The organism is uncultured Flavobacterium sp., assembly GCF_963975515.1.
Taxonomy (GTDB): domain Bacteria; phylum Bacteroidota; class Bacteroidia; order Flavobacteriales; family Flavobacteriaceae; genus Flavobacterium.
This window is the reverse complement of record NZ_CAXBGY010000004.1, coordinates 57,672-115,342: the sequence shown is the minus strand read 5'-3', so window position 1 is coordinate 115,342 and position 57,671 is coordinate 57,672. Positions and strand designations below refer to the sequence as shown.

Sequence of the window (57,671 nt, the reverse complement as noted above, 5' to 3'; positions counted from 1 at the left end):
GCACCTTGAAAATTTTGTATTAACAAGTTATTAACCATTGTTTCATTTAAAAAAGGATAATCATCTGCATTGAAAGCAATATTTATCTTCTGTATTTTTCGCTCTTGGTTTTTGATTCCAGAGAAAGAATACAAGAAAATCATTAGTGCTACTATGAGAACTAAACGTATATTATTCCAATTAAATTTTTTCACTTAAAGTCTTTTTTATTTCTGAAACCATTTCTCCTAAATCACCTGCACCAATAGTTACAAAAACTGTTGCGTTTGATTTAGTTAATTCGTTATTTATTTCTTCTTTTTGAACTACTTTTTTATTTTTATTCTCTATTTTGTTTAACAACCATGTTGAAGTTATACCTTCTATTGGAAGCTCGCGAGCTGGATAAATTTCCATTAATAGAATTTCATCGAATTTTGATAAACTTTTTGCAAAATCATCTGCAAAATCTTTTGTTCTACTAAACAAATGTGGTTGAAAAATGGCACAAACTTTTTGGTTTGGAAACAATTCACAAACTGCTTGATGCACTGCATTTATTTCTGTTGGATGGTGTGCGTAATCATCTATATAGGCTAATTTTTCTTCTCTAATTTGGAAAGAAAAGCGTCTTCTAATCCCTTTGAAAGATGCTAATGCTTTTTTAATCTTATCGGTTTCGACACCATATCTTTTTGCCATTGACAAAGCCATCAAAGCATTAGATAAATTATGATGTCCAGGTAAACCAAATTGGATGTTTTCGATTAATTCATTTTCTAATTTAGCATCAAACAAATAATAACCCTTTTCGATTTTTATATTTTGAGCCTTTATTTTTGCATCATCATTTATTCCGACAGAAACACCATCAAGAACCAAACCATTTGCATAAAACAAATTGGATTTATCTTCAACTTTAGCGGCAAATTCCCTGAAACTTTCTTCAATAGCAGAAGCATCACCATAAATATCTAAATGATCAGCATCCATTGACGTTATACAAGCAATATTTGGATGAAGGTGCAAAAATGATCTATCAAATTCATCAGCTTCAACAACGGTTATTGTTTTTCCATTTCCGACGAGGTTTGAATTATAATTTTCTACAATTCCACCTAAAAATGAAGTCACGTCTAAACCACTATCAAATAAAATATGTGCTAAAATACTTGAAGTTGTTGTTTTTCCGTGCGTTCCAGCAACAGCGAAACAAAAAGTATCTTTTGTAATTAGCCCTAGAACTTCAGCACGTTTCTTAACTATGTAATTTCTTTCGTTAAAATAATTCCATTCAGAATGCAAAACGGGTACAGCTGGTGTAATTACGACCAATGTGTTTTCTACATAATACTCTTTTGGAATTAAATCTATATTATCTTCAAAATGAACTTCAATACCTTCTTGTTGTAATTCTTTTGTTAATTGCGTTTGAGTTTTATCATAACCGCTTACATTTTTTCCAATATTTTTAAAATAGCGAGCCAAAGCACTCATTCCGATGCCTCCGATTCCTATGAAATAGATGTTATGTATTTGGTTTATATTCATTTTAAGTATAATCGCTTATTTGTTAAATTGTGTAATCGTATATTTTTGAATAGTTAAACGATTTAATAGTTCAATAGTTTAACAATCTCATCAACTATATCTTTTGTAGCATTTGGTTTTGCTAACTTTTTTATATTTTGACTTAATGTTTTCTGTTTTTCTTCGTTTGAAATTAAATCTTTAAAAACTGTCTCAAATTGGTTTTCTAATTCTGACTCTTTGATAAGTATTGCTGCGTTTTTATCACAAATTGCTTTAGCGTTTTTTGTTTGATGATCTTCAGCTACATTTGGAGAAGGAATAAAAATTGTTGGCTTTCCAATAATACACAACTCTGAAACTGACGAAGCACCTGAACGAGAGATTATAAAATCTGATGCTGCATAAACCAAATCCATTCTATCAATAAAAGAAACTACTCGAACATTTGCAGCAGTAAGGTTATTATATTGTTCATGATATAACTTACCCGTTTGCCAAATGATTTGAATATTATTCGCTAAAAGAAAATCTAATTCTTGAGCTATTAATTGATTTATTCTTCTTGCTCCCAAACTTCCTCCTAAAACCAACAAGGTTTTTTTTGCTTTATCTAAATTAAAATAATCTATAGCTTCTTCTCTTTTACTTTCAACTGAAATTAAATCTTGGCGAACTGGATTTCCAGTTAATTTGGTTTTCTCTTTTGGAAAGAAACGTTCTAAATTTTCATAAGCTACACAAATTGAATTTGCTTTTTTAGCCAATAATTTATTCGTAATTCCTGGATAAGAATTCTGCTCTTGAACTAGTGTTGGAATATTTAAAATCGTTGCCATTTTTAGTACAGCTCCAGAAGCAAAACCACCTGTTCCGACAACAACATTTGGTTTAAATTTTTTTAAAATTAAATATGAATTCCATAGACTAGACGTTAATTTAAATGGAAACATTGCATTTTTTAACGTCAATTTTCGTTGCAAACCTGCAATCCAAAGGCCTTTGATTTCATACCCTGCTTGAGGTATTTTTTGCATTTCCATTTTATCTTTTGCTCCTACGAAAAGAAACTCAGCATCTGGAAATTTATTTTTTAATTCATTGGCAATAGCGATTGCAGGATAGATATGTCCACCTGTCCCACCACCACTGATTATGAATTTTTTGATACTCATTATTATTGATTTAATACGGGTTCTAAAGGATTTTTACTTGATTCTTCTTTTGACTCCTTTTGTTCATCTTCTCTTTCTACTTCTAACTGAATTTCTTTATCAATAATTCTTTGTAAGGCATCATTTCTTTTTTCAGATTCTAATAAATCAGCTGCAACTTCTTCATCTTTTTTACTCACGCTCAAGATAACTCCAATTGCAGCACAAGTCATCCAAATAGAAGTTCCTCCACTACTAATTAACGGTAAAGTTTGTCCGGTTACAGGTAAAAGTTCAACCGCAACACCCATATTGATTAATGCTTGAAATATAATTGGAAATCCCAAACCTATAATTAACAATTTACCATAAAACGATGAAGCTTTATGTGCACAAACGATAAATCTAAAGAATAATAACATGTAAACGAACAATATGCCTAGTCCGCCAATAAGTCCATATTCTTCTACAATAATTGCATAAATAAAATCGGAAGAAGATTGAGGTAAAAAGTTTTTCTGCACACTTTTACCTGGACCAAGTCCATAAATTCTTCCTGAAGCAATTGCAATTTTTGCTTTATCAATTTGATAATTATCTTCATCTGTTTTATTAGTTGAAAATCGCTCAATACGGTTTTCCCAAGTTTTAACACGGTTTGGCATTGCATCCGGAAAGGCTTTTGCCATTAGTATAAACAAGGTTAACATCACAATTCCAGCACCAATTATTGCTGCTAAATACTTAATAGGATATTGTCCTACAAAAACTAACATACATACCATTACAAAAATTAATGCAGTGGTTGAAAAGTTAGCTGGCAAAATTAGAATCAGTACTAAAAAAACAGGCATCCACAATTCAATCAATGATGATTTGAAAGTGAATTCTTTCTCTTTTATTTTCGCTAAATACTTTGCTACATATACCATTAACACTATAAAGGCTAATGATGAAGTTTGAAAACTCAGCCCTACAAAAGGAATACTTATCCAACGACTTGCATTTGCTCCACCAATTGTTGTGCCTTGAAACATGGTGTAAATCAACAAAACAATAACTAAAGGCATCAATAACATTGACAAGGCTTTAGTATAATGATAAGGCATTTTATGCACAAAATAAATGATACAAAACCCCAAAAACAAATGACCCAAATGTTTTACTAAATAACCCAAAGTAGAGCCTTTACCTATTACATAGACAAGATTTGTACTTGCACTATATACTGGCATAAACGAAATCAAGGCTAGTAAAAACACTAGTGCCCAAATTCCTTTGTCTCCTTTTAAGTTATTAATAAAATTGTTCATTATAATCCTCTTACTGCACTTTTAAATTTATTTCCTCTGTCTTCATAATTTTCAAATAAATCAAAACTCGCACAAGCAGGTGATAACAAAACTGTATCTCCTCTTTCTGCAATTTTTTGAGCTACTTTTACGGCTTGTTCCATTGAAGAAGTTTCGACCATTATGTCTACAATGTTGTTAAAAGAGTCGATAATTTTTTTGTTATCTACTCCAAGACAAATGATGGCTTTAACTTTTTCGTTTACTAAAGGCATCAACTCTGTGTAGTCGTTTCCTTTATCAACTCCACCGACAATCCATATTGTTGGTGTTTCCATACTTTCTAGGGCAAAAAAGGTGGCATTAACGTTAGTCGCTTTTGAATCGTTTATGTACTGAACATTTTCAATTCTTAGTACTTTTTCTAAACGATGTTCTACTCCTTGGAAATTTGACAAACTCTCTCTGATTGTTTGTTTTCTAATGTTCATTAACTGTGCAATAGTTGTAGCAGCCATTGCGTTCTTCACATTATGCATTCCGTCTAGTGATAAGTTTGTTGTTGGCATATTAATTTGTTTGTTGTTTGTGATATTATAAAGGGTTTTGTTTTCTAAATAGCTTCCTTCTTCGACTTTGTGTTTTAATGAAAAAGGTAATTTTTTGGCTCTTATTTTATTATTATTTAGCCATATTGAAATAGCATCATCATCATCATCATATATTAAAAAATCATTCTCAGTTTGGTTTAAAGTCACTCTGAATTTTGACTCAATGTATAATCCGTAATCATAATTATATCGATCTAAATGATCTGGACTTATGTTTGTTATTACTGCAATATGTGGTTTGTAATTAACAATTCCGTCTAATTGAAAACTGCTTAATTCTAACACATAAACATCTACTTTATCTTCCGCTACTTGCCATGCAAAACTTTTTCCAATATTTCCTGCAATTCCAACATTTAAACCTCCTTGTTTTAACAAATGATAGGTTAACAATGTTGTGGTTGTTTTTCCATTACTTCCTGTGATACCTATTGTAATTGCATCTGTATATTGATAGGCAAATTCAATTTCTGAAATAACTGGAATGCCTTTTTTTACAAGTTTTTTAACTATTGGAACATTCTCAGGAATACCTGGACTTTTCATCACAACATCAGCATTAAGAATTAAATCTTCTGTATGCTTTTCATCTTCCCAGTTAATTTTATTAAGTCCAAGAACTTCTTTATAATTATCTTTAATTTTTCCGAAATCAGACACAAAAACATCGTATCCTTTTTTCTTTCCAAGGATTGCTGTTCCTACTCCACTTTCTCCACCACCAAGAATTACAAGTCTTTTCATACTATCTTAGTTTTAAGGTTACAATTGCTAGAATAGAAAGCATGATGGCAACAATCCAAAAACGTGTTACTATTTTACTTTCGTGATATCCTTTTTTTTGATAATGATGATGTAACGGTGACATGAGAAAAACTCTTCTTCCTTCGCCAAATCGTTTTTTAGTGTATTTGAAATAACTTACTTGAATGATTACTGATAAATTTTCGGCAAAAAAGATGGCACAAAGAATAGGCAGTAATAATTCTTTTCTAACAGAAATTGCTAATACTGCAATGATTCCTCCAATGGTTAAACTTCCTGTATCACCCATAAAAACTGATGCTGGATAAGAGTTATACCATAAAAACCCAATTAATGCTCCTATAAATGAAGCTATGTAAACAGTCATTTCACCCGAATTTGGGATATACATTATATTGAGATAATCAGACAAAATGATATTCCCCGAAACGAATGTAAAAATACCAAGTGCCAAAACTGATATGGCTGATGTACCTGCTGCGAGACCATCGATTCCATCTGTAAGATTTGCCCCGTTTGAAACAGCAGTGATAATAAAAATCACAACTGGAATAAAAATTATCCAAGCCCAATTTTCGTAACCATCACCCATAAAACTTAACACTTCGGCATAATCGAACTCATTGTTTTTGAAAAAAGGAATTGTTGTTGCTGTTGATTTTTCTTCCAACATTGATTTTAAAGCAGTGTTTGAAGCAGTAACTCTAGTTTCTGCAGTATCTTTTCTTACTGTAACCCCATCGTTGAAATACAAAACACTTCCCACAATTAACCCCAAACCAACTTGACCTATTACTTTAAAAATTCCTTTTAAACCTTGTTTATCTTTTTTAAAAATTTTGATATAATCATCTATAAATCCAATAGTTCCCATCCAAAGAGTAGTTACTATCAAAAGAATCACATAAATATTATCTAACTTGGCTAATAATAAAACAGGTACAAGTGTTGCAATAATTATAATGATTCCACCCATTGTTGGTGTACCAGCTTTTTCTTTTTGACCTTCTAAGCCCAATTCTCTAACCGTTTCTCCGACTTGTTGATTGCGTAAAAAGTTGATGATTCTTTTACCAAAAACTGTAGAAATTAGCAATGATAAAATAATAGCTAATGCCGAACGAAAAGTAATATATTGAAATAACCCAGCTCCTGGAACATCAAAATTGCTTTCTAAATATTGGAACAAATAATATAACATCTTCTATTTATTTAGTTGGGTTAATAATTCGGTTACTATTTTTAAGTCATCAAAATCATGTCTAACTCCGTTTATTTCTTGGTAGTTTTCATGACCTTTTCCTGCAATTAGTATTATATCGTTTTCATTTGCCATGATACAAGCCGTTTTTATAGCTTGCTTTCTATCTACAATTGAAACTGTCTTCTTAAAGTTTTGAGGTTCAACTCCTTTTTCCATATCTTCGATAATTGTTTCAGGAACTTCCGTTCTTGGATTATCTGAAGTCAAAATAGCTTTATCACTTAATCGTGAAGCCACGTCTGCCATTATTGGACGTTTAGTTTTGTCTCTATCTCCACCACAGCCAACAACTGTAATTAATTGTTCATTTTTAGTCCTAATTTCTGATATCGTTTGCAAAACATTTTCAAGTGCATCAGGAGTGTGAGCATAATCAACAATTGCTGTAATTTTTGATTTTGAAATGATAAATTGAAATCTTCCTGCTACACTTACTAATTCACTTAATAAGCGTAATGCTTCAATCTTTTCTATTCCTAATTCGATAGCTACTCCATAAATTGCTAACATGTTGTAGGCATTGAAGTTTCCGATAAGTTTTACCCAAACTTCATTGTCATTTATTTTTAATAACAAACCTGTTAATTGACTTTCTAAAATTTGTGCTTTATAATCTGCATACGATTTTAGAGCATAAGACAATTTTCTAGCTTTTGTATTTTGAAGCATTACACTTCCGTTTTTATCATCAACATTTGTCAAGGCAAAAGCACTTTTAGTTAAACCATCAAAAAAGCTTTTTTTAACATCTCTATATTCAGCAAATGAGCTGTGATAATCTAAATGATCGTGAGATAAATTAGTAAAAACGCCACCTTCAAACTGCAAGGCTTCAGTACGCTTTTGGTCTATTCCGTGCGAGCTTACTTCCATAAAACAAAATTCACAACCTTCATTAACCATTTCGTTTAAGTAATGATTGATTGTTAGTGAATCTGGTGTTGTATGCGTTGCTTTGTATTCGTACTCATCGACAAGAATTTTTACTGTTGAAAGTAACCCAACTTTGTATCCAGCTTTTTTGAATAGTTGATATAATAATGAAGCAACAGTTGTTTTTCCGTTTGTTCCTGTAATTCCGACTAATCTTAATTGTGAAGAAGGATTATCGTAAAAATTATTTGCTAAAAAGGCTAAAGCTTCGTTGGTGTTTTTTACTTGAATGTAAGTCACACCATTGATTATTCTTTCAGGAAACTCTTCACACACAACTGCTATTGCTCCTTGATTTACTGCTTTTTCAATAAAATTATGCCCATCAGAAACAGAACCTCTTATAGCTACAAATACATCATTCAATGAAACTTTTCTTGAATCAAAGTCAATTGAATTAATAGCAACATCTGTTGATCCTTTTACGGCTTCAATGGCTACTTTGTATAATATGTCTTTTAAAATTTTCACGATAATTCTAATGTTACAACTTGGTTTTTATTGAATCTTTGTCCTTTATCTACTGATTGTCTTACAACCTTTCCTCTTCCAATTACTTTTACTTTTAACCCAAGATTTTCCAAGAGAACAACAGCATCCATAACAGGCATTCCTTTTACATTTGGCATTATATTCTCACTTGTTTTTATGTCATATAGCTTAGTATATGACTTTTCTTGACTTGGAATTTTATTATCTAATTTCTTTACTTCATTTGTCGAAGGAGCATCTGTATAAATTTTTTGTGCAATACGTTTAAAAACTGGCCCAGCAACATCAGCACCATAATAACCAGCTTCTACATTTGGTTTATGCACCACTACAATGCAAGAATACTTTGGTTCATCCGCAGGGAAATAGCCTACAAAAGATGAAGCATAATAAAGTTTCGATTTATCTCTATAATTCATTTGAACGGTTCCTGTTTTTCCGGCCATCGAAAAATTTGGCGAATATAATTTTGAACCCGTTCCTTTTTTAACCACATTTAACAAAATTGCTCTTACCTTCTTAAGGGCTTCATCAGAACATATTTTTTCATTAATCACTTCTGTTTCAAATTTTTGAATTGACTTATTCCATTCTTTAATTTCCTTTACAAAAAAAGGCTTAATCATCTTTCCATCATTTGCAACAGCATTATAAAGTGCTAAGGTTTGCAATGGAGTTACAGACACACCATAACCATAAGCCATCCACGGCAAGGCAATTCCAGACCAAGCTTTTGTACCAGGTTGTGGTATTTTTGGTATTCCTTCACCAATAAATTGCAATCCCAAAGGTTTATTTAAACCATAAGTATTAATTCTATTTACAAATTCGCTTGGATTATCTTTATAATTCTCATGAACTGCTTGCACCAAAACCGTGTTTGATGAAAGTTCAAATCCTCTAGCTAAAGATATCTTTCCATAACCACCTTTGTGAGAGTCACGAACTGATTTTCCATAATACTTCACAACTCCACCTTGTGTATCGTATACCTTGCTAGTATCTACTTTTTTATCATCCAATAAAGCAATTAAATCTACCAACTTGAATGTAGAGCCAGGTTCTGTTGATTCAGCTACAGCATAATTTTGAGTTTCGTAATAGGTTCCGTCTTCATCTCTTCCTAAATTTGAAATAGCTTTTACTTCACCCGTTTTTGTTTCCATTACTACTACACAACCATGGTCAGCTTGGTAATATTCTAGTTGTTTTAACAAAGCATGATGTGCAATATCTTGGATGTAAACATCTATTGTTGAAATAATATCATAACCATCTTGAGGCTCTAATTCATTAACATCGCTAATTGGTTTCCATTGATTTTTTGCAATTTTCTGCATCATTCTATGCCCATTGCTTCCGTCTAAATATTTTTTAAAGGCATATTCAATTCCTTTTCCATTTGTTGATCCGTCTGCATTTAATCTTTCATACCCGATTGTTCTTTCAGCAATTTTTCCGATTGGATGTTCGCGAACTGTTTTCTGTTCCGTAATGATTCCACCTTTGTAAGTCCCTTTATTGAACAATGGAAATCCTTTAATCTTCATATACTCAGTATAGCTTAATTTTCTAGCTATTAATAAGTATCTATTTTGTGAAGCTCTTGCTCTTCTTAATTCTGTTAAAATTTGACCTGCTGGTTTTTGTAAAAGAATAGATAATGAATCCGCAAGCATACTTACATTTTCTTCAAAATCTTCCTTTTTTGGAGCTATTGCATCAAAACGAACTGTATATTCTGGAATTGATGTAGCTAATAAACTTCCGTCAGAAGAATAAATATTTCCTTTATTCGAAGGAATTTGAAAATTTTTAACCGTTAAATCTTTAGCCAATTGGCGGTAATAGGGTCCGTCAACCCATTGTATATTGGTTAGTTTTATAACAACGAGAACAGCTATCACAAACATGATACCTGCAACCAAATACATTCTTAATGAATTATTTTTTTCCTCTATTGCCATATTTTATCAACTATACTTTTTTCTTCTGTTTTTAAAACTTTTATTTTTTGGGGCGAAACTTCAGAAGGTTTTATGCCTCTAGCTTCCATTTTTGTTGTAATTGTAGATTCCATTTTAAGTTTCATTAAATCAGAACGTGTGTCTACAAATTTTGAACGCAATTCTTTTACTTCATTTGTCAACTCGGTAATTCTATAATTCTTTGCATCATATCTATGATTATTTGCAATCATTATCATGGCTAAAACTATTAGAAACACAATAAACTTCCAGTTCTTTAATGAGTCATCACTCACCAAAAATTTTGCTTTTAACAAACTGTAGATATTTGCTTTCATGTATGTAAAAGTTTATTTTTTTATATATCCTATATGGTATTACTTTTTTAATCTTGAAGTTTTTCTAAAAAAAACTTGCTATTAATTGCGAATACATATTCTTATTTTTTTTCGGCTACTCTTAATTTTGCACTTCTTGCTCTATTATTAATAGCAATCTCTTCTTTAGAAGGAATTATTAACTTTTCGATTGTTTTGAAGGGCACTTCAAAATTTCCAAAGAAATCTTTTTCTGGTTCTCCTTCAAACATTCCATTTTTAACAAATCGCTTCACAAGTCTATCTTCTAAAGAATGATATGAAATCACACTTAATCTTCCTCCTGGTTTAAGAATTTCTAAGGATTGAGTTAAAAATTCTTTTAAAGCTTCCATTTCTTGATTTACTTCAATTCGGATGGCTTGATAAATCTGAGCTAATATTTTATTGCTTTTGTGACCCGGTAAAAAGCGGCTTAATATTTCTTTTAATTGTTCTGAATTTTTAATTGGAGTTTCTCTTCGTGCATTAACAATAACATTTGCCATTGCTCCAGCATTTTTTAATTCTCCGAATTCTAACAAAACACTTTTTAATGCAGCTTCTTCGTATTCGTTAATTACATGATATGCTGAAAGTTCCCCTTTTTGATTCATTCGCATATCTAATTCAGCTTCAAAACGAGTTGAAAAACCTCTTTCTGCTACATCAAATTGATGCGATGAAACTCCTAAGTCAGCTAAAATTCCATCTACTTGTTTTATTCCGTGAAAACGTAAGAACCTTTTTATAAATCTGAAATTTTCATTTATTAATGTGAATCTGTCATCATCAAGCGCATTTTCCAAAGCATCTAAATCTTGATCGAAAGCAAACAATTTTCCATTTACTCCTAGTCTTGAAATCATTTCTCTCGAATGACCACCACCCCCAAAAGTGACATCTACATATACTCCATCTGGATGAATATTTAATCCATCAACCGTCTCCTTCAATAATACTGGATTATGATATTCCATCTTCGATTTCATTTTGGCCACCCATTACTTCTTCTGCTAAATCAGCAAAATCGTCAGTAGCATTTTCAATTGCGTTTTCATATAAAGTTTTATCCCAAATCTCAATAATATTGATAGCTGAAGACAACACTAAGTCTTTCTCAATTTGACCAAAAACGATTAAGTCTTTTGGGATTAACAACCTTCCAGTAGCATCAATTTCAACCACTTTTACTCCTGCAGTGAATCGTCTAATGAAATCATTATTCTTCTTTACAAATCGATTTAACTTGTTGATTTTAGCCATCATTATATTCCACTCACTCATCGGAAATAATTCTAAGCAAGGCTGAAAAACAGAACGCTTCAATACAAAACCATCCTCCAAAGAAGCAAACTGTTTCTTTAGTGGTGCTGGTATCATAAGCCTTCCTTTGGCATCTACCTTACATTCATATGTTCCAATTAGTGTGTTCACAATGGGATTTTGACTTTAATAATGACAAAAATATAAATTTTTTACCACTATTTACCACAATCTACCACTTTGTTGATAAGTTTATACTCGTTTTGACTAAAAAAAGGGATGAATTGAAAATTTGAAAATTTTTAAAAACTTAACAAGTCGAATAAATACTTAGCCTTTGCAATTATTAAATAAAAGTTAAAGCCTAACTTTTAAAGTTATCAACCAAAGCCTCATTTTGTTAATAAGCTAATTATTACCTATTTGGTGTTAAATTTTGTAAGAAAATGACAAATATTTCTAATTATTATTTTTTTGTTTAACTGTTTTTAAAAGTCTTATATTTGCATATATTTCTAATACGAATTTTTTTTATGTTAAAAAAAGAAAAAAAATACACCTACTATGAAGTTGGTGAAGGGACACCGGTAATCATACTTCATGGCTTAATGGGTGGTTTAAGTAACTTTGATGGTGTAACTAATTTTTTACCTTCAAAAGGCTATAAAGTTATTATTCCTTTGTTGCCTATTTACTCACAAAGTATCTTAAAAACCAATGTGAAAGCATTTTCAAAATTTGTTCATGATTTTATTATTCATAAAAAACTAGATAAAGTTATATTATTAGGAAATTCACTTGGTGGCCATATTGCTTTATATCACACAAAAATGTATCCTGAATTAATGAAAGGTTTGGTTATTACAGGAAGTTCTGGACTATATGAAAGTGCCATGGGAGAAAGTTATCCAAAACGTGGAGATTACGAATACATTAAGAAGAAAGCTGAAGATGTTTTTTATGATCCAAAAATTGCCACAAAAGAAATAATTGACGAAGTATTTGCAACTGTTAATGATAGAATTAAATTAATTAAAACACTAACTATTGCCAAAAGTGCTATTCGTCATAATATGGCCGCTGATTTACCTAAAATGACCACACCGACGTGTATTATTTGGGGAAAAAATGACAAAGTAACTCCACCAAATGTAGCTGATGAATTTAATGAATTATTACCAAATTCTGAATTATTTTGGATTGACAAATGCGGTCATGCAGCCATGATGGAAAGACCAGAAGAATTTAATACCATTTTATTAAACTGGTTACAAAAACATAACTTATAACATTATTCCCCTTTAATTGGGGAATTTTATTTTACATACAATGAAAATCAATACAGCCGAATTTATTATTAGTAACTCTGAAGTTAGTAAATGTCCGAATGAACCGTTACCAGAATATGCGTTCATTGGTCGTTCTAATGTTGGAAAGTCATCTTTAATCAACATGTTGACAGAGCGAAAAAAATTAGCAAAAACTTCGGCAAGACCAGGAAAAACACAGCTAATCAATCATTTTAAGATCAATAATAATTGGTATTTAGTTGATTTACCAGGTTATGGTTATGCTAAAGTATCAAAGAAAACTAAAGCAGTTTTTCAGCAATTTATAACGGATTATTTTGAAAAAAGAGAGCAATTAGTATGTGCTTTTGTTTTGATTGACATTCGATTAGAAGCACAAAAAATAGATTTGGAGTTTATTACTTATCTTGGAGAAACTGAAGTTCCTTTTTGTATAATTTTCACTAAAGCTGATAAAATAGGAAAAACGAAAGTTGATTCGCATATTGCTGCTTATAAAAAGAAAATATTAGCCAACAATTGGGCTGAAATGCCTCAGTACTTTACAACTTCATCAACAGAAGGACTTGGTAGAGAAGGTGTTTTGGAGTTTATTGATAATGTAAATCAAGATATGTTTAAAAACATGAATGAGTTTTAAATTGCTTTTTTATAGATTCCGAACATATTTCAGAATCTATAAAAAACAATATCAATGTTTATTTTCCAACAGTTATATTTATTTAGTCAACTCTAATTTTTCGGCAAAATAATCGCAAAAGTCTTTCATAGTTGCTGTCATTTTTTCATCTGCTGTTGCTCTATTGTACGTGTCTGCCATAGCTACTAACGTTTGGTGAAAAAATTGTTTCATTTCGTCTACAGGCATATCTTTTGTCCATAAATCAATACGCAAAGATTCTTTGGTTTTATTATCCCAAATAGCTAACATGATTGCTTTGGTTTCTTCTAATTCTACACCACCATCTTGTGCTGTCCATCTTAATTTTTCTGGAATTTTATTTTCGTCTAATTCTACTAAGAATTTTATTTCTGATTTTTTATTTGCCATTACTTTTTTGGTTTGTATTTTGATTCTTCAAATAATTTTTTTGCATCCATTGCAAGTAAATCTTGCAATTTTACATCAGGATGATTTTCTGCATAACTTCTAACAATTTGCCATCCAACCCAAGCGCCTACTCTTCCTGGAGATTCGTTGTCAATTTCTAAATAAAATTTAGAGAATGGTGCATCGTTCATAAAACGCTGTTCATTTTTTGGGTTTGTGTCATACAATAATTTATTCTCTATAAAATTACTCCATATTTCAGATTCATTTTCCTGACACCATCTATATTTATCTTCTGTGTAAGCAATTTTATCAAAATCAGAAACATCTGGAATTAACAAGTCTTTCATATACAATTCTTTACCCATATATATCATAAGAGAAAGTAAAGCTCTGTTTTTAGGAGCCGAAATTCTACCATATGAAAAACTGCTTACTATATCGGGTAAGATTTGAGACTCCTTAAGCTCAATACGTTTATACTCCGGAAATGCTTCGTAGTAACGATGATTTTCACCCAAATAACAATCAAGAGAAATAAATAAATAATCCTTATCAAAAATTACTTTTTTATCTAAATCAACTTCATTAATTAATGTGATAACTCTTGGTAATTTAGTTTCAGGAAAATAATACTTTATGTGTTTAAAAACATCTTCAATACCTACTTCAAGCTTACCTATTTCTTTATACTTATTTTGAACTTCATTAAACAATTCTTTGTAAATAGGTTCGTTTAACATATTCAAATAAACAGAATCCTCTCTAGGAAACAAAAAAGGATATTCATCTTTAAGTTTTGGTAAATCTTGAGGTTCAGACGTATAAAACTTCTGATCAAAGCGTTCAATTTTAAAACTCACAGGAATTGCTGAAACATCAACCTCTTGTTTAGTCTCTTTTTTACACGAGACAATAATTAAACTGGTAATAAATAGTAAGATATACTTCTTCATTGTAAAAAAAATTATATTTTTATGGAAAATAAATCAAGTTGCAAATATACATTTAATAGTATAAATTATTTAATAAAATTATGACAGTTTCATCTCAATTTCAAGCAGAAAAAATTAATAATCATATAGTAAAATGGTTACTTGACTATGCTACTAACGCAAAAGTTAAGGGTTTTGTTGTGGGAATATCAGGTGGAATTGATAGTGCGTTAACTTCTACTCTGTGTGCACAAACAGGTTTGCCAACATTATGTGTAGAAATGCCTATACATCAAGCTGAAAGTCATGTTAATAGAGCAAACGAACATATTGATAAATTGAAAAAGCGATTTCCAAATGTTTTAAATGAACGAGTAGATTTAACTCCAACTTTCGAAACGTTTAAAAATGAAGTGCCAATTTCTAAAAATGAAGCTGCTTATAATTTATCATTAGCCAATACGAGAGCAAGATTACGAATGACAACTTTATACTATTTAGCTGGAATTCACGGTTTTTTAGTAGCTGGAACTGGTAATAAAGTAGAAGATTTTGGGGTAGGCTTTTTTACGAAATATGGTGACGGTGGAGTTGATTTGAGTCCGATTGCAGATTTATTAAAAAGTGAAGTTCGTTTACTATCAAAATTTGTTCAAGTTCCCGAAAGTATTTTGACTGCAAAACCAACAGATGGGCTTTTTGGAGACGACAGAAGTGATGAAGATCAAATTGGCGCTAACTATGATGAATTAGAATGGGCAATGGCAGAATTTGAAAAAGGAAAAACAGAAAATGATTTTTTTGGAAGAGAATTAACCGTTTTTGCAATTTACAAACGACTGAATTTTCTGAATTTACATAAAATAAATCCTGTTCCTGTCTGTAAAATCCCACAAGAGTTAAAATAACCACATAATCTATCGACGATATTACATTTTTTTGTAAATTTACTTACACATAATATAAATAAAATGATTAAAATTTGCGTCGCTGATAACAATCCTGTAATTTATCAAGGCATAAAATCATACTTAAAAGATTCTGTTGATTTTGATGTTATAGGAAACGTGTCTTCTTTAGAAGACCTACACGAACTATTGGACAATAAAGTTGTTCACTTAGTTATAATGGATATTGAACTAACTGGCCTTTCTAGTATTAGAGATGTCAAAATTTTAGTCAAGGATTATTCTACTACAAAATTCTTTATTTTCTCAAATGTTTCTGAAACCCTTTATGCTAATAATGCATTAAAAGTTGGCGTTAGAGGTTACTTAGAGAAGAGTGCAAGCATGAAGGACTTTGCTGCTGCCCTAAAATCAGTTTCAATGGGGAATATTTACACTAGTGAAGCTGTAAAAAAATTGAACCAAAATGATTCTAAAAATAGCGATCGTTTACACAAAAAATTATCTGCTAGAGAAATTGAGGTTTTAAAGTATTTGGCTGACGGTAAAAAGAATAAAGAAATCGCTAAAACTTTAGGGTTAGACGAAAAAACCATTAGTACTTACAAACTTCGTTTATTACACAAATTAAACGTTACTAATTTAATTGACTTAATTAACAAAGCAAAAACATTTCAATTGGTTTAATGATGTCTACTTATTACTCTTCCTAATTTTTTAGAAAACACGTTGGTTAATCCTAAATAATCTCTTACCATAGATAATATTTCTGTGTTGTCATCTTGTTTCTTTTCAATTATATCTGATTTAAGTTCGTCAATAATTTTATTCACCAAATACCATCTTAAAGTTAAAATTGTTTCAGTAACGAATTGAGGAACAGTTTGCTCTTTAAGTTTTACAACTATTTGTTGACCTTCCCAATTGTGAATAACTTCTCTTTCTTCATTCATTAAGATTGAAGTTACTTCTTGCGCGATTTCTTCTGGAATTTGTTGCAAGTAATGTTCTATGTCAAACTTTTCAACTCTGTTATAATAGGCTATTATATCATTATAAATAGCACTAAATATTGGGTTTGCTAATTCAACCTCATCTTCTTGTAAACTCAAGTAAATACGTTGATATACTTTGTATTTATTAATTTCTTTATGTTCAAATAATTCGCCTTCTTCGTTAGCTTTATGGGAAATATCTTCAAAATCTTCTTCAAGATCACCATACAATAACAAGATTTGAATAATTTGATGTTCTAGTACATATTGAATATCAACTTTTGCTATCTGTGCAGTTGTATCATTTTTGACAACATCAAACGCTTTTTGGTCTGATTTATATTGTTTATTGGCTTCAGAAACATCTTTTTTGACTAATTGCGCCAAAGTATTAAATAAAACATCTTCCGAAATATCCATTATTCGAGCACATTCTTGAATGTAGATTTCTCGTTTAATTCTATCTGGAATTTTTGAAATACTCACAACCATATCACGAATCAAATCTGCTTTTTTGATAGGATCATTTTTCGCATCAAGCATCAATAAAGAAGCTTTAAATTGAATAAAGTCTTTAGCATTTTCTTCTAAATAAAGTACTAAATCATCATAAGAAGTCTTTTTCGCAAAACTATCTGGATCTTCACCATCTGGAAATGTACAAACCTTTACGTTCATTCCAGCTTCCAAAATTAAATCAATTCCACGAACAGAAGCCCGTAAACCCGCAGCATCACCATCAAAAAGAACAGTAATATTTGGCGTTAAACGATTTATTAATCGAATTTGATCTGGAGTTAAAGCTGTTCCTGAAGACGAAACTACATTTTCAATTCCGGCTTGATTGAATTGAATTACATCTGTATAACCTTCAACCAAATAACAATTATTTAGTTTAGCTATCGATTGTTTTGCATGATAAATTCCGTAAAGGACTTTACTTTTGTGGTAAATATCACTTTCAGGTGAATTTAAATATTTTGCAGCTTTTTTATCATTGTTTAAAATTCGACCTCCAAAACCTAAAACTCTCCCGCTCATACTTTGAATAGGAAACATAACACGACCTTTGAATCGATCAAATTGCTTGTCTTCTTTTACTATTGAAAGTCCCGTTTTATCTAAATAATCAAGTTTATAACCTTTACCTAAAGCTTCTTTTGTAAAAGCATCCCAACTTTCTGGAGAATATCCTAAATTAAATTTTTTAATGGTATCAGAAGTAAAACCTCTTTCTTTAAAATAAGATAAACCGATTGCTTTTCCTTCATCATTATTCCATAAAATATCTTGAAAATACTTGCTTGCGAATTCAGAAACCAAATACATACTTTCCTTTTCATTTGCAATCGCTAAATCATCATCCGTTTGAACGGTTTCTTCTAATTCTATATTGTATTTTTTGGCTAAATACCGAATGGCTTCTGGATATGTAAAATGTTCATGTTCCATTAAAAATGAAACTACATTTCCTCCTTTTCCACTGGAGAAATCTTTCCAAATTTGTTTCACTGGAGAAACCATAAACGAAGGAGACTTTTCATCCACGAAAGGACTTAACCCTTTAAGATTACTACCTGCACGTTTTAAATTTACGAAATCGCCAATTACCTCCTCTACTCGAGCAGTTTCAAAAACGGTTTCTATGGAAGCTTGTGATATCAAATTTTTATAGTTTCAAGGTATCAAAGATACAAAGTTATAAAACAAAAAAACCTACAAGATTATGAAAACCTTGTAGGAAAGTATGAATAACAAACTCAAATTTTAATTAAAATCGAAACGAAGACCTAGTGATATGTTGTTTTGATCAACTGCATTATCTTTGAATAATGGATTCATATCGTATTTCACATACAAACTTGTTTGACCATAACCGATATAACCACTTAATCCGTAAACAAAATCGGAAGTATTAAAATCTCCTTTTTGTTTATCTTTTACTTTATCGCCATCTAATTCATATTTAGTGATTTGTTTTGATTTAAGATTAAATCCACCATAACCACCTAGACCAATTCTTAAAGATTCATGAGTTCTGAAATAGGTTTTTGTACTGTCTTGAGAGAATCTTTTTGAATATTTTTTTGGTGTAAAATCAAATTCTAAATGAAGTGGCAATACCAATTGTACATTTCGTAATCTTGATTCTTTTAAATCAACAGCAGCAGTTTGCAATTCTGTTTGATTTCCGTTTTTAACAAACAATCTATTGTCTGTTGGTCTAAGATTATTATACATTACAGAAAAACCATATTTTGCATGTAATAAGTTGTTACTTTTCAATATTCTTGTGTTGTATGTTATTCCCCATTCATAAAAATGTGATCCTGCGACACGAAAATCAGATTTCTCAATATTTTCTCCTTCTGTGATAAGGTTATTTAATCCCAATGCAAATACAAATTGAGAAGTTGTTCTTCGCTCTTTATATTCTTTAGGCTTTCTATCAATAGTGTCATTCTCTATTCTTATTACAAATCTCTTTCCAATTCTTACGATTGTTGAATCTGCTGTATGTTTAACTTTACCATCTACCTTGTCTTGAATCAATTGATTTAGTTTTTCTTCCTCAATTGCTACTTTAATTTCAATATTCGAAGCTCGTTCTTCGGCAATTTTTAATTTAAGTTCGCCTGCTTTTTCTTTAGAAATTTTTCCTTCAATAATTTGTTTGTCTAAAGCTTCAATTTCAACTTTTAGTGCTTTTTTTTCTTCTTTGGTGATCATTTCTATTTGATTTCCAATTTCTTTAGCTCTTTCTTCAAATGATTTTTCCTGAGCAATTGATTTCCCAACAAATGAGAGCAACATGATAACTGTGTAAAAAATAATTTTTTGCATGATTTTCGTTTTTTGATTAATGATTGATGATAATTATAATTCGTCTTCGTAATTTCTATTCGCTAACACTGTTTTAATAGCATTATAATTTTTATTTAGACGCTCTAAAGCGTTTTCTCTAAATGATTGGTAGATTTCTGTTTCAGCATTTGATAATAATGTATTTGGATTTACAGAAATTCTTTTTTTAATGTTTTTAATTTCTTTTTCTGAACTTTTATTTTCAAATTTTGTATTACTAACTTCTGCTAGTAGTTTTTCTGCTGAAATATATTTCTTTTTACTCGTTAGCTGTTGATTATTTATTGCAGCAACAGAAACCTTATTATTATTGTCTTCTTTTGATTGATTGATGATTGAAACTGTTTGATTGTTGATTGCTAATTGCTGAATATTGATTTTTGAAGTATTTGAAATTTTTTGATTTACAACTTGATTTGATTTTTCTAACTTATTATCATTTTCAACTAAAACTTCTTCTTGCTTCTCGTTTCTTGCTTCTTTTACCTCTTCTACAACCTCTTTTTTATTCTCAACCTCAACAATTATTGAATCTTCTTTAGCAGGAATCAGAACTTCATTTTGATTATAAAAATAATATCCAATTGAAGCAAGCACAATGAATGATGCTGCAATATTTATCCAAAAAAATCCTTTTTTCTTTGGTTTATCTTCAACACTTAACATAGCATCTAGTCTGTCCCAAGAATTTGCACTGGGCTTTATCTCGCGATTGCTTAGTTTTTGTTGTACTTGTTTTTCAAAATTATTTAGTTTCATAAATTCTGATTTTTATTTTTTATAGGTAATTTATGCAATCGCATTTAATTTGTTGGATGTTTGTTTTCAACAAACTATTTAGTTGCGATGTCATTTTGATTATTCTTTAATTTGTTAATTTGCTCTTGCAATAATTTTCGTGCGTGAGCTAATTGTGATTTTGATGTTCCTTCATTAATCTTTAACATCTTGGCTATTTCATTGTGTTTGTATCCTTCAATTATATAAAGATTGAAAACCATTTTACAACCTTCTGGTAAATTATCTATCAATAATTGAATATCTTCAGTTGAAAAATCTTGTTCTTCAGAAAAATCATTGGGCAAAACAGTTTCTTCTATATTTTGATGATTGAAATTGTTCTTCTTGACTCGAATGTAATCAATGCATTCATTAACCATTATTCTTCTTATCCAACCTTCAAAGCTTCCTTTGTGTTCAAATTTCTTGAGGTTTGTAAACACTTTCATAAAAGCAGTTATCATTACATCTTCAGCATGATGAACATCTTTAATGTATCGTCGGCAAACGCTTAACATCTTAGGTGAAAAATCTGTATACAATTGGTGTTGTGCTTGTCGATTCTTTTCGACAGCTAATTGAATGAGTTCTTTTTCTTGTTGATGTAATTGTATTACTTTCATTTTGAAATTAGAAATTAGAATTCTGAATTTAGAATTGGTCTTCTATTTACATAGACGAGAATGAATTTGAAATGGTTGTAAAAATGTAGAAAATTCCAAAAAATAAATTCCAAATTCTAAAACTTTTTTTTGAAATTGATATTGTCATTCAACTTGATATTGATTTACTTTTTTCTTTCAATAACGTAGTTAACCATTAAAACTAATGAGGCTTTATATTCTGATTCTGGGAAATCTTGTAGGAGCTGAAGGGCTTCTTGTTGAAATTGCACCATTTTTTGTTCTGCGTAAACTAATCCGTTTTTGTCTTTTACAAATTGGATCACTTCTTTGACTCTTGTTTTGTCTTTATTATGATTTTTAACCGAATTGATTACCCATTTTTTTTCTTTAGAAGAACAATTATTCAAAGCATAAATTAAAGGTAGAGTCATTTTTTGTTCTTTGATGTCGATTCCTGTTGGTTTTCCAATCGCTTCATCTGTGTAATCGAATAAATCGTCTTTTATTTGAAAAGCCATTCCGATTAGCTCACCAAATTTTCGCATTTTTTCGACAACATCAGTATTTTCTGGATCAACAGAACAAGCACCAAGTGAACAACAAGCAGCAATAAGTGTAGCTGTTTTTTGTCGGATAATTTCATAATAAATATCTTCGGTGATGTCTAATCTTCTTGCTTTTTCGATTTGAAGTAATTCACCTTCACTCATTTCGCGTACGGCAACCGAAATTATTTTAAGTAAATCAAAATCGTTATTATCAATAGAAAGCAATAGTCCTTTTGAAAGTAAATAATCACCCACTAAAACTGCGATTTTGTTTTTCCAAAGGGCATTTATAGAAAAGAAACCTCTTCTTTTGTTACTATCATCTACGACATCATCATGAACTAAAGTTGCCGTATGAATTAATTCGATTACTGAAGCACCACGATAAGTTCGATCGTTTACTTTTCCGTCAGAAATCATTTTGGCCGTTAAGAAAACAAACATAGGTCGCATTTGTTTTCCTTTTCGGTTTACAATGTAGTAAGTAATTCTGTTTAATAAAGCGACTTTGGAGGACATCGATTCGTGAAACTTCTTTTCAAAAAGTTTCATTTCTTTTGCTATAGGTTGCTTTATTTGTTCTACTATCTTCATTGTGAAAGCAAATGTAATTAAAACAACGATTAGAACAAAGCAATACGAAGTTTTTAGCCCAGATAGGAACGGCATCCTTTTTAGCCCTAACAGGTTTTTTGAAACCTGTTAGGGCTAAAAAGATATAGTGGATAGCTGGATTAGCTTCTTAAATAAGTTAGCAGTGTTCAGTAATTAGTTTTCAGTAAAAAACTTAAGACTTATTGGCTAATTGACCACAAGCAGCATCAATATCTTTTCCACGACTTCTTCTAACTTTTACAGTAATCTTGTTTTTTTCTAAAGCAGTAATATAATCTTTAGTTGCTTGTTCTGAAGCTTGTTGAAATTCTCCATCATCAATTGGGTTATATTCAATCAAATTGACTTTACAAGGTACATATTTGCAGAATTTGACTAAAGCATCAATAGATTGCTTATCATCATTAATTCCTTTCCAAACTACATATTCGTATGTTATTGCGCTTTTTGTTTTTTGATACCAATATTCTAAGGCTTCACGCAATTCTGGTAAAGGAAAATTTTTGGTAAAAGGCATGATTTTATTTCGAGTTTCTTCGATTGCAGAATGAAGAGAAACAGCTAACTTGACTTTTGACTCATCATCAGCCATTTTTTTAATCATTTTTGAAACTCCAGAAGTAGAAATTGTGATTCTTTTTGGTGACATTCCCAACCCTTCTTTTGAAGTAATCATCTGAATAGATTTCATTACGTTTGGGTAATTCATTAAAGGTTCTCCCATTCCCATAAAAACAATATTTGACAAAGGCCTGTCAAAATACAAGCGACTTTCGTTATCAATCGCTGCAACTTGATCATAAATCTCTCCTGGTTCAAGATTTCGCATACGTTTTAAACGAGCTGTTGCACAAAAACTACAATCTAAACTACAACCAACCTGACTTGATACGCAGGCAGTTGTTCTAGTTTTTGTTGGAATAAGTACACTTTCTACAATTAAATCATCGTGCAAACGAACAGCATTTTTTACGGTTCCGTCTTCACTTCGTTGAATTGTATCAACTTTTATATGATTAATTACAAAATTAGCTTGCAACATTTCGCGAGTTTCTTTTGAAATGTTTGTCATAGCCTCAAAAGAATGAGCACTTTTGCTCCACAACCATTCGTAAACTTGATTTCCTCGAAAAGCTTTATCTCCATTTTTTTCGAAAAATTCGCGAAGTTGTTCTTTCGTTAAAGCCCTTATGTCCTTTTTTGTCGTTTGCATTTGGCAAAGTTAGTTTAAATTGTTTAGGTGTTAAATTGTTTATTTGTAATTTTGAATAAAATATAAATAATGAAAAAAAATTGCATGCTTTTAATAACGTCTTTTTTAATTAGTTGTTCTACTAGTATCAATAGTAATCATAATGTTGACTCAAAAAATCTAAAAGGATATTATGCTTATACTTATAAAGAAATACCATCAAAAGAAGTTTTTTTTCTACCTGAAAAATATGAAATCATTTCGAAATCTAATTATGGAAACACATTAAACCAACACTATGTTTGTATTACAAATTCAGAATTAGATGAGATTCAAATTAGTAGTAAACACTTAAAAACAAAAAACAAGACTTATACTCAAAGAAAAATAGCTAACATATTTTGGTTAGAACTTTCTTGGCTAGAAAAAGCAAATTCTATTTTTAAAGATTCTAATTTAGAAATAAAAAATAGTATTATCTATAATATATTTAAAAAAAATAAGGAACACACAATACTATTAGGAATAAAAGAAGGTAGAAAGATTTATATTGAACTTATAAATCCTTCAACAACTTATGAAGAAGAATTAATAAAAGTTAAAGATTTATTTAATAAAATAAGATAAAAATGAATTTCATATCAGAAGAATTAGAAGATTACGTTGCAAACCATAGTCAAAAAGAGCCTCAACTTTTGAAAGAGTTGGATATTGAAACGCACCAAAAGATTATGCAACCTCGAATGTTGAGTGGTCATTTTCAAGGTCGTGTTTTGAGTATGTTGTCTAAAATCATTAATCCAAAACATATTTTAGAAATTGGAACTTACACAGGTTATGCTGCTTTATGCTTGGCAGAAGGTTTGCAAAAAGATGGCACTTTAGACACGATTGATATTAATGAAGAGTTGGTTGAGATTCAGGAAAAATATTTTGGATTATCTGACTTTAAAAATCAAATTTCTTCCCATTTAGGTGATGCTTTGGAAATTATTTCGAATTTGAATAAAAAGTTTGATTTAGTTTTTATTGATGCTGATAAAGAAAATTATATCAATTATTATAATATGATTGTTCCTATGATGAATAAAGGTGGAATAATTTTGTCTGACAATGTATTATGGAGCGGAAAAGTTTTAGAAGAATTGAATCCAAAAGATACAAGCACAAAAATTTTAGTTGAATACAACAAATTAATCAACGAAGATTCAAGAGTTGAAACTGTTTTATTACCTATTCGTGACGGCTTATCAGTTACAAGAGTATTATAGTTTATTTATAAAAAAATTTATTCATGAATAAAGTATATAATTTATAAAAGATAATTGCATTTATAATTCCAAAGACATAACCTGTTACTATATCTAACGGAAAATGCAATCCTAAATAAATTCTACTGTAAGCAAAGATCAGCGGAAAAAAGAATAATAAATAAGTATGTTTATAGTATTTTCTAATTATCAGAAAGATAAGCATTGTTGAACCCATTGAATTAGAAGCATGGCCTGAAAAGAAACTAAAAGAATCCCTATGAATGACAATTCTAATTGCATCTTTAATTTCAGGGTTATTACATGGTCTAAGACGTTGAAATCCGCTTTTAAACAAATTAGTAATCTGATCTGTAAATGTTATTAAAAGCGCCAAAAAAACAACAATAATTCCAAAATTTTTCCAGCCTACTTTTTTTTGAATTAAATAAAAGATTCCAATAAACAAGGGAGACCAATAAATTTGTTTTGTGATTATGCTCCAAAAATCATCATAAGGAGCGCTTCCTAATCCGTTTAAAAAAACAAATAATTCCTTATCTAATTTTAATAGTTCTTCCAAAATTAATGTTGTCTTTTAATAGGTCCTGATAAATTTTCGATATCTTCTTTTACTTTAACAATAGGATTAGTAATATCTGATGCTATATTTTCCATTGGATTTACAGCTTTTGCAATTCCTTCTTTTGCTTTTTTAATTTCGTCAGAAATTCCTCCAGTTAATGAATTTACATCAACTCCGTTTTCTGTTGCACTTCTTTGGATTTCGCTTTTAATTTCGTTAGACGCATTTTTTAGTTGTGCCATTGTTTTTCCCAAAAATCGAGCGACATCTGGAATTCCTTTGGAACCAAAAATCATAATTGAAATTAATATAATGAAGAAAAGTTCTCCTCCTCCTATTCCGAACATGGTATTGAATTTTATTTACTGTGCAAAGTTACAAAGAAAAAAAGAACCTTTGCCAAAGTTTGAAATTTTGACAAAGGTTTAACTTATTTTATAATCATATTTGGGTTTTGCCACCCCGCCTTTTAGGCACCCCTCCAAAGGAGGGGAAATATAAAAAACACTACTATTTCTTTTCTAATTCATCAAACTTAGATTTTGCTGCTTCTTTTGGCCATGTGTTGTTTTCCACATCAATATCAGCTGTTTCTAATTTCGGATCTAATTGAATTTTTACAATCTTTTTTTCTGTTGCAAAAACACGTTTAGCTGTATCGTTATTCATTCTCCATATTTGAGCTGGGAATTTTTGAGTTTCAGAAGTTCCGTCTTCAAATTGTAATTCAACAATAATTGGCATAATCATTCCTCCTGGTTTTTCGAATTCTACTTCGTAGAAAAATTTAGGGGATTTTAATTCACGTTTTTCCTCTGCAGTATAATGTTCACTAACATAATCAGCTAACATTTTTACATCTTTTATTTCAAATGCTTTTTTATTCTTAGCATTAAATTCTTTGTGATTTGCATCAACAAGATAAATAAATGGTCCTTCATCATAAGTAAAACGACCTGTTCTCATTTTATAATCCTTCATTTCTGAAGTTGGTTCCATGGAAACATAATATTCTTTAACTTCTTTAATTCCTAAATCAACATAATCCGTTGAATAGAACCATCCTCTAAAAAACCAATCTAAATCTACTGCAGAAGCATCTTCCATTGTTCTAAAGAAATCTTCTGGAGTTGGGTGTTTAAATTTCCAACGTTGAGCGTAAGTTTTGAATGCATGATCAAATAATTCATGTCCCATAACTGTTTCACGAAGAATATTTAAACCTGTTGCTGGTTTTCCGTATGCGTTTGAACCAAATTGAAAAATATTTTCAGAATTTGACATAATTGGAGCAATAAATTTTTGGTTTCCTTTCATGTATGGTACAATTTTAGCCGCTGGACCTCTATCTGTTGGGAAATTTGCATCAAATTCTAATTCTGTTAAATATTCTAAGAAAGTATTTAAACCTTCATCCATCCAAGTCCATTGTCTTTCGTCTGAATTTACAATCATTGGAAAATAGTTGTGACCAACTTCGTGAATAATTACACCTAACATTCCGTATTTAGTTCTGTCAGTATAAGTTCCGTCTTTTTCTGGACGACCAAAATTCCAACAAATCATTGGATATTCCATTCCTTGATCTTGCGCTGAAACTGAAACAGCTTTTGGATAAGGATAATCAAACGTATGTTTTGAGTATGTAACTAAAGTTTGAGCAACTGCTTTTGTAGAAAAATCTCCCCAAAGTGGATTTGCTTCTTTTGGATAAATAGAAATTGCCATTGGTTTAACCGTTTCTAATTGAACAGCCATTGCATCTAACATAAATTTACGTGAAGTAGAAAATCCAAAATCACGCACATTTTTTGCTTTAAAGTGCCAAGTTTTCTTTTTATCTGAAAAACCTTTTTCTGCTTTTTCTGCTTCAGCTTGAGTAACAATGATTACTGGTTTATCAAAAGTGTTTTCTGCCTTTTCCCATCTTTTAACTTGCTCAGAAGTATAAACATCTTTTCTGTTTTGAAGTTCACCAGTTGCTTCCATAATATGATCTGCAGGAACGGTAATACTTACATCATAATCTCCAAAAACTAGAGCAAATTCACCTCTTCCCCAAAACTGCATATTTTGCCAACCTTCTACATCATTATAAACAGCCATTCTTGGAAAGAATTGAGCCATTACAAATAAGCGATTTCCGTCTTCAAATTCCTCATAACCAGAACGGCCACCAACTACTCTATAGTTATTAATGTTATACCACCATTTGATTGAAAAAGTAACTTTTTCTTTGTTTTTTAAAGGTTTATCCAAATCAATTCGCATCATTGTGTTATTGATTATATATTTCATTGGGTTTCCTTTAGCGTCTTTTACATATTCTAAATTATGCCCTCCATCAAAACCTTTCTCCATAAATTCTTTAGCAAATTTATCTTCTGTTAAAGCTGGACTTATTCTTTCGTTACCAACTAAAGGAGTTTGAGAAGTACGAGAACGCATGTTTTGATCTAACTGAATCCACAAATAATCTAATGATTCTGGAGCATTATTTGTATAAGTTATAGTTTCTGTTCCGTATAATTTTGCATTTTTATCATCTACCTCAACATTGATTTTATAATCTGCTTGTTGTTGATAGTAAGCTGGTCCTGGTGCACCAGAAGCCGTTCTAAACATATTAGGCGTTGCTAATAAGTCATACATTTGACGAAACTTATTTTCGTTATAATGTCCTGGTTCTTTCTTTTTGTCTTCTTGTTTTTCTTGGGCATTAATTGTCCCAAAAAAAGTAAGAAAAGCACAAAAAATTAAAGTTAATTTAGTTTTCATTAGGTTAGTTATAGTTAGTAATTAAAATTCTATTTCTTCTTTTGTATTGCTATTAGTAAACAAAAAACTTTTTTTGTTACTGTTTATGTTAATATGAAGCAAATTTTGTTGCTCAGAAAACTGTTCTGTTAAGATTGTATTATAAATGTTTAATGATTTTATTTTTCCTGAATAGCTTATTTTATGATAGCAAATAAGCACGTCATCTTCATATTCTTTTGCTAAAAGAATCATTTCTTGCGACTTATTATTAACTGAAATTTTAAATTTTTCTTTAAAATAGGCTGTAATTAACTCATCAGCTTCTTTACTTTCCTTAGAAGTTGCTAAATTTAATTTCTTCTTAAACTTAGTTTCCAGAGCTTTTTCTATATCATCAATAAAAACTCTTGATGTAATTTGAAACTCCTTTTTATCTACCTTATAATCTACTTGATAAACTCCAATATAGAATTTATGAGTTGAAAATGAAGTAAATGATAATGATAAAAAAAACAAAACAGCTGTAATAATAAACCTTTTCATTTAGCAAATATAAAATTTTATTCTTCTTTTTATAGTTTTTTAAAAGCTTCTGCCTTAGAAATTAAATATTCTATTAGTTTTAAATGCTTTTCTGGTTTTAAAAACTCAACTAATTCACTTGCTGAAGTTTCTGAAAAAGCTAAAAACATTGGAATATCTTCATTTTTAATTTTTAATTGATTCACAAAAAAATGATTCGAAAATTGTTCTTTCATGTGTTCGCCAAAAGGTTTTGAAGCCACGTCTTTTAATCGTTTTTCATTAAAAGCTTTTTCCGAAGAAGATATTTTTTTCTTATCACTTCCCACTAATTCTTTAATACCTTTTCCAATAAATCCAAAAATCGCTAAAAAATTCACTGGCGTTTGCGCTAAAGTTGTTGGCATAGCTGTGTTTATTACTCTTGTTTCTCGTATGTCTTTTGGTTTCATTTTAGAAAAATCAATCGCTAGATTTGGAGTATACGTTTTTATTCTTCCCGTATCCACTTCTAAAACGCCTGTTAAAGTATAAGGCGAAACTTCAACTTCATTTAGTTCATTAATTTTTGTTCTTAAATATATTTCTAAAATCTGTTTTTCTAAATCTGTTTTTTGAACAATATATTTTGTGGACAAATAAGCTAAACCTTGAATTACTAAGGTATCTTTTTCTCTAATCTTTATTGAAAACTTTCCATCTATATCTGTTACAGCTCCAATATTAGAAGAAACATTAAAAACTGTAATATTTTCTACATCAAGAGAATCAGATTTTATTTTTCCAACAATTAAATCTCTTTCTTTAACTTGAGAAAATGAAAGAAACGAAACTAATAAAAAAATATAAAGTAGTTTATTTTTCATCTTTATCTTCTTTAATTTGTTGGGATTGATTTTCTTTTCTGTCTTGAGGATTTAATGGAATTTGCTTTAATTCTAAAAATTCTACAGCTAATTGATGTAATAAAAAAGTAGCTCGTGTTTTGTTTTTATCACGCATTGCGTTTGAAAACGGAGCATCTTCAACAACATAATAGATAAATCCATCAACATATTCTTCTGGAATATATAAGGTTTTAACCAAATAATCATTATCAAAATAATCTAATGTTTTCTCTTGTAGAATTTCTTTTCTTTCAATGATTAGCTCCTTTTTAAGCATGTTAGTTCTTCCACTAACTTGATTAATTAAACCATCAACACTCATTCCTCCAAGTGGAATTAACAATGGGCTGTACCATTTTAATGTTCCTGCTGCTCTAAGATTTCTTTCCGCTTTTGTGTATGTTTTTGGTGCTTTTTGAAGAATCCCTAAGGATACAGCATTTATGTCTGGATATTCAGTTAAAACAACTTCTTTAAGATATTCGGTTGAGGGCGCTATTGGAATTAAAACCAACTTTTGAGTAGTTTCTTCTCTTGTAACAACATGTTTTTTCTTTTCTAAAAAAACGGCACTGAATAATAATGTATCTGAAACTTTTGCTTTAATCGTAAAATAACCTTCACTATCAGAAATAGTCCCAGCAATATTGGTAATATTAATAATATGAACTCCATCTAAACCTTTAATTTCGGACACAATTTTCCCTTTAATTATAGAATCATTTTGAGCCACAATTAGTAAAGGAAAAAGTAAAATAAATAGAAGTAGTTTTTTATGCATAAAATTTGATTATTTCTTTTGTAAATATAATTGATTGAATTCATAACAAAATCTAAAAGGATTATAAACTTATGTTAAGGCAAAAATGTAAATTTGTAATTATATGATAGATTTAAATCAACTATAAATGAAAAAAATAATTATTGCAAGCACATCAACTCTTCACAATGGTGGATATTTAGATTATTTACTTCCAACACTTAAACTTCATTTCGAAGGAGTGAAAAATTTACTTTTCGTCCCTTATGCAAGACCAAGTGGTTTAACTCATAGCGAATACACTGAAAAAGTAAGCGAAACTTTTGCAAAAATTAATATAAATGTAAAAGGCATTCATGAATTTCAAAATGCAGTTGAAGCTATTGAAAAAGCAGAAGCTATTTTTATAGGTGGAGGAAATACGTTTGTTTTAGTAAATGAACTTTATAAAAACAATGTTTTAGACAGTATTGAAGAGGCCGTAAAAAAGGGCACACCATATTTAGGAACAAGCGCAGGAAGTAATATATGCGGTCTAACAATGGGAACAACAAATGATATGCCTGTAACTTATCCACCAAGTTTTAGAACATTAGGTTTGGTTTCATTTAACATCAATCCACATTATCTAGATCCAGATACAAATTCAACACACATGGGTGAAACTCGTGAAACTAGAATAAAAGAATTTCATTTTTATAATCCACAACCCGTTTTAGGATTGAGAGAAGGAAGTTGGTTAGAAGTAAAAGGTAATTCAATTAAATTAAAAGGAAGTTTAACAGCTCGTTTATTCAAACGCAATGAAGACACAATTGAAATTGAAACAGAAACAGAGCTAGGAGATTTAAAATAAAGAAAACAGAAAATAAAACTTATTTTCTAAATATCTAAATGGTATAAAAACAAAACAGTCTAACCTTTTGAGTTAGACTGTTTTTAATTAAGAGCGAAAGACGAGGCTCGAACTCGCGACAACCAGCTTGGAAGGCTGGAGCTCTACCAACTGAGCTACTTTCGCATTAACATGGTGCAAATATACAGTAAATCTTTTTTTAATTGCAAATTTTTAATGAAATATTTTACTGTTTTTTTATCCTAAATTTACATTAATTTAATTATTCAACTTAACCAATTAATAAACAAATCTTTAGAAATTGATAACGATTAAAGAAATTGACAAAAAAAATACATATCCTGTCAGACATTTGGTCTTAAGAAAGGGAAAACCTATTGAATCTTGCTATTTTGAAGACGACGAAAAAGATTCAACGAGACATTTTGGGCTTATTTTAGATGAAAAAATAGTAGGAGTAGTTTCATTATTTGAGAAAAAAAACGAATATTTCAATGAAAACAAACAATTTCAGATTAGAGGAATGGCTGTTTTAGATGAATATCAACAAAAAGGATATGGAAAATTATTGATTCAGGAAGTTGAAACTTATTGTTTAAAGTTAAATATTGACTTAATTTGGTTCAATGCAAGAGAAAGTGCTAAGAGTTTCTATCAAAAATTAAATTATAAAACAAATGGCAAACCTTTTGATATAAAAAACATAGGATTACATTATATTATGTTTAAGAAACTGATATAGCATTTTTTAATTTTTAGAAATAAAACTATATTTGGAATATATGAGTAAAAAAAAATACTTTCTTTTTATACTTTTTACGATTGTTTTTTTACATAGCTGTAAAGAAAAAACAGTTCCTGCAAAAGAGTCAAATTTTATTGTGGATCAAGATTCTATTGATCATATTATCAAACCTGAATTTTTAGAAAAAGAAAATGATGTCATTAAAGAGCTTTATGCTTCTTTTGACAATAAAATAATTTGGAATGATGATAAAAACAGAAAAACGTTAATTGATTTTATAAGAAACAGTGAACAAGAAGGTTTATTTCCTGAAGATTATCATTTAAAAGAAATAGATTATTTTGAAAAAAACAGAGCAAAAATAGGTTATAGTGATTATCAAACTTTTGATTTATTACTTTCAAACGGATTTAAAAATTTAGCCGACCATTTGCATAAAGGAAAATTAAATCCAAGAGATTTATACAATGATTGGGATTTGCCTTATAAAAGTCCAATTAAAATTAAAAAGATAATAGAAGCCATACAAAATAAAGAAATCAATGATTTATTAATTGATGTAGCTGTAAAAAATAAACCTTACGTAGACTTAAAAGAAGGCTTGAAGTCTATATTAGAGAAATCAGACTATAATTTCCCAAAAACTGTTGTTGAAACTAAAATTGTTGCGAATGATTCTTCTAAAACGATTCAAATCATAAAACAAAAATTAGTTTATTGGAATGATTTATCTTCTAATAACGGAACTGCTATTTATGATCCTGAAACCATAAAAGCCGTAAAAAAGTTTCAACAGCGAAATGGTTTATCTGCTGATGGAGTAATTGGAAAAGGAACTGTCGAAGCATTAAATTATTCAAAAGAAAAACGAATTGAACAATTAAAAGTCAATTTAGAACGATGGAAATGGTTTCCAGAAGATTTTGGAGAAAATTACATCTTCATAAACATTCCAGAATACAAACTTCATTTTGTGTTTGAAAATGACACTATAGAAACTAAACGAATTGTGGTTGGAAAACCATCTAGAAAAACACCAATATTAACTTCAAAAATTAATAATTTAGTTTTTAACCCAACATGGACTGTTCCTCCTACTATTTTAAAAGAAGATCTGGTTCCTTCTGCTTCAAAAAACCTTAGTTATTTTACTCGTAATCGAATTACTATTTTCAACAACAAGAAAGACACTGTTAATCCAAAAGAGTGGGATTATGAAAACTACAAACGATATAGATACGTTCAAAGACCTGGTTATAATAACTCGCTTGGTTTAGTTAAATTTAATTTTCCTAATAAGTACATGGTTTATTTGCATGACACTAATCATCGAGAATATTTTTCGCGATCGTATAGAGCCTTAAGTTCAGGTTGTGTTCGTATTGAAGAACCTCTACCTTTTGCAAAGACAATGTTGATGAAAGATAATGAAGAATTATGGAAAGAATCTGAAATTGACACTATAATCAAAAAAGCAAAAACCAAAGTTGTTCCAATAAAGATTAATGTGAAAGTATTTCAATTATATTACACATGCTGGGTTGAAAAAAAGCAAATTATTTTTTGTCCAGATGTTTATAAATTAGATGATGAGTTGTACGAAAAATTAAGACATAAGTCCCTTGACAAGACTTGATTTTCTTGAAGGATGATAAATAAACAGTACCGATTTATTTTTAATTTTAGAAATAATTTTGCTTGTTAAATCACTTGGCAAAGCAGGACAACCTTGACTTCTTCCTAATCTTCCATTATTTCTAGCAAAAGCTTCACTCACATAATCAGCACCGTGAATTACGATTGCTCTTTCTCTAGCGTTATCGTTTATCCCTTTTTCAATTCCGTCTAACTTTAAAGAAGAACCATGTTTTCCTGTATAAATTTCGGCAGTTAAATAAAAACCCAAACTACTTTTATAAGATTCTGATTTATTTGAAAAATTTGTTGCAAATTCTTGACCAGAATTCATTCCGTGAGCAACTAGTGTATGAAATAAAACCTCATTAGAATCCATATCAATAACCCACAGTCTTTTTTGGTTTGAAGACAAACTAAAATCAATTATAGTTAAAATACTATTATCTAATTTATTTTGAGATTTTAAATTTTCATATCCTTCAAAAGCTACTTCAAAACTTTCAAGTGAAGGTACTGTTGTAGAGTTTTCTTCAATCAAAGAAAATTTTTGTTCAGTTTTTGAAACTGTGTTGTTTTCTGCTAAACGCATAACAACTTCTTGCTTAGTGGAATTTATTGCTCTCTCTTTTGTAGGTTTAATCGAGAAGAAACTTAAAAAAACAATAAAATAAATTTTATAAACCATTGATAATTAGTTATTAATATTTGTCTTGGGGATGGCAAATGTAATTATTTTTATAAAAAATAAAAAAAAATTAACACTTTTTCTGAAAAATACGGTTTAACCGTAAAAATTAGATAGTTTTAACGCAAATATTTTTATATTATTGTTCATATTTAAGATTATTAACGATACTGTCCTATTTATCATACCTATATGAATACCAAAAATATTCTTTTTTTAGTTTTTTTATACTTTGCAAATACAGTAAATGCACAAACTTCTAGTAAAAAGGTTGCCCTAGCTCATAGGGTTAATACACATATATCTATAGACGGAAAATTAAATGAAGAGGAATGGAAAAACGCATTACCTTCAACTGATTTCATTATGTTTTATCCAGACAATGGAAAAGAAGAAAATAAGAACAAAAAAACTGAGGTTAGAATAATATATGATGATGATGCAATTTATGTTGGAGCAATCATGTATGACAATCCCGAAAACATATTGCAAGAAATAAAACTTAGAGATGAATTTGGAACTTCAGATCATTTTGGAGTTTTTTTTAATGGTTTTAATGACAATCAATTAGAATATCGTTTTTTTATTAGTGCAGCTGGTGTTCAACTAGATGCAATTGCAACTTCTGCCGGAGAAGACTATTCGTGGGATGCTATTTGGGATTGTAAAGTAAAAATCACAGAAAATAGTTGGGTTGCAGAATTTAAAATTCCTTATGCTGCTTTGCGTTTTTCTGAAAAGGAAAAACAAACTTGGGGTTTAAATATGTTTCGTGACATTAAAAAAGACAACACTAGTTATTGCTGGAATTTCATTGACAGCAAACTCAATGACGAAGTTGTTCAGGCAGGAATTCTTGAAGGAATTGAAAATATAAAACCTCCTACTCGATTGTTTTTTATTCCTTACACTTCATATTATCACAATAATAATGATAGTGGTTCAAACAATAAATTCAAAATAGGCATGGATATAAAGTATGGAATCAATGACTCCTTCACTTTAGACGCTATACTTGTGCCTGATTTTGGTCAAACTACATTCGATAATGTAAATCTAGTATTAGGACCTTTTGAGCAGCAATTTAATGAAAATAGACCTTTTTTTACAGAAGGGACAGATTTATTTAACAAAGGAAATTTATTTTATTCACGAAGAATTGGTGCATCACCAACTATAGAACCAACTGTAACTTCTGAAGAAGAAATTACAGAATACCCAAACACAACTAACTTATTAAATGCAACTAAAATTTCTGGCAGAACATCTAAAGGCCTAGGTATTGGTTTTTTAAATGCAATTACTGAAAATACTTATGCTACAATTTCAAATACTACAACAAATAATACTAGAAAAGAATTAGTTGAACCAATTACAAACTTCAATGTTTTTGTTTTAGACCAGCGTTTTAGAAAAAATTCTTCTGTTTCTTTTATCAATACAAGCGTTGTTAGAAATGGCACAGGAAGAGACGCAAATGTTTCTGGATTAGTTTTTGATTTAAACACCAAAGCAAATAGCTTTAAATTATCAGGTGACACTAAATTTAGTTATGTAAATAATTTAGACGAAATTAAAAGAGGAACAAATTCTTCACTTTTTATTGGTGATACTAAAGGAAAATATCAATATGGTTTTGGTTCTGGATATATTTCAAAAGAATATGATCACAACGATTTAGGTATTCTTTTTAGAAACAATTATTATTCTTTTAATGCCAATGCAAGTTATAGAACTTTAAAAAAAACAAAAACATTTAATAACATAAGGCTTAAAACAGAATTAAATTCAGAATTTGAAAACTCAACAGGCAAACTACAATTAGGAACAATAAGTTTTTCCTCTCTTTCATATAATTTAAAGAACGATATTCTTCAATTTAGTATTGAAGGAAGTCCTTTTGAAACTTTTGATTTTTATTTCCCAGGGATTGATGGTAGGTTTAATTACAATCCAAAATACATTGAATTTACTTCTATAATTTCATCAAATAAAAATAGAAAATATTCTTTTGACTTAACGAATAACTTCATTAAACACGACCAACCAGGACGTAAAAGCTATACACTTTCGGTAGGACAACAATATCGTTTTAATGATAAGTTTTACGTTCGCTATACCGCAATAGGCATAAAGAACAGAAATGACATAGGTTTAATTGATTATGACAATTCTGAGATCATCTATGCAAGAAGAAACATCAACACATTAGAGCATCAATTTACTAGTAAATACTCCATTAACAATGTGATGAACTTTAATTTAAAAGTAAGGTATTATTGGGCACATGCTATAAATAACAAGTTTCTAACATTAAGAGAAGATGGTTATTTTGATAACAACTTAACTTATAACTTAAACAAAAACATTAATAGAAACATTTGGAATTTTGATTTTTCATATACGTGGTGGTTTGCACCAGGTAGTTTAGTTTCTGTCTTATATAGAAACAATTCCAGTCTACAGGAGCGTGCCTTTAACACAAATTTTGGAGATAATTTTAGAAACGTTTTATCTAACAACCCAAATAACGCCATTTCAATTAGTTTTAGATATTATATTGATTATAATCAAGCGAAAAATGTTTTTAAACACAGGGAATGAAATCTTAATATTTTCTTAAAAAAAGTTCAAAAAAAAAATAAAAAGTAATTTTGCAGAAATCATCAATCATGAAATCACAAATAATCACTTTTTTAATTTTAATTTTTTCTTGTTATTCTTATGGACAAGAAACTACAACAATTCCAAAAAAACAACTTCAAGCAGCTTTTGGTTCTATTTCTATTGATGGAGAATTAAATGAAGAAGATTGGAAAAATGCTCAAATTGCGAAAGATTTCATTTCTTTTGAACCCAAAAATGGAACTCCAATACCACAAGAACTAAGATCAGAAGTTAAAGTAATTTATGACAATGATGCCGTTTATATTGGAGCTACACTTTATGACAGCGAACCATCAAAAATTTTAAAAGAAATTACTGAAAGAGATGATTTTGGAACGAGTGATCTATTTGGGGTTTTTATAAATGGTTACAACGATGGTCAACAAGATTTTCAATTTTATGTTTCTGCAGCAAACGGTCAAGCCGATTGTAATTTTACATCTCAAGACGGAGAAGATTATTCTTGGAATGCAATTTGGAGCAGTAAAGCAAAAATCACCGATGAAGGTTGGGTTGTAGAAATAAAAATTCCTTATGCTGCTTTGCGTTTTCCAAGTACAGACATTCAAACTTGGGGAATCAATTTTTTTAGAGAAGTTAGAAGAAGTAGACAAAAATACACTTGGAATCATATTGATAATAAAATCGGTGCTTTTTCTCAACAAGCCGGAGTATTAAATGGTATTCAAAAAATTACTCCTCCTACTCGATTGTTTCTTATTCCTTATGCATCAACTTATGTTAGTTCAAATAATGGAAAAACCCTAATAACTCCAAAAATTGGACTAGATATTAAATATGGACTAAATGATGCTTTTACATTAGACGCAATATTAATTCCAGATTTTGGACAGGTAAAGTATGATAATGTTGTTTTAAATCTTGGCCCATTTGAACAACAATTTAATGAAAATAGACCTTTTTTTACTGAAGGAACAGATTTATTTAACAAAGGAAGCTTATTATACTCTAGAAGAATTGGCTCATTACCAAACTTTGAACCAGAATTAGCCTCTAACGAAATTATAGAAGATTCTCCAACTTCAACAAATCTATATAATGCTGTAAAAATTTCTGGTAGAAATAATGATGGTTTAGGTATTGGTTTTTTAAATGCAATTACTGTAAATACTTATGCTAATGTTAGAAATACAGACAATAACTCAATAAGAGATGTCTTAATATCACCTTTAACCAATTATAATGTTACTGTTTTTGATCAACGTTTTAATCAAAACTCATCGGTGACTTTTATTAATACAAATGTAACAAGAGATGGTGATTTTAGAGATGCAAATGTTTCAGGTTTACTTTTTGATTTAAATACTAAAGCAAACACTTATAATTTAGCAGGAAAAGTTACAATGAGTAGTGTTTATGATTTAAAAAACACTAGCGGAATAAGTTCGTCGATTTATTTAGCCGAAACTGCTGGAAAAATCAGATATAGTTTAGGTGCAGATTATATTTCAAAAGATTATGACAATAATGATTTAGGTATTAACTTTTTGACTAATTATTATGACATTTTTTCAAATGCTAGTTATCGTATTTTAAACCCAACAAAATATTTTAATTCATTTAGAGTGAACTTGAATAGCTATTTAGAATTTAACAACACTTCTAATTATATTCAAGATAATAATTTTAATATTAATATAAATTCAAGCACAAAAAAGAATCATTATTTCGGATTTGGAATTAGCACTAGACCTATTGAAAGCTATGATTATTATGAAGCAAGAGTAAGTGACCGCTATTTAATACTTCCTGAATATTATAGTAGTTTCTTTAATATTTCAACTAATTATAATAATAAATTTGCAATCGATGTTAATGCAGAATATTCAAAAGTAAATGAGAAAGGTAGAGAAAACTATAGTTTAAGTGTAAGTCCAAGATATAGATTTAGCGATAAACTTTCTCTAATTTATGCCATAAGTCCATACATCCAAAAAAACAATATTGGTTGGGTTGATTTTTTAAGTGATTCTGATGAAATTATTTTAGCAAGAAGAAATAGAAACACACTTAACAACACATTAACTGGTAAATATTCTATTAACAGTCAAATGAATTTTAGTTTATCCGTTCGCCATTATTGGTCATTTGCAGAAAATAATTCGTTTTACACCTTACAAGAGAATGGTAGATTACTTGAAAACTTAGCATATAATGCAAATAAAAACTCAAATTTTAATACATGGAATTTAGATTTATCTTATTCTTGGTGGTTTGCTCCAGGTAGTCAAGCAACAGTTTTATATCGAAATAACGCTTCAGATTTTAATAGAAATATTAATAAGAGTTATGGTAGCAATTTAAACAATGTTTTTTCAGACAATTTGAATCATACACTTTCTGTTAGCATTCGTTATTTTATTGATTATAATCAAGCTAAAAATTGGTTGTAATTTAATACCTTTGGAATTGTTAATTGAAAACAAAACCAATGTATAAAAAAGTAATCTTAATGATATTAGATGGCTGGGGGAAATCTCCTGACCCTAAAGTATCTGCAATTGACAATGCCAACACTCCTTTTATAGATAGTTTATATACTAAATATCCAAATGCTCAATTAAGAACTGACGGATTAAATGTGGGTTTGCCAGAAGGTCAAATGGGAAATTCTGAAGTAGGCCACATGAATCTTGGAGCAGGAAGAATTGTCTATCAAGATTTAGCTAAAATCAACTTAGCTGTTGCTAATAAAACCATGAATCAAGAAAAACCGCTAATGGATGCTTTTGATTATGCCAAGAAAAACAATAAAGCTGTTCATTTTTTAGGATTAGTTTCAGATGGTGGAGTTCATAGCCACACTTCTCATTTAAGAAGTTTGATTGATGTTGCACAAACAGAAGGTGTTCAAAATATGTTTGTTCATGCTTTTACTGATGGTCGTGATGTTGATCCAAAATCAGGTGTAAATTACATTACAGATTTAAATAAGTATTTACAAAATACCAATGCAAAATTAGCTTCTGTAATAGGTCGTTATTATGCAATGGACAGAGACAAACGTTGGGAAAGAGTCAAATTAGCCTATGATTTATTAGTAAACGGAATTGGTACAAAAACTTCTAATGCAGTTGAAAGCATCAGACAAAGTTATGCTAATGATGTTACTGATGAATTCATTCAACCCTTAATTGTTGTTGATTCTAATAGCAATCCTCTTTCTGTAATTAAAGAAGATGATGTTATTATTTTCTTCAATTTCAGAACTGACAGAGGTCGTGAGTTAACCGAAGCGTTATCACAAAAAGATTTTCATGAGCAAAACATGCATAAGTTGAAATTGTATTATGTTACGATGACAAATTATGATGACACTTATTCAAACGTTCATGTTGTTTATGATAAAGATAACATTACAGAAACTCTAGGTGAAGTATTAGAAAAAGCCAACAAAAAACAAATTAGAATTGCTGAAACTGAGAAATATCCTCACGTTACATTTTTCTTTTCTGGTGGTCGTGAAGAACCATTTATTGGTGAAAGTAGAATCTTAAAGAACTCTCCAAAAGTAGCTACTTATGATTTACAACCAGAAATGAGTGCCTTTGAATTAAAAGATGCATTAGTTCCGGAACTTAAAAAAGGTGATGTTGATTTTGTATGTTTAAATTTCGCGAATGGTGATATGGTTGGTCATACTGGAGTTATGGAAGCAGCAATTAAAGCCTGTGAAGCTGTTGATATTTGTGTAAAAGAAGTAGTTGAAACTGCTTTAGAAAACAATTACACCACAATAATTATAGCGGATCACGGAAATTGTGAAACCATGATTAATCCAGATGGAAGTCCAAATACGGCTCACACAACTAATCCAGTTCCAATTATTTTGGTGGATAAAGAATTAAAAAATATTAACAATGGTGTTTTAGGTGATTTAGCTCCAACAATTTTGGAATTAATGGGAATAAAAAAACCTGAAGCCATGACATGTAAATCTTTATTATAATGAAAAAAACAATTTTACTCCTACTACCTTTTATATTTTTGAATTGTAGCCCAACAGGAAAAATCATAACAACTAACAGCGAAAAAATGCTAATAGGAAAAGCCACAAAATCTGATTTAGAAAAAGCTCCTTTTGATGCTTGGTACACTTCTGGTTATAATGAATACAAGCCAAATGAAGAAGTTACAAATCAATTAAAAGACAAAGTAACCAATATTACCGTAACTATTTTTATGGGAACTTGGTGTGAAGACAGTCATGATCAAGTACCAGATTTCTATAAAGTTTTAGAAGCTTGTCAATTTAAAGAAAGAGGAATTACTTTAATTGCAATGGATAGAAACAAAACTACTCCAGATACTTATGAAAATGGATTAAACATTACAAACGTTCCAACTTTTATTTTTTATGAAAAAGGAGTTGAAATCAACAGAATTGTTGAATCTCCAATAAAAAGCTTAGAAGAAGATATGTTAGAGATTTTAACTGGATCTTCATATAAACCCAACTATTTCAATTAATTACTATTTTATTTATTAAAAATTATCCTGATTTATTCAGGATTTTTTTTTGAACAATTCTTAACCAAAAGTTAAACTTTTAATTATTGATAGTATTACTATTATATTTGCATCAACAAACTACCGTAATTGTTTGCTGATTATTTTACTTAATGTAATAAGTAAAAAATAAACTCTTAAAAAATATAGATATGAAAAATTGCATAAATCACTTAACATTTGCTTTACTACTTGTAATTACTAATATTTCAGTAGCTCAAACAAAAACCAGTAAAGATTCTATTGTAGAAAAAAATATTGAAAATGCCATATTACATCCAGATGAAGTTATTCGTTTAGATTTGAGTAATCAAACCATAAATTTTGATAAAATTGATTTATCTCAATTTAAAAATCTTGAATATTTAAGTTTAGAAAATGAGCACTTAAAAGAACTTCCAAAAGGAATAAGTTCATTAAAAAAGTTAAAAACGCTTAACCTGAGTGGTAATGATTTCATGAATTTACCTTCAGATTTTGGAAATTTAGATTCTTTAGAAGAATTATTTCTAAATGACGAAAAGAATTTCAAATTTAATGAAAACATTAAAACCCTTTCTAAGCTTCCAAACCTTAGAACACTTCACCTAGAAAACGATAAATTAAAAAAATTGCCATCAGAAATAAAATTACTTCAAAATTTAAGGTCATTATACCTAAATAATAATAACTTTAAAAAAATTCCTTTAGATGTTCAAGGATTACAAAATTTGCAATATTTAGATTTAAAAGATAATTTTATAAATCAAGAAGATATTGATATTTTAAAATTAAATTTCGGGTTTCAAATAAATCTTTAACTGATTGAAAAAATGCATAACTTATTTAATAATTTTAAGATTACCATAAATGACAAACTTTATGTAAAAGACCCTGAAACATCTGATTTAGGAAAAAAAATACTTCAAAATAGCATAATACTAATTGATGAGATTGGTTTTGAGTCGTTTACATTTAAAAAATTAGGTGAAAAAATTCAATCTAATGAAAGTTCTATTTACAGATATTTTGAAAACAAACATAAACTTTTAATATATTTATCTTCATGGTATTGGTCTTGGGTAGAATATAATTTAGTGTTTGGCACCAATAACATGTCTAGTCCAATAGAAAAGTTATCTGTAGCCATAAAAATAGTCACTCAAAATATTATTGACGATAAAAACACACTTCATATAGATGAATCTATATTAAATAGAATTATCATTTCAGAATTTACAAAAACGCTTTTAACCAAAGAAGTTGATGAAGAAAACAAAGAAGGTTTCTTTTTAACATACAAAAGAGTTATCCATAGATTAATAGAAATGATAGAATCTGCAAATCCCAATTATCCCTATGCAAAGAGTTTAGCTTCATCCATTATTGAAGGTTCTTTACATCAAAACTATTTAAAAGAACATTTTAAAACAATAACAAGTCTATCAGAAAACGATTGCTTATCTGATTTTTACATTCATATGGTTAAAAAAGTAATATCATGACCCCAATTCAGAGATTTAAAAACTTAATCGCAATTGACAAAAAAGACATTTATCAATTACTAATATATGCCGTTTTAGCAGGTTTAATTAGTTTATCTATTCCATTAGGAATTCAAGCTATTATAAACTTTATACAAGCTGGTCAAGTTAGTACATCATGGATTGTGTTAGTAATTATTGTAGTTGTTGGAGTTGCTTTTGTTGGTATTCTAAAAATAATGCAATTCAGAATTACAGAAAACTTACAACAAAAAATATTTGTTCGTTCCTCGTTTGAATTTGCTTATCGTTTTCCTAAAATTAAATTCAACCAATTATATAATTATTCTCCACCAGAATTAGCTAATAGATTTTTTGATACATTAACAGTACAAAAAGGGTTTTCAAAATTAATATTAGAAGTATCAACTTCCGCACTACAAATAATTTTTGGTATTTTGTTATTATCATTATACCATCCTTTTTTTATCTTTTTTGGAATAATATTATTGGGATTACTTTATTTAATTTTCAAAATAAACTTTGATGCTGGTTTAAAATCTAGCTTAAAAGAGTCAAAATACAAATACAAAGTTGCGCATTGGTTGCAAGAAATAGCTAGAAACCATTTAAGTTTTAAAAACGAAAAACTATTTGATTTCTCATTACAAAAAAATGACACTTTAGTCAACGAGTATTTAAAACATCGCGAAAGTCATTTTAACGTATTAAGAAAACAATTTATTCAGTTAACAGGTTTTAAAGTTCTAATTACTGCTGGTTTATTAATTATTGGTGGAATTTTAGTTTTAAAACAACAAATGAATATTGGTCAGTTCGTTGCAGCAGAAATTATCATTATTACTATAATAACAGCTGTTGAAAAACTTTTTTATGGATTAGAATTATTTTATGATGTGACTACTTCATTAGAAAAATTGGGTTCTGTAGTTGATTTAGAATTGGAAAAAGAAAAAAATGAGGTTACTTATTTCATTCAAGATGAAGAGATTTCGCTAGAAACAGAACAATTAACATTTCAATTTCCTGATGCTGATTTACCGGTAATTAAAGACATAAGTCTAACAATAAATCCAAAGGATAGAATTCTAATTCAAGGAGAAAATGGTTCTGGAAAAACTACTTTATTGCGTTTATTAGCCAGACTTATTGAACCATCAACGGGAACAATTTTCATAAACAATACCAATTATAAAAAATTCGCAATTGATGAATATCGCTCAAAAATTGGTGTAATAACTATAAACGATAGTTTGTTTGAAGGTACTATTAAAGAAAATATTACGTGTAACAATCCTTTAATTACAATGAAAGAGGTTACCGAAGTTTTAGATAAATTAAATCTAACAACACTAATAAAATCTTTACCAAAAGGCTTAGATACTGAACTACATTCAGAAGGTAAGCAAATAAATTCTTCAACTGTTCAAAAAATACTTTTAGCCAGAAGCATTATTTTAAAACCTAAAATTCTTTTCCTAGAAGAGCCAACAGATAAATTAGACAAAGAAACTGCTAAAGAAATAATTGATATGCTTACTGACAAAAGTAATCCTTGGACATTAGTTGTTGTTGCAAAAGACAACCATTGGAAAACAAAAAGCAATAAAATATTCAATTTAGAAAAAGGATCCTTAAAACCTGTTAAATAAAAAACGATGCTAAACATTACCAATAATAGAATCGATCAATGGGTTGAAATGAAAAAATACAAATCAGCCAAGATTTTTGAAGAAAACAAAAACTACTTAACTATAAAACAAATCATTTGGGTTTTAACAATATTACTGTTGATATTCTTATTTTTACCTTGGACTCAAAATGTTTCAGGATCAGGAACAGTAACAACTTTAAAACCAAATCAAAGACCACAAACAATTCACTCAACCATTGCAGGAAGAATTGAAAAATGGTACGTAAACGAAGGTGATTTTGTAAAAAAAGGAGATACTATTTTATTTATATCTGAAATTAAGGAAGATTATCTTGATCCAAATTTAGTTGAAAATACCGGACGACAAGTTGATGCTAAAGAAAGTTCGGTTACTTCTTATGCTTCAAAAGTACGAGCATTGGAAAGCCAAATAGGAGCAATCGGAAACGAAAGAGCCTTAAAATATAAACAAGCACAAAATAAATTAAAGCAATCCTATTTAAAAGTACAAAGCGATAGTATTGATTATGAAGCTGCAAAAACGCAATTAACCGTCTCAAAAACACAATATAATCGTGCTATAAACTTAAACAAAGAAGGTTTAAAACCATTAACTGATGTTGAAGAAAAAAGAGTTAAGCTGCAAGAATCTGAAGCAAAAATCATAACTCAAGAAAACAAATACATAACAGCACAAAATGAAGTTTTAAATGCTAGAATGGAATTAAACAGAATTCTAGCAGAATATTCAGAAAAAACAGCCAAAGCACAAAGTGATAAACAAACGGCTTTAAGTTCACAATTTGACACAGAAGCTCAAGTAAACAAACTTAAAAATCAATATACAAATTACCAAATCAGAAATGGAATGTATTACATACTGGCACCACAAAATGGTTATGTCAACAGAGCATTGCAGTCTGGATTAGGTGAAACTATTAAAGAAGGAACCCCAATTGTAAGCATAATGCCTTCAGATTTTGATATTGCCGTTGAAACTTTTATTTCTCCAGTAGATTTTCCATTAATCAATAAAGGAGAAAAAGTAAGAGTTTGGTTTGACGGTTGGCCATCAATAGTATTTAGTGGTTGGCCTGGAGCATCTTACGGAACTTTTGGTGGAGAAATAGTAGCAAAAGAAAGATTCATAAGCGAAAACGGAAAGTACAGAGTATTAATTGCACCGGATTCAAGCGAAAAAAAATGGCCTAAAGAATTAAGTATTGGTGCCGGAACACAAACCATAGCTTTATTAGAAGATGTGCCAATCTGGTTTGAGATATGGAGAACTTTAAACGGATTTCCACCCAATTATTATCAACCAGAAAATGGTAAAAACGATAAAGCTAAAAAATAGAAACAGCTGGCTTGGGCTTTATCTAGTTATGTAATTCCTGCTTTTCGCTCTACAAGGTAGTTGCTACAATCAGGGTTAGAAAGAGAAAGGTTATTGATTATTTATAAAGTTTTTTAAATTTTCAGAAAAAGACAACATACAAAATGAACAAAGCAATTTATATACTATTCCTTTTAGTAACTTCGGTTTTATTCTCACAAGAAAAGAACTTAAAAGAATTTACTTTCAATGAATATTTGGGTTATGTAAAAAAATACCATCCCTTAGTAAAGCAAGCTAATTTAAAACTTAGTGAAGCTCAAGCAATTTTAATGCAAGCTCGTGGTGCTTTTGATCCAAAATTAGAGGCAGAATACAACGAAAAGCAATTCAAAGACCAAAACTATTATTCTATTTTTAATGGTAGTTTTAAAATTCCAACTTGGTACGGAATTGAAGTAAAAGCAGCTTTTGACAATAACGAAGGTATTTATGTAAATCCAGATATGACTTTGCCAAATAGTGGTTTAACTTCATTAGGAATTACTGTACCTATTGGTCAAGGATTATTCATCAATCAAAGAATGGCTGATGTTAGAAATGCTAAATTACAGCAACAATTAAATGAAGCCGAAAGAAATTTAGAAGCTATTGAAGTACTTCACAAAGCATCAATGGCTTATTTTGAATGGAAAAAAAACTTTAACGAAGTTAAATTATATCAAGATTATTTAAAAAACGCAAATGTTCGTTATAAAGGTGTTTTAAAACTAATTGAACAAGGAGACAAACCCGCAATTGACAGCACAGAAGCTGGAATAACAGTAGATTTAAGAAGATTAAATTTAGAAAATTCGAATCTAAAATTACAAAAATCAAGGTTAGAATTATCAAATTATTTGTGGCTAGAAAACAATGTACCTATAGAATTAGACGAAGCTCTTTTTCCTGAAAATGAACTGCAAAAAACAATAAAATCTACTCTTGAAACTAATAATTTATTGGATTTTGACATTAACACTCATCCAAAAATAAATGCATTAAGTACTAAAATTAATATGCTAAAAACTGAACAACAGTTAAGTGCAAATATGCTTTTACCAAAAATAGATTTAAGTTATAATTATCTTTCAGAACCAAGTGCTTTTGATAATTATCGCTTTCAGGATTATAAAGTTGGAGTGAATTTTGCATTTCCCATTTTCTTAAGAAAAGAAAGAGCAAAATTAAAGTTGGCCAAACTAAAAGTGCAAGACACAGAATATTCATTAGCTTCAGAAAGAGTAAATCTTAAAAACAAAATAGAAGCCCAACAATTTGAAATTGCATCATTAGAAAGACAAATAAACATAAACAACAGGTTGGTTCAAAACTTCAACACAATGCTTTTTGGTGAAGAACGCTTATTTACTTTAGGGGAAAGTTCGTTGTTTTTAATCAATTCTCGTGAGAATAGTTTAGTAACATCACAAATAAATGCATTAAAATTAGAAAATGAATTTTATAACGCAACTGTCGATTTATATAGAACAATTGCAAATCCTAACTTGTAAGCAAACTAATTAAAAGCACTTCGACAAGCTTAGTGTGACAATGAAGTATGAATTAATTATAAGGAAATATGAAAATAATATTTCTAAATTTACGAAATGACAATTCAAAACTTAGATACCAGTCTGAACTTGTCGAAGACATTTTTAAGCAAAAAAAATCCCGAAACACATCGGGATTTTTCTTTGTTGTTTAAAAGAAATATTAAAAACGACCTCCACCTCTATTGTTGTCTCTGTCGTTATAACCACCTCTTCCACCACCACCAGTGTTTCCACCACGGTTATTGTTAAAGCTTCTTCTTTCTCCTTCTGGTTTTGGCTCTGATTTGTTAACTACGATAGTTCTTCCATCAATTGAACCTCCATTTAACTCATCAATTGCTTTTTGAGCTTCTTCATCACTTGGCATCTCTACGAAACCAAATCCTTTACTTCTACCTGTGAATTTATCAGAAATGATTTTTACTGAATCAACAGCACCATACTCTTCAAAATAACCTCTTAAATCTGCTTCCTCAATACTGAATGGAAGACTTCCTACGAAAATGTTCATCTAAAAATTGTTTTATTGGCACAAAGATAATCTTTTATTTAATACAAAATTTATTTATTCTATTTATTTTCAAAGAATTAGATAAATAAACATCTGATTATAAGGCAACAAATTGAATTACAAACAATTTACCATATCAAAATACTCTCTTTCAATTCGTTCTTGATGCGTTGGATGAGCAATTCTTACCAATTCTTTTATTCTTTGTTTTAACGATTTTCCATATAAATCTGCAATACCGTTTTCTGTAATGATAAATTGAACATGCGAACGAGTTGTAACAACTCCTGCTCCTTGTTTTAAAAACGGAACAATTCTACTTTCTCCTCTTTTTGTAATTGACGGCAAAGCAATAATAGCTTTTCCACCTTCACTTAATGATGCACCACGGATAAAATCCATTTGTCCACCAACACCAGAATACATTCTACTACCAATTGAATCTGCACAAACCTGACCCGTTAAATCAACTTCAATTGCAGAATTAATTGCTACCATATTATGATTCTTTCTAATTCTTGCTGTATCATTTACAATTGAAGACTCTTTCATTTCTATAAACGGATTATCGTCTACAAAATCATATAATCTTTTAGAACCCATTAAAAAAGTGGCCAATGCTCTTCCTCTAAAAGAACCTTTATAATTACAATTAATTACGTCTTTCTCAATTAAATCTATAACTCCATCAGAAAACATTTCTGTATGCAGTCCTAAATCTTTATGGTTAGTTAATTTACTTAATGCAGCATTTGGAATAGAACCAATTCCCATTTGAAGCGTACTTTTATTTTCTATTAAAGACGCCACATAAGTTCCTATTTTTTCTTCTTCTGCTGAAAAAGGAACAACATCATGAGCATAAATTGGAACATTGACATCAACTAGAAAATCAATTTCTGATTCATGTAAAATTCCGTCTCCAAAAGTTCTTGGCATTTGTGGATTTACTTGTGCAATAACTATTCTAGCATTTTCTATGGCTGCAACTGTAGCTTCTACTGAAACTCCAAGCGAACAATAACCATGTCTATCTGGTGGAGAAACATGAATAAAAGCCACGTCTAATGGCAATACATTTTTTCTAAATAATCTTGGCAATTCGCTTAAAAAAACGGGTGTATATGTACCGTTTCCAGCTTTTAATGTGTGACGAACATTAGCTCCTAAGAAAAATGAGTTTACATGAAAACTTTCTGCTAATTCTGGATTTGCATAACGTGCTTCTCCTTCTATGTGTAAATGGCAAATTTCTACGTTTCTTAATTCTGATGCTCTTTCTGTTAATGCGTTTGCTAATATTGTTGGTGCAGCTGCTGCTGCTTGTAAATAAACTCTATCTCCTGATTTTACTACTTTTACAGCTTCTGCTGCAGTTACATACTTACTCATACCTTTTAATTTTAATGCAAAGATACCTTTGAAAACTTTCTAAAAATATGACATTTCTCATCTTTAACGAATTGTTATTAAATGTTTATTGCCATAGCCCAGATGGGAACGACATCCTTTTTTGTTTCGTTCTTAAAACGAGGCAAAAAAGATATAGTGGACAGCTGGAAATAGCTTCTAAAAAAGAAAATTATTAGTTAAAAATTGTACAGTTGAAATTGATATTGTCATTGATATTGCAATTGTTAAGAAAATTGTACTTTTGCGTTTCTGAAATAGTCATGAATCACATAATTAATCATGAATTTATATTTCCTCATGACATTCAACATGACCTTTAAAAACAATAAACAGCTACATATTAAAATTAGAATATGATTATTATAAAAACTCTTGAAGAAATTGAAATAATGCGTGAAAGTGCATTAATCGTTTCGAAAACGCTTGGTATGATTGCAAAGGAAATCAAACCAGGAGTAACGACTTTATATTTAGATAGACTAGCCGAAGAATTTATTCGTTCTCATGGTGCTGAACCTGCTTTTTTAGGCATGTATGGTTTTCCGAATTCATTATGCATGAGTCCAAATACACAAGTCGTACATGGAATTCCTAATGACACACCTTTAGTTGAAGGTGATATTATTTCAGTAGATTGTGGTGCTTTAAAAAACGGCTTTTATGGTGATCATGCTTATACTTTTGAAGTTGGTGAAGTAGATGAGGAAACAAAAAAACTTTTAAGAATTACAAAAGAATCTTTGTATGAAGGTGTGAGAGCTACAAAAGTTGGTAATCGTGTTGAAGATATAGGAAATGCTGTTCAGACTTATTGTGAAGCACATGGCTATGGAGTAGTTCGCGAATTGTGTGGTCATGGTTTGGGAAGAAAAATGCACGAAGATCCTGAAGTTGCTAACTATGGAAAACGTGGTCGTGGTAAAAAATTAGTCAACGGAATGGTTATTGCCATTGAACCTATGATTAACATGGGTACAAGAAACATAAAACAACACAAAGACGGTTGGACAATTACAACTGCTGACAATAAACCAAGTGCGCATTTTGAGCATGATGTTGCTATTGTTGATGGAAAACCTGAATTGCTTTCTACTTTTGCTTATGTTTATGAAGCTTTGGGAATTGTGAGTAATGAGGAAGATGGATTGCGTCAGAAGGCTTTTGTTTTGTAGGGTTATTCCACAGAGCTACACAAAGAAAGCACAGAGATTCGCAAAGTATTTTTAGTTATAGCTTGTTAGAGTTTCATACAGATTAATTTTAGATAGGTAAAGATGGATATTAACAATTTATCATATAAGATTATTGGACTTGCTATTGAAGTTCATAAAGAATTAGGCCCTGGTTTGTTGGAATCTGCCTATCAAGAATGTCTTTATTACGAAATTAAAAATGCTGGTTTTTATGTTGAAAAAGAAAAATCACTACCAATCATTTATAAAGATATAAAAATAGATCATGGTTATAGAATTGATTTATTAATTGAAAATAAATTAGTTTTGGAATTAAAAACGGTAGAAAAATATACAGATATTCATTTTGCACAAGTACTAACTTATCTAAAACTCGGAAATTATCCTTTAGGATTACTAATAAATTTTGACTCCAAAATTTTAAAAACCAACATAAAACGATTTATAAACGAACCTCTGTGAAACTCTGCGTTTCCTTTGCGAATCTCTGTGTAACAAACCATGAAAAAAATATTCAAATTCATTCTTAACACCATTCCAAGACCTATCTTAATTCGATTGAGTATTGTGGTTCGTCCTGTTTTAGCTTTTTTACTAAAAGGAACTAAATTTACTGATCCTATTGACGGAAAAAGTTTTAAAATGTTTTTGCCTTATGGCTATGGAAAGCAACGAAATAATGTTTTATCACCAAGTACACTTTCGTTAGAAAGACATCGTTTGTTGTGGTTGTATTTACAGAATGAAACTAACTTTTTTACTTCTGAAACAAAATTAAAAGTCTTGCATTTTGCACCTGAACAAGAGTTTTATAAGCGTTTTAAAAAACAAGCAAACATAGAATACACTACGACTGATTTACTTTCACCTTTAGCGGATGTAAAAGCTGATATTTGTAATTTACCTTTTGAAGATAATCAGTATGATATTGTTTTATGCAATCATGTTTTGGAACATATTCCTGATGACACAAAAGCTATGCAAGAATTGTATCGTGTTTTAAAGCCTGGTGGAATGGGAATTTTTCAGATTCCTCAAGATTTATCTCGTGATGTTACTTTTTCAGATGATTCAATTACGGATCAAAAAGAACGTGCTAAAATCTTTGGACAATATGATCACGTTAGAGTTTATGGAAAAGATTATTTTGACAAATTAAGAAGTATTGGCTTTAAGGTTGAAGAAGTTGATTATACGAATACTATTTCACCTGAGTTAGTAGAGAAATATTGTTTAGCAAAAGGAGAAATTATTCCGGTTTGTTTTAAATAATTTATCTTTCTGTCAATCTGAACTTGATCCAGATTCTAAATCATAGATGCTGATATGAATTCAGCATGACAAAAAAACAAGATTAATCTATTGAACTAAACTTTTAAAATTTTCTGTTTTAAACTGCTTTACTTCATTATTTTCATCTCTATAAATCAAAAGTACGTGTAAATCAGGATGGTTTTTTGCGAATTCCATTCCTTGTTTAACATCCAAAACCATAAAAGCCGTTGCATAACCATCAGCCATTTTACATGTTGGTGCTAAAACAGTTGCGCTTAAAACATTCCCTTTTTGAGGTTTTCCTGTTTTTGGATTTATGGTGTGAACAAATTTTTCACCTGTAATAGAGTCTGTAACAACTTTTCTATAATTACCCGAAGTTGCCATTCCAAGATTTTCAATTTTAATTTTGGCAATTAAAGTTCTTTCTTCTGTACTTTGTAAAGGATCATCAATTCCGATTATCCAGTTTTTATCATCAATTGTATTTTTTCCAAAACCTACTAATTCACCACCAATTTCTACGATTCCATTTTCAATTCCTTTAGCTTTAAGAAAATCGGCAACAACATCCACAGAATAACCTTGTGCAATTGCGTTGAAATCGAAATAGGTTTCTTTATGAAGTTTAGAAATGGTTTTATTTGTGTTTAATTTCACTTTATTAAATCCAACGAAATTCAACAAACTATCTATTTGTGCTTGATTTAAATCTTTTCTTTGATGACTTGGTCCAAAACCATAAGCGTTCACTAAAACCCCAATAGTTGGATCAAAAAGTCCATTTGTTTCCTTAAATATTTGATTTGAAGCGTTGAAAGTTTCTATAAAAAAATCATTCACAATTACTGTTGAATCACCTGAATTTATTTTAGAAATTTCAGAATCATCACGATAAGTGGAAAGAGACATATCAAAAGCTAATAATAAAGAGTCAATTTGTATTTTCGTCACTACTTCTTCATTAGCAATATATTTTATACTATAAGTGCTTCCTTGAGCTTCTCCTTGTATAATTTGAAATGCAGGTTCACTTTTCTTGCAAGAAGAAAACGCAATTATCAAAAAAACAAAACTAAATAATTTCTTTATATCCATTATAATTGATGATGTAATCTGATGATGTATAAATTGGTTGATCAAAATCTTCTGCATTTGCTATTCCGACGCCAGCAAATAAAACCTTAGCATTTTTCTTTTTGGCGTGACTTAAAAATGTTTCAATAAATAAAACATTAGGTTCGTCTGGGTTTATTGGATATGGAACAGCTTGAACCATTACAAAATGTAAGGTGTTTTGCGTATCAACACAAACAAATTGAGGATGTTTTTTAAGTTGACTGTTAATAGCTATGAATTCGAACCCTTTTTTTTCAAGGTCTTTACCAACATGATTCATGGCAATTTGGTGTAATTCTTGTTCTGAGAGCTCTTCCATAGGGCAAAGATAACAAAATAGGGAACGTAAAATTTAGAACAATTCATAAAATAAAAAAAACCGACTCATTTCTGAATCGGTTTTGTGTTTTTAGATTATCCTCCAAAGTCATCAAATCTAATATTATCTGGATCTAAACCAAAGTCTTCACCCATTTTTTGAACCGCATTGTTCATCATTGGTGGTCCACAGAAATACAATTCAATATCTTCTGGCTCTTCATGTTTAGATAAATAATTATCAATTACTACATTGTGAATGAAACCAACGAATCCGTCTCCTTCACCTTCTGTAGATTCTTTAATTTTCCAATTATCTTCTGGTTGTGGTTCAGAAAGTGCTAAATAGAATTTAAAGTTAGGAAAATCTTTCTCTAAAGCTCTAAAGTGATCTGTATAGAACAACTCTCTTTTAGAACGTCCACCATACCAATAAGTCACTTTTCTTCCAGTTTTAATTGTACGGAAAAGGTGATATAAGTGAGAACGCATTGGAGCCATTCCAGCACCACCACCAACGTATAACATTTCTGCTTCAGATTCATTGATGAAAAATTCACCATAAGGACCAGAAACTGTAACAGGATCACCTGCTTTTCTTGAGAAAATATATGATGATGCAATTCCTGGGTTAACTTTTGCCCATCCGTTAATGTTTCTATCCCATGGTGGAGTAGCTACACGAACGTTTAGCATAATTTTTCTACCTTCAGCAGGATAAGAAGCCATTGAGTAAGCTCTTTCTACTAATTCAGTATTTTTCATTACTAATGGCCATAAATTAAATTTATCCCATTCAGCTTTAAATTTTTCTGGTTCACCTGGATGTTCTTCTGGGTGAGCCGTGATGTCAATGTCAGCAAATTTAATTTCACATTCAGGAATTTCAATTTGAATATATCCACCTGCTTCGTAATGCATATCATCTGGTAATTCAACTACGAATTCTTTAATGAAAGATGCAACGTTATAGTTTGAATATACTTTAGCTTCGAATTTCTTAATTCCAAATACTTCTTCTGGAACTTCGATAACCATGTTGTTTTTTACCTTAACCTGACATCCTAATCTCCATCCTTCTGCTAATTCTTTTCTTGAAAAGTGAGGTGTTTCAGTAGGCAATGCTTCACCACCACCTTCTGTAACAATACATTTACATTGAACACAAGTTCCACCACCACCACAAGCAGATGGTAAGAAAATTTTAGAACCACTAAGTGTAGAAAGTAATGTGTTACCTGAATTAACTTCAATTTCACTTTCACCGTTAATTTTTATTTTTACTGGACCAGAAGAAACTAATTTAGATTTTGCAAACAAAATTATTCCTACTAATGCCAATAATAATACTAAAAACGCTATTACTGTTGTACTGATTAAACCAATTGTACTTACTTCTAGAGCTACCATTATTCTTGTACTTTTTGAGTTAATGAATCTTTAACCGTTTCTATAGTTGTTGAATCAATTACTGTTTCTTCCACTACAACAGTTTCAGATGGCGTAACTACTTCTACAACTTCTTTCTTTACAGGCTCATCTCCACCAGTTAACATACCTCCAAAAGACATGAAACCAATAGCCATTAATCCTGTTAATATAAATGTCATTCCTAAACCTCTAAAAGCTTCAGGCACATTTGAATATCTAATTTTCTCTCTAATTGCACCAATTGCTACAATTGCTAAGAACCATCCAATTCCAGAACCTACACCATAAACAGTTGCTTCTGTAATATTGTTAAATTCTTTTTGCTGCATAAATAAAGACCCTCCTAAAATGGCACAGTTTACTGCAATAAGTGGTAAAAATATACCTAAAGATGTGTAAAGTGAAGGGGCAAATTTTTCAACTATCATTTCTACTAATTGTACCATTGTAGCAATAGTAGCAATAAATAAAATGAATGTTAAGAAACTTAAATCATAATCTGCATATTCTTCTCCTAACCAAATTAAAGCACCTGGTTGAAGTATATATTGATCTAATAAGTAGTTTAAAGGCACTGTAACAAACATTACGAAAATTACTGCTGCACCAAGTCCAACTGCTGTTGATACTTTTTTAGAAACCGCTAAGTACGAACACATTCCAAGGAACGTTGCGAATACCATATTATCAATAAAAATTGACTTTAAAAATAATTGAATTAATTCCATTTCTTAGTTTGTTTCTATTAGACTTTTATTTCTTGAACGTTGAAAACCAATGATTAATCCTAATGTGATTAAGGCCATTGGAGCCAACAACATAAAACCGTTATTTTCATATCCTGTAGCATAAAGTCCTGTTTTTTCAACAGCATCTCCTAAAACAGGGAAACCAAATAATTTTCCAGAACCTAGCAACTCTCTAAAGAAACCTACTACTACAAGTATTAAAGCATATCCTGAAGCATTACCAATACCATCTAAAAATGATTTCCAAGGTGTGTTTGCTAAAGCAAAAGCTTCAAAACGTCCCATGATAATACAGTTTGTGATGATCAATCCAACGAATACTGATAATTTCTTAGCTAAATCAGGAACGTATGCTTTTAATGTTAAATCTACAATAATTACTAAAGCAGCAACTACTACCAGTTGAGCAATAATTCGAATTGCAGAAGGTATAATATTTCTCATTAAAGAGATAACAACGTTACCAACTCCTAATACAAATATTACAGAAAGCCCCATAATTAATGAAGCTTTTAGTTCAGCTGTAATTGCTAATGCAGAACAAATTCCTAATACTTGAACAGTAACTGGATTGTTATCTGTTAAAGGATCTTTTAATAAAGCCATGTTTTTCTTTGAAAACAATGGTTCGCTTTGTGTTTTATTTTCTGCCATTTTTATTTTTTTAATGTTGAAAAATAAGGTAAATAAGAACGGATTCCAGAGTTAATCATTGCTCCTACTCCATTACCTGTAATTGTTGCACCTGATATTGCATCCACTTGATTGTCTGTTTTATCCGTGTTATTTGGGTCACCATTTGATTTAGAAATTTCAATACCTTTAAAATCTCCTGAAGCATTGTAAAGACTTTCACCTTTAAAATCATCCGTAAAGAAAGTTTCTGTAATATTTGCACCTAAACCTGGAGTTTCACCTTTATGATCAAAATAAACACCATTAATAGTTTTCAAATCATCATTAATTGCAATATAACCCCAAATCGCATCCCATAAACCATTACCTCTTACTGGTAAGATGTAAACAGTTTTACCATCTTTTTCTGCAATGAATAATGGTAATTTTTGAGTCTTACCATTTTTTGCATTATCTAATTCTTTTTTAACATCAATTAAATAAGCTTTATCATCATCAGAAACTTTATCTCCTTCAATAACTTTTTGCGATTTAATGTATTTTGTAAACATTTCTGTTGCATTAGATCTATTTACATCATCTTCAGTAAAACCAATTGATTTTAAAATATCTATTTGTGCTTTTACTTGATCATTTTTAATTCTATCAGCTTTTGTGAAATTAGCAAAAAACGCTAATAAAGCTCCTACTACTATTACTAATACAATTGAAAATATAATAGTATATCCGTTTGAATCTGTACGTTTTGACATAATTATGTAGTTTTTACTTTTAAACGTTTCATTCTTCTCTTTATGTTTGCCTGAACTACATAATGGTCAATTGTTGGTGCAAAAACATTCATTAATAGAATTGCCATCATTACACCTTCTGGATAAGCAGGGTTGAAAACACGTATTAATATACTAATGAATCCAATTAAGAAACCATATATAATTTTACCTGTAGCTGTTTGCGAAGCTGATACTGGATCAGTTGCCATAAAGACAATACCAAATGCGATACCTCCTACTAATAAATGTTGCCAGAATGGAAAAGCCATTAAACTATAGAATTTACTTCCTTCTAAAATTACTCCTGAATCTACTAAACCATTAAATATTAATCCCATTGCGATTGCTCCTACTACAGAAGAAATCATAATTCTTGCACTTCCTATTCCTGTAAAGATTAAGAAAGCTGCACCTAATAATATCATTAATGTAGAAGTTTCTCCGACAGAACCTGGAATAAATCCAAAGAACATATCTTGAGCTGAATGCAATAGCGGTTTATTTGCAGCAAGAGTTCCTAATATAGTCTCTCCCGAAATTGCATCTGTACCAGCAGCATTTTTTACTCCATCAACAGCTCCATGAACCCAAACTTTATCTCCTGACATCCAAGCTGCCCAGTTGAAGAATAAGAAAGCACGAATAGTTAAAGCTGGATTTAATACATTCATTCCTGTTCCACCAAATAATTCTTTACCAATGATAACACCAAAGATAACAGCTACTGCTAACATCCATAAAGGTAAATCAATCGGCATAATTAATGGAACAAGCATTCCTGTAACTAAGTATCCTTCTTCGACTTCATGTTTTTTAACGGTTGCGAATATAAATTCAACTCCTAAACCAACCCCATAAGAAACG

The 57,671-nt window shown here is 30.0% G+C and carries 56 protein-coding genes and 1 tRNA gene (2 of these 57 cut by a window edge); 21 read left to right on the top strand and 36 right to left on the bottom strand.

All coding sequences use genetic code 11. The features are described from left to right. The 11 genes from AAC008_RS06895 to mraZ form a co-directional block, all read right to left on the bottom strand. Positions 1-194 carry the 5' portion of a cell division protein FtsQ gene (locus AAC008_RS06895; RefSeq protein ID WP_339888286.1) on the bottom strand. Its footprint begins 529 nt before the window's first position, so only the first 194 of its 723 coding nucleotides appear in the window; the start codon lies at positions 192-194; the stop codon falls past the left edge of the window. After that, positions 181-1,530, bottom strand: coding sequence for a UDP-N-acetylmuramate--L-alanine ligase (murC, locus tag AAC008_RS06890; RefSeq protein WP_339888284.1), 1,350 nt, complete (start codon positions 1,528-1,530; stop codon positions 181-183). The genes AAC008_RS06895 and murC overlap by 14 nt, the downstream gene beginning before the upstream one ends. A gap of 62 nt (positions 1,531-1,592) precedes the next feature. Continuing rightward, on the bottom strand, positions 1,593-2,684 hold the full coding sequence (gene murG / locus AAC008_RS06885) for an undecaprenyldiphospho-muramoylpentapeptide beta-N-acetylglucosaminyltransferase (RefSeq protein WP_339888283.1): 1,092 nt from the start codon (positions 2,682-2,684) through the stop codon (positions 1,593-1,595). A gap of 2 nt (positions 2,685-2,686) precedes the next feature. Continuing rightward, on the bottom strand, positions 2,687-3,976 hold the full coding sequence (locus AAC008_RS06880; RefSeq protein WP_339888282.1) for an FtsW/RodA/SpoVE family cell cycle protein: 1,290 nt from the start codon (positions 3,974-3,976) through the stop codon (positions 2,687-2,689). Next, the gene (gene murD / locus AAC008_RS06875) at positions 3,976-5,310 is read right to left on the bottom strand and encodes a UDP-N-acetylmuramoyl-L-alanine--D-glutamate ligase (protein ID WP_339888281.1); all 1,335 of its coding nucleotides are present in this window, start codon (positions 5,308-5,310) and stop codon (positions 3,976-3,978) included. Before murD ends, AAC008_RS06880 begins: the two co-directional genes overlap by 1 nt. 1 nt (position 5,311) lies before the next feature. After that, positions 5,312-6,532, bottom strand: coding sequence for a phospho-N-acetylmuramoyl-pentapeptide-transferase (gene mraY / locus AAC008_RS06870; RefSeq protein ID WP_339888280.1), 1,221 nt, complete (start codon positions 6,530-6,532; stop codon positions 5,312-5,314). A 3-nt stretch (positions 6,533-6,535) separates the two neighbouring features. Beyond that, positions 6,536-7,999 (bottom strand): UDP-N-acetylmuramoyl-L-alanyl-D-glutamate--2,6-diaminopimelate ligase, encoded by a 1,464-nt coding sequence (locus AAC008_RS06865; RefSeq protein WP_339888279.1) that lies wholly within the window; start codon positions 7,997-7,999, stop codon positions 6,536-6,538. After that, positions 7,996-9,987: a penicillin-binding protein gene (locus AAC008_RS06860; RefSeq protein WP_339888278.1), complete on the bottom strand. Its 1,992-nt coding sequence runs from the start codon at positions 9,985-9,987 to the stop codon at positions 7,996-7,998. The genes AAC008_RS06865 and AAC008_RS06860 overlap by 4 nt, the downstream gene beginning before the upstream one ends. Then, on the bottom strand, positions 9,978-10,325 hold the full coding sequence (locus tag AAC008_RS06855; RefSeq protein WP_339888277.1) for an FtsL-like putative cell division protein: 348 nt from the start codon (positions 10,323-10,325) through the stop codon (positions 9,978-9,980). The genes AAC008_RS06860 and AAC008_RS06855 overlap by 10 nt, the downstream gene beginning before the upstream one ends. Before the next feature lie 101 nt (positions 10,326-10,426). Then, positions 10,427-11,335, bottom strand: a complete 909-nt coding sequence (rsmH, locus tag AAC008_RS06850) for a 16S rRNA (cytosine(1402)-N(4))-methyltransferase RsmH (protein ID WP_339888276.1) — start codon at positions 11,333-11,335, stop codon at positions 10,427-10,429. Then, a complete protein-coding gene (gene mraZ, locus AAC008_RS06845; RefSeq protein WP_339888274.1) occupies positions 11,310-11,780 on the bottom strand; it encodes a division/cell wall cluster transcriptional repressor MraZ in 471 nt (156 codons plus the stop codon). The genes rsmH and mraZ overlap by 26 nt, the downstream gene beginning before the upstream one ends. Before the next feature lie 362 nt (positions 11,781-12,142). On the opposite strand from mraZ, the gene AAC008_RS06840 reads away from it, so the two are divergent. After that, the gene (locus tag AAC008_RS06840; protein WP_339888273.1) at positions 12,143-12,898 is read left to right on the top strand and encodes an alpha/beta hydrolase; all 756 of its coding nucleotides are present in this window, start codon (positions 12,143-12,145) and stop codon (positions 12,896-12,898) included. 40 nt (positions 12,899-12,938) lie between these two features. After that, the gene (gene yihA / locus AAC008_RS06835) at positions 12,939-13,559 is read left to right on the top strand and encodes a ribosome biogenesis GTP-binding protein YihA/YsxC (protein WP_339888271.1); all 621 of its coding nucleotides are present in this window, start codon (positions 12,939-12,941) and stop codon (positions 13,557-13,559) included. 78 nt (positions 13,560-13,637) lie between these two features. On the opposite strand, the gene gldC is transcribed toward yihA, so the two are convergent. Together gldC and gldB are read right to left on the bottom strand one after the other, a co-directional pair. Then, positions 13,638-13,970: a gliding motility protein GldC gene (gene gldC, locus AAC008_RS06830; protein ID WP_339888270.1), complete on the bottom strand. Its 333-nt coding sequence runs from the start codon at positions 13,968-13,970 to the stop codon at positions 13,638-13,640. Further along, positions 13,970-14,926: a gliding motility lipoprotein GldB gene (gene gldB / locus AAC008_RS06825; RefSeq protein WP_339888269.1), complete on the bottom strand. Its 957-nt coding sequence runs from the start codon at positions 14,924-14,926 to the stop codon at positions 13,970-13,972. Before gldB ends, gldC begins: the two co-directional genes overlap by 1 nt. 80 nt (positions 14,927-15,006) lie before the next feature. Between gldB and nadE the strand changes: the two genes are divergently transcribed. Together nadE and AAC008_RS06815 are read left to right on the top strand one after the other, a co-directional pair. Further along, on the top strand, positions 15,007-15,813 hold the full coding sequence (gene nadE / locus AAC008_RS06820) for an NAD(+) synthase (protein ID WP_339888268.1): 807 nt from the start codon (positions 15,007-15,009) through the stop codon (positions 15,811-15,813). Between the two features lie 63 nt (positions 15,814-15,876). After that, on the top strand, positions 15,877-16,500 hold the full coding sequence (locus tag AAC008_RS06815) for a response regulator transcription factor (protein ID WP_339888267.1): 624 nt from the start codon (positions 15,877-15,879) through the stop codon (positions 16,498-16,500). Here AAC008_RS06815 and dnaG read toward each other — a convergent pair. From dnaG to rlmN, 6 genes are all read right to left on the bottom strand, one after another. Further along, entirely contained in the window at positions 16,497-18,473 is a 1,977-nt protein-coding gene (gene dnaG / locus AAC008_RS06810; protein ID WP_339888266.1) for a DNA primase, read from the bottom strand. The genes AAC008_RS06815 and dnaG overlap by 4 nt on opposite strands. A 102-nt stretch (positions 18,474-18,575) precedes the next feature. Next, positions 18,576-19,652 carry a hypothetical protein gene (locus AAC008_RS06805; RefSeq protein ID WP_339888265.1) on the bottom strand — a complete coding sequence of 359 codons (1,077 nt, stop codon included), beginning with the start codon at positions 19,650-19,652 and terminating at the stop codon, positions 18,576-18,578. Between the two features lie 33 nt (positions 19,653-19,685). Further along, positions 19,686-20,432: a hypothetical protein gene (locus tag AAC008_RS06800; protein ID WP_339888263.1), complete on the bottom strand. Its 747-nt coding sequence runs from the start codon at positions 20,430-20,432 to the stop codon at positions 19,686-19,688. A 74-nt stretch (positions 20,433-20,506) separates the two neighbouring features. Further along, entirely contained in the window at positions 20,507-21,076 is a 570-nt protein-coding gene (locus tag AAC008_RS06795) for an RNA polymerase sigma factor (RefSeq protein WP_339888262.1), read from the bottom strand. Between the two features lie 164 nt (positions 21,077-21,240). Further along, entirely contained in the window at positions 21,241-22,221 is a 981-nt protein-coding gene (locus tag AAC008_RS06790) for a polyprenyl synthetase family protein (protein WP_339888261.1), read from the bottom strand. A gap of 193 nt (positions 22,222-22,414) precedes the next feature. Beyond that, on the bottom strand, positions 22,415-23,455 hold the full coding sequence (gene rlmN / locus AAC008_RS06785) for a 23S rRNA (adenine(2503)-C(2))-methyltransferase RlmN (RefSeq protein ID WP_339888259.1): 1,041 nt from the start codon (positions 23,453-23,455) through the stop codon (positions 22,415-22,417). Between the two features lie 69 nt (positions 23,456-23,524). On the opposite strand from rlmN, the gene AAC008_RS06780 reads away from it, so the two are divergent. Together AAC008_RS06780 and AAC008_RS06775 are read left to right on the top strand one after the other, a co-directional pair. Further along, positions 23,525-24,061, top strand: a complete 537-nt coding sequence (locus AAC008_RS06780) for a hypothetical protein (RefSeq protein WP_339888258.1) — start codon at positions 23,525-23,527, stop codon at positions 24,059-24,061. Between the two features lie 2 nt (positions 24,062-24,063). Then, complete coding sequence (locus AAC008_RS06775) at positions 24,064-24,705, top strand: O-methyltransferase (protein WP_339888257.1); 642 nt, start codon at positions 24,064-24,066, stop codon at positions 24,703-24,705. Between the two features lies 1 nt (position 24,706). On the opposite strand, the gene AAC008_RS06770 is transcribed toward AAC008_RS06775, so the two are convergent. The 6 genes from AAC008_RS06770 to AAC008_RS06745 all read right to left on the bottom strand — a co-directional run bounded on the left by AAC008_RS06770 (position 24,707) and on the right by AAC008_RS06745 (position 30,220). Next, complete coding sequence (locus AAC008_RS06770; RefSeq protein WP_339888256.1) at positions 24,707-25,267, bottom strand: phosphatase PAP2 family protein; 561 nt, start codon at positions 25,265-25,267, stop codon at positions 24,707-24,709. A 2-nt stretch (positions 25,268-25,269) separates the two neighbouring features. After that, positions 25,270-25,617 carry a twin-arginine translocase TatA/TatE family subunit gene (locus AAC008_RS06765; RefSeq protein WP_339888255.1) on the bottom strand — a complete coding sequence of 116 codons (348 nt, stop codon included), beginning with the start codon at positions 25,615-25,617 and terminating at the stop codon, positions 25,270-25,272. A 163-nt stretch (positions 25,618-25,780) separates the two neighbouring features. Then, on the bottom strand, positions 25,781-28,048 hold the full coding sequence (locus AAC008_RS06760) for a M1 family metallopeptidase (RefSeq protein WP_339888253.1): 2,268 nt from the start codon (positions 28,046-28,048) through the stop codon (positions 25,781-25,783). Between the two features lie 21 nt (positions 28,049-28,069). Beyond that, positions 28,070-28,573: a DUF6702 family protein gene (locus AAC008_RS06755; protein WP_339888252.1), complete on the bottom strand. Its 504-nt coding sequence runs from the start codon at positions 28,571-28,573 to the stop codon at positions 28,070-28,072. A 29-nt stretch (positions 28,574-28,602) separates the two neighbouring features. Next, a complete protein-coding gene (locus AAC008_RS06750; RefSeq protein WP_339888251.1) occupies positions 28,603-29,418 on the bottom strand; it encodes a carboxypeptidase-like regulatory domain-containing protein in 816 nt (271 codons plus the stop codon). Beyond that, a complete protein-coding gene (locus AAC008_RS06745; protein WP_339888250.1) occupies positions 29,408-30,220 on the bottom strand; it encodes a hypothetical protein in 813 nt (270 codons plus the stop codon). Before AAC008_RS06745 ends, AAC008_RS06750 begins: the two co-directional genes overlap by 11 nt. Positions 30,221-30,347: 127 nt before the next feature. On the opposite strand from AAC008_RS06745, the gene pepE reads away from it, so the two are divergent. Beyond that, entirely contained in the window at positions 30,348-31,055 is a 708-nt protein-coding gene (gene pepE, locus AAC008_RS06740) for a dipeptidase PepE (protein WP_339888248.1), read from the top strand. Positions 31,056-31,147: 92 nt separating this feature from the next. Here pepE and AAC008_RS06735 read toward each other — a convergent pair. Further along, a tRNA-Gly gene (locus AAC008_RS06735) sits at positions 31,148-31,220 on the bottom strand. Positions 31,221-31,356: 136 nt separating this feature from the next. Between AAC008_RS06735 and AAC008_RS06730 the strand changes: the two genes are divergently transcribed. Both AAC008_RS06730 and AAC008_RS06725 read left to right on the top strand, forming a co-directional pair. Continuing rightward, positions 31,357-31,797 (top strand): GNAT family N-acetyltransferase, encoded by a 441-nt coding sequence (locus AAC008_RS06730; protein WP_339888247.1) that lies wholly within the window; start codon positions 31,357-31,359, stop codon positions 31,795-31,797. Between the two features lie 40 nt (positions 31,798-31,837). Beyond that, positions 31,838-33,436 (top strand): L,D-transpeptidase family protein, encoded by a 1,599-nt coding sequence (locus AAC008_RS06725; protein WP_339888246.1) that lies wholly within the window; start codon positions 31,838-31,840, stop codon positions 33,434-33,436. Here AAC008_RS06725 and AAC008_RS06720 read toward each other — a convergent pair. Further along, complete coding sequence (locus AAC008_RS06720; protein ID WP_339888245.1) at positions 33,407-34,123, bottom strand: murein L,D-transpeptidase catalytic domain family protein; 717 nt, start codon at positions 34,121-34,123, stop codon at positions 33,407-33,409. The genes AAC008_RS06725 and AAC008_RS06720 overlap by 30 nt on opposite strands. A 192-nt stretch (positions 34,124-34,315) precedes the next feature. Between AAC008_RS06720 and AAC008_RS06715 the strand changes: the two genes are divergently transcribed. From AAC008_RS06715 to AAC008_RS06675, 9 genes are all read left to right on the top strand, one after another. After that, complete coding sequence (locus tag AAC008_RS06715; protein ID WP_339888244.1) at positions 34,316-36,727, top strand: DUF5916 domain-containing protein; 2,412 nt, start codon at positions 34,316-34,318, stop codon at positions 36,725-36,727. A 68-nt stretch (positions 36,728-36,795) separates the two neighbouring features. Next, positions 36,796-39,204 carry a DUF5916 domain-containing protein gene (locus AAC008_RS06710; RefSeq protein ID WP_339888243.1) on the top strand — a complete coding sequence of 803 codons (2,409 nt, stop codon included), beginning with the start codon at positions 36,796-36,798 and terminating at the stop codon, positions 39,202-39,204. 38 nt (positions 39,205-39,242) lie between these two features. Then, complete coding sequence (gene gpmI / locus AAC008_RS06705; RefSeq protein WP_339888241.1) at positions 39,243-40,760, top strand: 2,3-bisphosphoglycerate-independent phosphoglycerate mutase; 1,518 nt, start codon at positions 39,243-39,245, stop codon at positions 40,758-40,760. Then, positions 40,760-41,281 carry a thioredoxin family protein gene (locus tag AAC008_RS06700; protein ID WP_339888239.1) on the top strand — a complete coding sequence of 174 codons (522 nt, stop codon included), beginning with the start codon at positions 40,760-40,762 and terminating at the stop codon, positions 41,279-41,281. Before gpmI ends, AAC008_RS06700 begins: the two co-directional genes overlap by 1 nt. Positions 41,282-41,472: 191 nt before the next feature. Next, complete coding sequence (locus tag AAC008_RS06695; protein WP_339888238.1) at positions 41,473-42,120, top strand: leucine-rich repeat domain-containing protein; 648 nt, start codon at positions 41,473-41,475, stop codon at positions 42,118-42,120. Positions 42,121-42,132: 12 nt separating this feature from the next. Next, positions 42,133-42,804, top strand: a complete 672-nt coding sequence (locus tag AAC008_RS06690) for a TetR/AcrR family transcriptional regulator (RefSeq protein WP_339888237.1) — start codon at positions 42,133-42,135, stop codon at positions 42,802-42,804. Then, positions 42,801-44,456, top strand: a complete 1,656-nt coding sequence (locus AAC008_RS06685) for an ABC transporter ATP-binding protein (protein WP_339888235.1) — start codon at positions 42,801-42,803, stop codon at positions 44,454-44,456. Before AAC008_RS06690 ends, AAC008_RS06685 begins: the two co-directional genes overlap by 4 nt. Positions 44,457-44,462: 6 nt before the next feature. Next, positions 44,463-45,815 (top strand): biotin/lipoyl-binding protein, encoded by a 1,353-nt coding sequence (locus AAC008_RS06680; RefSeq protein ID WP_339888233.1) that lies wholly within the window; start codon positions 44,463-44,465, stop codon positions 45,813-45,815. 143 nt (positions 45,816-45,958) lie between these two features. Beyond that, positions 45,959-47,347 (top strand): TolC family protein, encoded by a 1,389-nt coding sequence (locus tag AAC008_RS06675; protein ID WP_339888232.1) that lies wholly within the window; start codon positions 45,959-45,961, stop codon positions 47,345-47,347. Positions 47,348-47,549: 202 nt separating this feature from the next. On the opposite strand, the gene AAC008_RS06670 is transcribed toward AAC008_RS06675, so the two are convergent. Beyond that, positions 47,550-47,900 (bottom strand): RNA-binding protein, encoded by a 351-nt coding sequence (locus AAC008_RS06670; RefSeq protein WP_339888231.1) that lies wholly within the window; start codon positions 47,898-47,900, stop codon positions 47,550-47,552. 117 nt (positions 47,901-48,017) lie between these two features. Next, positions 48,018-49,292: an acetyl-CoA hydrolase/transferase C-terminal domain-containing protein gene (locus AAC008_RS06665; RefSeq protein ID WP_339888229.1), complete on the bottom strand. Its 1,275-nt coding sequence runs from the start codon at positions 49,290-49,292 to the stop codon at positions 48,018-48,020. 374 nt (positions 49,293-49,666) lie between these two features. Here AAC008_RS06665 and map point away from each other — a divergent pair, with 374 nt between their 5' ends. The 3 genes from map (at position 49,667) to AAC008_RS06650 (ending at position 51,778) form a co-directional block, all read left to right on the top strand. Next, complete coding sequence (gene map, locus AAC008_RS06660; protein WP_339888228.1) at positions 49,667-50,485, top strand: type I methionyl aminopeptidase; 819 nt, start codon at positions 49,667-49,669, stop codon at positions 50,483-50,485. A gap of 102 nt (positions 50,486-50,587) precedes the next feature. Beyond that, positions 50,588-50,968 (top strand): GxxExxY protein, encoded by a 381-nt coding sequence (locus AAC008_RS06655; protein WP_339888226.1) that lies wholly within the window; start codon positions 50,588-50,590, stop codon positions 50,966-50,968. Positions 50,969-51,007: 39 nt separating this feature from the next. Next, complete coding sequence (locus AAC008_RS06650) at positions 51,008-51,778, top strand: methyltransferase domain-containing protein (RefSeq protein WP_339888225.1); 771 nt, start codon at positions 51,008-51,010, stop codon at positions 51,776-51,778. An 87-nt stretch (positions 51,779-51,865) separates the two neighbouring features. Here the strand turns inward: AAC008_RS06650 and AAC008_RS06645 are convergent, their stop codons facing one another. From AAC008_RS06645 to AAC008_RS06615, 7 genes are all read right to left on the bottom strand, one after another. After that, a complete protein-coding gene (locus tag AAC008_RS06645) occupies positions 51,866-52,879 on the bottom strand; it encodes an FAD:protein FMN transferase (protein WP_339888224.1) in 1,014 nt (337 codons plus the stop codon). Continuing rightward, complete coding sequence (locus tag AAC008_RS06640; protein WP_339888222.1) at positions 52,857-53,219, bottom strand: Na(+)-translocating NADH-quinone reductase subunit F; 363 nt, start codon at positions 53,217-53,219, stop codon at positions 52,857-52,859. Before AAC008_RS06640 ends, AAC008_RS06645 begins: the two co-directional genes overlap by 23 nt. A gap of 95 nt (positions 53,220-53,314) precedes the next feature. Further along, positions 53,315-54,628 carry an NADH:ubiquinone reductase (Na(+)-transporting) subunit F gene (gene nqrF, locus AAC008_RS06635; protein ID WP_339888221.1) on the bottom strand — a complete coding sequence of 438 codons (1,314 nt, stop codon included), beginning with the start codon at positions 54,626-54,628 and terminating at the stop codon, positions 53,315-53,317. After that, the gene (nqrE, locus tag AAC008_RS06630) at positions 54,628-55,377 is read right to left on the bottom strand and encodes an NADH:ubiquinone reductase (Na(+)-transporting) subunit E (RefSeq protein WP_339888219.1); all 750 of its coding nucleotides are present in this window, start codon (positions 55,375-55,377) and stop codon (positions 54,628-54,630) included. Before nqrE ends, nqrF begins: the two co-directional genes overlap by 1 nt. 3 nt (positions 55,378-55,380) lie before the next feature. After that, positions 55,381-56,052, bottom strand: coding sequence for an NADH:ubiquinone reductase (Na(+)-transporting) subunit D (locus tag AAC008_RS06625; protein WP_339888218.1), 672 nt, complete (start codon positions 56,050-56,052; stop codon positions 55,381-55,383). A gap of 2 nt (positions 56,053-56,054) precedes the next feature. Continuing rightward, positions 56,055-56,786: an NADH:ubiquinone reductase (Na(+)-transporting) subunit C gene (gene nqrC / locus AAC008_RS06620; RefSeq protein ID WP_339888216.1), complete on the bottom strand. Its 732-nt coding sequence runs from the start codon at positions 56,784-56,786 to the stop codon at positions 56,055-56,057. A 2-nt stretch (positions 56,787-56,788) separates the two neighbouring features. Beyond that, positions 56,789-57,671: the 3' portion of an NADH:ubiquinone reductase (Na(+)-transporting) subunit B gene (locus tag AAC008_RS06615; protein WP_339888215.1), read on the bottom strand. 335 nt of this gene lie beyond the right edge of the window; the window shows 883 of its 1,218 coding nt (coding positions 336-1,218); the start codon falls outside the window, past its right edge; it ends in the stop codon at positions 56,789-56,791.

Excerpts from the sequence above, each read along its gene's own strand:
- AAC008_RS06665 (WP_339888229.1), bottom strand. The coding sequence starts at position 49,292 with ATGAGTAAGTATGTAACTGCAGCAGAAGCTGTAAAAGTAGTAAAATCA.
- AAC008_RS06760 (WP_339888253.1), bottom strand. The coding sequence starts at position 28,048 with ATGAAAACTAAATTAACTTTAATTTTTTGTGCTTTTCTTACTTTTTTT.
- AAC008_RS06645 (WP_339888224.1), bottom strand. The coding sequence starts at position 52,879 with ATGGATATAAAGAAATTATTTAGTTTTGTTTTTTTGATAATTGCGTTT.
- nadE (WP_339888268.1), top strand. The coding sequence starts at position 15,007 with ATGACAGTTTCATCTCAATTTCAAGCAGAAAAAATTAATAATCATATA.
- AAC008_RS06860 (WP_339888278.1), bottom strand. The coding sequence starts at position 9,987 with ATGGCAATAGAGGAAAAAAATAATTCATTAAGAATGTATTTGGTTGCA.
- AAC008_RS06655 (WP_339888226.1), top strand. The coding sequence starts at position 50,588 with ATGGATATTAACAATTTATCATATAAGATTATTGGACTTGCTATTGAA.
- gldC (WP_339888270.1), bottom strand. The coding sequence starts at position 13,970 with ATGGCAAATAAAAAATCAGAAATAAAATTCTTAGTAGAATTAGACGAA.
- nqrC (WP_339888216.1), bottom strand. The coding sequence starts at position 56,786 with ATGTCAAAACGTACAGATTCAAACGGATATACTATTATATTTTCAATT.
- gpmI (WP_339888241.1), top strand. The coding sequence starts at position 39,243 with ATGTATAAAAAAGTAATCTTAATGATATTAGATGGCTGGGGGAAATCT.
- AAC008_RS06690 (WP_339888237.1), top strand. The coding sequence starts at position 42,133 with ATGCATAACTTATTTAATAATTTTAAGATTACCATAAATGACAAACTT.
- AAC008_RS06640 (WP_339888222.1), bottom strand. The coding sequence starts at position 53,219 with ATGGAAGAGCTCTCAGAACAAGAATTACACCAAATTGCCATGAATCAT.
- AAC008_RS06840 (WP_339888273.1), top strand. The coding sequence starts at position 12,143 with ATGTTAAAAAAAGAAAAAAAATACACCTACTATGAAGTTGGTGAAGGG.
- AAC008_RS06700 (WP_339888239.1), top strand. The coding sequence starts at position 40,760 with ATGAAAAAAACAATTTTACTCCTACTACCTTTTATATTTTTGAATTGT.
- AAC008_RS06780 (WP_339888258.1), top strand. The coding sequence starts at position 23,525 with ATGAAAAAAAATTGCATGCTTTTAATAACGTCTTTTTTAATTAGTTGT.
- AAC008_RS06745 (WP_339888250.1), bottom strand. The coding sequence starts at position 30,220 with ATGCATAAAAAACTACTTCTATTTATTTTACTTTTTCCTTTACTAATT.
- AAC008_RS06715 (WP_339888244.1), top strand. The coding sequence starts at position 34,316 with ATGAATACCAAAAATATTCTTTTTTTAGTTTTTTTATACTTTGCAAAT.
- AAC008_RS06725 (WP_339888246.1), top strand. The coding sequence starts at position 31,838 with ATGAGTAAAAAAAAATACTTTCTTTTTATACTTTTTACGATTGTTTTT.
- rlmN (WP_339888259.1), bottom strand. The coding sequence starts at position 23,455 with ATGCAAACGACAAAAAAGGACATAAGGGCTTTAACGAAAGAACAACTT.
- pepE (WP_339888248.1), top strand. The coding sequence starts at position 30,348 with ATGAAAAAAATAATTATTGCAAGCACATCAACTCTTCACAATGGTGGA.
- AAC008_RS06670 (WP_339888231.1), bottom strand. The coding sequence starts at position 47,900 with ATGAACATTTTCGTAGGAAGTCTTCCATTCAGTATTGAGGAAGCAGAT.
- murC (WP_339888284.1), bottom strand. The coding sequence starts at position 1,530 with ATGAATATAAACCAAATACATAACATCTATTTCATAGGAATCGGAGGC.
- AAC008_RS06695 (WP_339888238.1), top strand. The coding sequence starts at position 41,473 with ATGAAAAATTGCATAAATCACTTAACATTTGCTTTACTACTTGTAATT.
- AAC008_RS06815 (WP_339888267.1), top strand. The coding sequence starts at position 15,877 with ATGATTAAAATTTGCGTCGCTGATAACAATCCTGTAATTTATCAAGGC.
- AAC008_RS06675 (WP_339888232.1), top strand. The coding sequence starts at position 45,959 with ATGAACAAAGCAATTTATATACTATTCCTTTTAGTAACTTCGGTTTTA.
- yihA (WP_339888271.1), top strand. The coding sequence starts at position 12,939 with ATGAAAATCAATACAGCCGAATTTATTATTAGTAACTCTGAAGTTAGT.
- rsmH (WP_339888276.1), bottom strand. The coding sequence starts at position 11,335 with ATGAAATCGAAGATGGAATATCATAATCCAGTATTATTGAAGGAGACG.
- AAC008_RS06795 (WP_339888262.1), bottom strand. The coding sequence starts at position 21,076 with ATGAAAGTAATACAATTACATCAACAAGAAAAAGAACTCATTCAATTA.
- AAC008_RS06775 (WP_339888257.1), top strand. The coding sequence starts at position 24,064 with ATGAATTTCATATCAGAAGAATTAGAAGATTACGTTGCAAACCATAGT.
- AAC008_RS06650 (WP_339888225.1), top strand. The coding sequence starts at position 51,008 with ATGAAAAAAATATTCAAATTCATTCTTAACACCATTCCAAGACCTATC.
- AAC008_RS06680 (WP_339888233.1), top strand. The coding sequence starts at position 44,463 with ATGCTAAACATTACCAATAATAGAATCGATCAATGGGTTGAAATGAAA.
- murG (WP_339888283.1), bottom strand. The coding sequence starts at position 2,684 with ATGAGTATCAAAAAATTCATAATCAGTGGTGGTGGGACAGGTGGACAT.
- AAC008_RS06855 (WP_339888277.1), bottom strand. The coding sequence starts at position 10,325 with ATGAAAGCAAATATCTACAGTTTGTTAAAAGCAAAATTTTTGGTGAGT.
- AAC008_RS06750 (WP_339888251.1), bottom strand. The coding sequence starts at position 29,418 with ATGAAAAATAAACTACTTTATATTTTTTTATTAGTTTCGTTTCTTTCA.
- AAC008_RS06755 (WP_339888252.1), bottom strand. The coding sequence starts at position 28,573 with ATGAAAAGGTTTATTATTACAGCTGTTTTGTTTTTTTTATCATTATCA.
- AAC008_RS06710 (WP_339888243.1), top strand. The coding sequence starts at position 36,796 with ATGAAATCACAAATAATCACTTTTTTAATTTTAATTTTTTCTTGTTAT.
- nqrE (WP_339888219.1), bottom strand. The coding sequence starts at position 55,377 with ATGGAATTAATTCAATTATTTTTAAAGTCAATTTTTATTGATAATATG.
- AAC008_RS06805 (WP_339888265.1), bottom strand. The coding sequence starts at position 19,652 with ATGCAAAAAATTATTTTTTACACAGTTATCATGTTGCTCTCATTTGTT.
- map (WP_339888228.1), top strand. The coding sequence starts at position 49,667 with ATGATTATTATAAAAACTCTTGAAGAAATTGAAATAATGCGTGAAAGT.
- AAC008_RS06800 (WP_339888263.1), bottom strand. The coding sequence starts at position 20,432 with ATGAAACTAAATAATTTTGAAAAACAAGTACAACAAAAACTAAGCAAT.
- mraY (WP_339888280.1), bottom strand. The coding sequence starts at position 6,532 with ATGTTATATTATTTGTTCCAATATTTAGAAAGCAATTTTGATGTTCCA.
- AAC008_RS06720 (WP_339888245.1), bottom strand. The coding sequence starts at position 34,123 with ATGGTTTATAAAATTTATTTTATTGTTTTTTTAAGTTTCTTCTCGATT.
- AAC008_RS06685 (WP_339888235.1), top strand. The coding sequence starts at position 42,801 with ATGACCCCAATTCAGAGATTTAAAAACTTAATCGCAATTGACAAAAAA.
- AAC008_RS06880 (WP_339888282.1), bottom strand. The coding sequence starts at position 3,976 with ATGAACAATTTTATTAATAACTTAAAAGGAGACAAAGGAATTTGGGCA.
- AAC008_RS06765 (WP_339888255.1), bottom strand. The coding sequence starts at position 25,617 with ATGTTCGGAATAGGAGGAGGAGAACTTTTCTTCATTATATTAATTTCA.
- nqrF (WP_339888221.1), bottom strand. The coding sequence starts at position 54,628 with ATGGTAGCTCTAGAAGTAAGTACAATTGGTTTAATCAGTACAACAGTA.
- AAC008_RS06625 (WP_339888218.1), bottom strand. The coding sequence starts at position 56,052 with ATGGCAGAAAATAAAACACAAAGCGAACCATTGTTTTCAAAGAAAAAC.
- murD (WP_339888281.1), bottom strand. The coding sequence starts at position 5,310 with ATGAAAAGACTTGTAATTCTTGGTGGTGGAGAAAGTGGAGTAGGAACA.
- gldB (WP_339888269.1), bottom strand. The coding sequence starts at position 14,926 with ATGAAGAAGTATATCTTACTATTTATTACCAGTTTAATTATTGTCTCG.
- AAC008_RS06790 (WP_339888261.1), bottom strand. The coding sequence starts at position 22,221 with ATGAAGATAGTAGAACAAATAAAGCAACCTATAGCAAAAGAAATGAAA.